The organism is Methylobacter sp. sgz302048 (genome assembly GCF_052162025.1).
In the GTDB taxonomy this organism is placed as follows: Bacteria; Pseudomonadota; Gammaproteobacteria; order Methylococcales; family Methylomonadaceae; genus Methylobacter.
The window spans coordinates 3,025,971-3,083,641 of record NZ_CP197401.1 but is presented as its reverse complement, the minus strand read 5'-3'; the positions used below and the strand labels follow the sequence as shown (position 1 = coordinate 3,083,641).

Annotated in this window: 41 protein-coding genes (2 of these 41 cut by a window edge); 12 read left to right on the top strand and 29 right to left on the bottom strand. The window is 53.5% G+C overall.

The genetic code is table 11. From position 1 onward, the window contains the following. The 9 genes from ACTNE6_RS13810 to ACTNE6_RS13770 form a co-directional block, all read right to left on the bottom strand. Nucleotides 1-734, bottom strand: the 5' portion of a protein-coding gene (locus ACTNE6_RS13810; RefSeq protein WP_442497153.1) for an RHS repeat domain-containing protein. It extends 103 nt beyond the left edge of the window; only the first 734 of its 837 coding nucleotides appear in the window; it begins with the start codon at nucleotides 732-734; its stop codon lies beyond the left edge, outside the window. 81 nt (nucleotides 735-815) lie between these two features. Beyond that, entirely contained in the window at nucleotides 816-1,346 is a 531-nt protein-coding gene (locus ACTNE6_RS13805; protein ID WP_442497152.1) for an REP-associated tyrosine transposase, read from the bottom strand. Between the two features lie 90 nt (nucleotides 1,347-1,436). Next, entirely contained in the window at nucleotides 1,437-1,850 is a 414-nt protein-coding gene (locus ACTNE6_RS13800) for a hypothetical protein (RefSeq protein WP_442497151.1), read from the bottom strand. 4 nt (nucleotides 1,851-1,854) lie between these two features. Beyond that, entirely contained in the window at nucleotides 1,855-5,784 is a 3,930-nt protein-coding gene (locus ACTNE6_RS13795) for an RHS repeat-associated core domain-containing protein (RefSeq protein WP_442497150.1), read from the bottom strand. A gap of 210 nt (nucleotides 5,785-5,994) precedes the next feature. Then, nucleotides 5,995-6,897 (bottom strand): 23S rRNA (adenine(2030)-N(6))-methyltransferase RlmJ, encoded by a 903-nt coding sequence (locus ACTNE6_RS13790; protein ID WP_442497149.1) that lies wholly within the window; start codon nucleotides 6,895-6,897, stop codon nucleotides 5,995-5,997. Next, a complete protein-coding gene (locus ACTNE6_RS13785) occupies nucleotides 6,881-7,675 on the bottom strand; it encodes an RMD1 family protein (protein ID WP_442497148.1) in 795 nt (264 codons plus the stop codon). Before ACTNE6_RS13785 ends, ACTNE6_RS13790 begins: the two co-directional genes overlap by 17 nt. An 83-nt stretch (nucleotides 7,676-7,758) precedes the next feature. Beyond that, nucleotides 7,759-8,175, bottom strand: a complete 417-nt coding sequence (locus ACTNE6_RS13780; protein ID WP_442497147.1) for a hypothetical protein — start codon at nucleotides 8,173-8,175, stop codon at nucleotides 7,759-7,761. Nucleotides 8,176-8,311: 136 nt separating this feature from the next. After that, entirely contained in the window at nucleotides 8,312-9,604 is a 1,293-nt protein-coding gene (locus tag ACTNE6_RS13775; protein WP_442497146.1) for a flavohemoglobin expression-modulating QEGLA motif protein, read from the bottom strand. Between the two features lie 43 nt (nucleotides 9,605-9,647). Beyond that, on the bottom strand, nucleotides 9,648-10,889 hold the full coding sequence (locus ACTNE6_RS13770; protein WP_442497145.1) for an SLC13 family permease: 1,242 nt from the start codon (nucleotides 10,887-10,889) through the stop codon (nucleotides 9,648-9,650). A 164-nt stretch (nucleotides 10,890-11,053) separates the two neighbouring features. On the opposite strand from ACTNE6_RS13770, the gene ACTNE6_RS13765 reads away from it, so the two are divergent. Both ACTNE6_RS13765 and ACTNE6_RS13760 read left to right on the top strand, forming a co-directional pair. Beyond that, entirely contained in the window at nucleotides 11,054-11,647 is a 594-nt protein-coding gene (locus ACTNE6_RS13765) for a YcbK family protein (RefSeq protein ID WP_442497144.1), read from the top strand. Between the two features lie 43 nt (nucleotides 11,648-11,690). Continuing rightward, on the top strand, nucleotides 11,691-11,936 hold the full coding sequence (locus ACTNE6_RS13760; RefSeq protein ID WP_442497143.1) for a hypothetical protein: 246 nt from the start codon (nucleotides 11,691-11,693) through the stop codon (nucleotides 11,934-11,936). A 59-nt stretch (nucleotides 11,937-11,995) separates the two neighbouring features. On the opposite strand, the gene ACTNE6_RS13755 is transcribed toward ACTNE6_RS13760, so the two are convergent. Then, on the bottom strand, nucleotides 11,996-13,711 hold the full coding sequence (locus ACTNE6_RS13755; RefSeq protein ID WP_442497142.1) for a L,D-transpeptidase family protein: 1,716 nt from the start codon (nucleotides 13,709-13,711) through the stop codon (nucleotides 11,996-11,998). Between the two features lie 480 nt (nucleotides 13,712-14,191). Between ACTNE6_RS13755 and ACTNE6_RS13750 the strand changes: the two genes are divergently transcribed. After that, entirely contained in the window at nucleotides 14,192-17,614 is a 3,423-nt protein-coding gene (locus ACTNE6_RS13750) for a mechanosensitive ion channel domain-containing protein (RefSeq protein ID WP_442497141.1), read from the top strand. Nucleotides 17,615-17,721: 107 nt separating this feature from the next. Here the strand turns inward: ACTNE6_RS13750 and ACTNE6_RS13745 are convergent, their stop codons facing one another. The 8 genes from ACTNE6_RS13745 to ACTNE6_RS13710 all read right to left on the bottom strand — a co-directional run bounded on the left by ACTNE6_RS13745 (nucleotide 17,722) and on the right by ACTNE6_RS13710 (nucleotide 30,804). After that, complete coding sequence (locus ACTNE6_RS13745; protein ID WP_442497140.1) at nucleotides 17,722-18,201, bottom strand: flavin reductase family protein; 480 nt, start codon at nucleotides 18,199-18,201, stop codon at nucleotides 17,722-17,724. Between the two features lie 150 nt (nucleotides 18,202-18,351). Beyond that, a complete protein-coding gene (locus ACTNE6_RS13740; RefSeq protein WP_442497139.1) occupies nucleotides 18,352-20,784 on the bottom strand; it encodes an acyl-CoA dehydrogenase in 2,433 nt (810 codons plus the stop codon). 72 nt (nucleotides 20,785-20,856) lie between these two features. Then, nucleotides 20,857-23,184 (bottom strand): 3-hydroxyacyl-CoA dehydrogenase NAD-binding domain-containing protein, encoded by a 2,328-nt coding sequence (locus ACTNE6_RS13735; RefSeq protein WP_442497138.1) that lies wholly within the window; start codon nucleotides 23,182-23,184, stop codon nucleotides 20,857-20,859. Continuing rightward, the gene (locus tag ACTNE6_RS13730) at nucleotides 23,184-24,323 is read right to left on the bottom strand and encodes a thiolase family protein (protein WP_442497137.1); all 1,140 of its coding nucleotides are present in this window, start codon (nucleotides 24,321-24,323) and stop codon (nucleotides 23,184-23,186) included. Before ACTNE6_RS13730 ends, ACTNE6_RS13735 begins: the two co-directional genes overlap by 1 nt. A gap of 30 nt (nucleotides 24,324-24,353) precedes the next feature. Continuing rightward, on the bottom strand, nucleotides 24,354-26,711 hold the full coding sequence (locus tag ACTNE6_RS13725) for an alpha/beta fold hydrolase (protein ID WP_442497136.1): 2,358 nt from the start codon (nucleotides 26,709-26,711) through the stop codon (nucleotides 24,354-24,356). A 4-nt stretch (nucleotides 26,712-26,715) separates the two neighbouring features. After that, nucleotides 26,716-27,711: an MlaA family lipoprotein gene (locus ACTNE6_RS13720; RefSeq protein WP_442497135.1), complete on the bottom strand. Its 996-nt coding sequence runs from the start codon at nucleotides 27,709-27,711 to the stop codon at nucleotides 26,716-26,718. Nucleotides 27,712-27,847: 136 nt separating this feature from the next. Then, the gene (locus ACTNE6_RS13715; protein WP_442497134.1) at nucleotides 27,848-29,242 is read right to left on the bottom strand and encodes an FGGY family carbohydrate kinase; all 1,395 of its coding nucleotides are present in this window, start codon (nucleotides 29,240-29,242) and stop codon (nucleotides 27,848-27,850) included. Continuing rightward, entirely contained in the window at nucleotides 29,227-30,804 is a 1,578-nt protein-coding gene (locus ACTNE6_RS13710) for a glycerol-3-phosphate dehydrogenase/oxidase (RefSeq protein WP_442497133.1), read from the bottom strand. The genes ACTNE6_RS13715 and ACTNE6_RS13710 overlap by 16 nt, the downstream gene beginning before the upstream one ends. 318 nt (nucleotides 30,805-31,122) lie before the next feature. Here ACTNE6_RS13710 and ACTNE6_RS13705 point away from each other — a divergent pair, with 318 nt between their 5' ends. Beyond that, nucleotides 31,123-31,638 carry a M23 family metallopeptidase gene (locus ACTNE6_RS13705; protein WP_442497132.1) on the top strand — a complete coding sequence of 172 codons (516 nt, stop codon included), beginning with the start codon at nucleotides 31,123-31,125 and terminating at the stop codon, nucleotides 31,636-31,638. 166 nt (nucleotides 31,639-31,804) lie between these two features. Here ACTNE6_RS13705 and ACTNE6_RS13700 read toward each other — a convergent pair whose 3' ends face one another. The 6 genes from ACTNE6_RS13700 to ACTNE6_RS13675 all read right to left on the bottom strand — a co-directional run bounded on the left by ACTNE6_RS13700 (nucleotide 31,805) and on the right by ACTNE6_RS13675 (nucleotide 40,125). Then, entirely contained in the window at nucleotides 31,805-34,327 is a 2,523-nt protein-coding gene (locus tag ACTNE6_RS13700; RefSeq protein WP_442497131.1) for an MtrB/PioB family decaheme-associated outer membrane protein, read from the bottom strand. Further along, complete coding sequence (locus tag ACTNE6_RS13695) at nucleotides 34,299-35,198, bottom strand: DmsE family decaheme c-type cytochrome (RefSeq protein ID WP_442497130.1); 900 nt, start codon at nucleotides 35,196-35,198, stop codon at nucleotides 34,299-34,301. Before ACTNE6_RS13695 ends, ACTNE6_RS13700 begins: the two co-directional genes overlap by 29 nt. A gap of 144 nt (nucleotides 35,199-35,342) precedes the next feature. Next, nucleotides 35,343-36,074 (bottom strand): hypothetical protein, encoded by a 732-nt coding sequence (locus tag ACTNE6_RS13690; RefSeq protein WP_442497129.1) that lies wholly within the window; start codon nucleotides 36,072-36,074, stop codon nucleotides 35,343-35,345. A 334-nt stretch (nucleotides 36,075-36,408) separates the two neighbouring features. Further along, nucleotides 36,409-37,419: a hypothetical protein gene (locus ACTNE6_RS13685; protein ID WP_442497128.1), complete on the bottom strand. Its 1,011-nt coding sequence runs from the start codon at nucleotides 37,417-37,419 to the stop codon at nucleotides 36,409-36,411. 368 nt (nucleotides 37,420-37,787) lie between these two features. Beyond that, nucleotides 37,788-38,798, bottom strand: a complete 1,011-nt coding sequence (locus ACTNE6_RS13680) for a c-type cytochrome (protein ID WP_442497127.1) — start codon at nucleotides 38,796-38,798, stop codon at nucleotides 37,788-37,790. A 304-nt stretch (nucleotides 38,799-39,102) separates the two neighbouring features. Then, the gene (locus ACTNE6_RS13675) at nucleotides 39,103-40,125 is read right to left on the bottom strand and encodes a cytochrome c (protein ID WP_442497126.1); all 1,023 of its coding nucleotides are present in this window, start codon (nucleotides 40,123-40,125) and stop codon (nucleotides 39,103-39,105) included. 228 nt (nucleotides 40,126-40,353) lie between these two features. Here ACTNE6_RS13675 and ACTNE6_RS13670 point away from each other — a divergent pair, with 228 nt between their 5' ends. From ACTNE6_RS13670 to hpnR, 5 genes are all read left to right on the top strand, one after another. Continuing rightward, nucleotides 40,354-41,493, top strand: a complete 1,140-nt coding sequence (locus tag ACTNE6_RS13670) for an MlaE family ABC transporter permease (RefSeq protein ID WP_442497125.1) — start codon at nucleotides 40,354-40,356, stop codon at nucleotides 41,491-41,493. Continuing rightward, nucleotides 41,490-42,290 carry an ABC transporter ATP-binding protein gene (locus ACTNE6_RS13665; protein ID WP_442497124.1) on the top strand — a complete coding sequence of 267 codons (801 nt, stop codon included), beginning with the start codon at nucleotides 41,490-41,492 and terminating at the stop codon, nucleotides 42,288-42,290. The genes ACTNE6_RS13670 and ACTNE6_RS13665 overlap by 4 nt, the downstream gene beginning before the upstream one ends. Continuing rightward, entirely contained in the window at nucleotides 42,283-43,197 is a 915-nt protein-coding gene (locus tag ACTNE6_RS13660) for an MlaD family protein (protein WP_442497123.1), read from the top strand. The genes ACTNE6_RS13665 and ACTNE6_RS13660 overlap by 8 nt, the downstream gene beginning before the upstream one ends. Continuing rightward, the gene (locus ACTNE6_RS13655) at nucleotides 43,194-43,790 is read left to right on the top strand and encodes an ABC-type transport auxiliary lipoprotein family protein (RefSeq protein ID WP_442497122.1); all 597 of its coding nucleotides are present in this window, start codon (nucleotides 43,194-43,196) and stop codon (nucleotides 43,788-43,790) included. Before ACTNE6_RS13660 ends, ACTNE6_RS13655 begins: the two co-directional genes overlap by 4 nt. A gap of 671 nt (nucleotides 43,791-44,461) precedes the next feature. Beyond that, nucleotides 44,462-46,009 carry a hopanoid C-3 methylase HpnR gene (hpnR, locus tag ACTNE6_RS13650; RefSeq protein WP_442497121.1) on the top strand — a complete coding sequence of 516 codons (1,548 nt, stop codon included), beginning with the start codon at nucleotides 44,462-44,464 and terminating at the stop codon, nucleotides 46,007-46,009. A 341-nt stretch (nucleotides 46,010-46,350) separates the two neighbouring features. On the opposite strand, the gene ACTNE6_RS13645 is transcribed toward hpnR, so the two are convergent. From ACTNE6_RS13645 to ACTNE6_RS13635, 3 genes are all read right to left on the bottom strand, one after another. Then, nucleotides 46,351-46,989, bottom strand: a complete 639-nt coding sequence (locus ACTNE6_RS13645; protein ID WP_442497120.1) for an MlaC/ttg2D family ABC transporter substrate-binding protein — start codon at nucleotides 46,987-46,989, stop codon at nucleotides 46,351-46,353. A 527-nt stretch (nucleotides 46,990-47,516) separates the two neighbouring features. Further along, nucleotides 47,517-47,807: a hypothetical protein gene (locus tag ACTNE6_RS13640; protein ID WP_442497119.1), complete on the bottom strand. Its 291-nt coding sequence runs from the start codon at nucleotides 47,805-47,807 to the stop codon at nucleotides 47,517-47,519. 91 nt (nucleotides 47,808-47,898) lie between these two features. Beyond that, the gene (locus tag ACTNE6_RS13635; RefSeq protein WP_442497118.1) at nucleotides 47,899-49,164 is read right to left on the bottom strand and encodes a trypsin-like serine peptidase; all 1,266 of its coding nucleotides are present in this window, start codon (nucleotides 49,162-49,164) and stop codon (nucleotides 47,899-47,901) included. Between the two features lie 1,183 nt (nucleotides 49,165-50,347). Between ACTNE6_RS13635 and ACTNE6_RS13630 the strand changes: the two genes are divergently transcribed. The 3 genes from ACTNE6_RS13630 to ACTNE6_RS13620 all read left to right on the top strand — a co-directional run bounded on the left by ACTNE6_RS13630 (nucleotide 50,348) and on the right by ACTNE6_RS13620 (nucleotide 55,696). Beyond that, nucleotides 50,348-50,599, top strand: coding sequence for an MbtH family protein (locus ACTNE6_RS13630; RefSeq protein ID WP_194969531.1), 252 nt, complete (start codon nucleotides 50,348-50,350; stop codon nucleotides 50,597-50,599). 14 nt (nucleotides 50,600-50,613) lie between these two features. Beyond that, nucleotides 50,614-51,450 (top strand): thioesterase II family protein, encoded by an 837-nt coding sequence (locus ACTNE6_RS13625; RefSeq protein ID WP_442497117.1) that lies wholly within the window; start codon nucleotides 50,614-50,616, stop codon nucleotides 51,448-51,450. Between the two features lie 184 nt (nucleotides 51,451-51,634). Then, nucleotides 51,635-55,696, top strand: coding sequence for an amino acid adenylation domain-containing protein (locus ACTNE6_RS13620; RefSeq protein ID WP_442497116.1), 4,062 nt, complete (start codon nucleotides 51,635-51,637; stop codon nucleotides 55,694-55,696). Nucleotides 55,697-56,130: 434 nt separating this feature from the next. On the opposite strand, the gene ACTNE6_RS13615 is transcribed toward ACTNE6_RS13620, so the two are convergent. Both ACTNE6_RS13615 and ACTNE6_RS13610 read right to left on the bottom strand, forming a co-directional pair. Then, nucleotides 56,131-57,384 carry a glycosyltransferase gene (locus ACTNE6_RS13615; RefSeq protein ID WP_442497115.1) on the bottom strand — a complete coding sequence of 418 codons (1,254 nt, stop codon included), beginning with the start codon at nucleotides 57,382-57,384 and terminating at the stop codon, nucleotides 56,131-56,133. A gap of 75 nt (nucleotides 57,385-57,459) precedes the next feature. After that, nucleotides 57,460-57,671: the end of an efflux RND transporter permease subunit gene (locus ACTNE6_RS13610; protein ID WP_442497114.1), read on the bottom strand. The gene runs 2,893 nt beyond the window's last position; 212 of the gene's 3,105 nt are visible here — the last part of the coding sequence; its start codon lies beyond the right edge, outside the window; its stop codon occupies nucleotides 57,460-57,462.

Below are 57,671 nucleotides of genomic sequence, written 5' to 3'. Positions count from 1 at the left end.
TCCCCTGTAATTGGGTCTCTTACATAATGAACGTTAGATTTTTTACCACCGTTTGAAATAGTTTCCAGTTCCATTTTTTGCATTCCTGCATATTTCGGATCATTAAGATTATCTATTTTCACAATTCCTTCACCCCGTTTAGCAGCGTCTAAAGTCATCTGGTCTTGTATGCTTTTAGGAAGGCGACTTATTACATTACCAAATTTATCTGTCTCTACACTCTTTGCAACATTTGAACAATCCTTTCCCGTCAATCCTAACGGGTCAACCCAATTGACCGGATTAACCGCATACTGGAACAGATTCACGCCACCGGCCAGGCCAATCGGGTCCTGGTGGATGAACCTGCCGGCTTTGGGGTCGTAATACCGGTTCAGATTGTAGTGCAGCCCGGTTTCATCGTCGTAATACTGGCCCTGAAACCGCAATGGGTTGTCGATCTCGGCCACATCGGCCAGGGCCAGCGAACCATAGGCCCGGTAGCGGGCCGACCAGACGATTTCGCCGGCCGCATCGGTCAGCTCGCGCGGTATGCCGAGGTGATCCAGATGATAGTAATAGACCTGTGAGGCCGCACCGCCGGCCTGATCGATGCAGGCCAAGGGCCGGAAGCTATCAGGCTCGAACAGATAGGTCCGGCACCGTTCCGCCCGGGTTTCCTGCAGCAGCCGTGCCCCGTCATAGATGAAGCGCGTTTCGCCGTTGGGCGTCTGTTTGGCGGTACGCCGGCCCAAGGGATCGTAGCGATACTGGCTGACGCCATTGGGCGTTTCAGGGCCGTAGGATGCGCTGAGGCACGAAGCGCATCGTTCGAGTCATTCACTTACATGGCTATCGAAATTGCCGGAATGTCCCCAATTCATCGGATAAACGCCCTGATCAACGTATCGATGAAAACTCGAATGCGGCCAGTCGACAACTTTTCGTACATAGCCATGCTTGACAGGATTCCAATGGATGTAATCCATGTGGTTGTTAAAATCGGCTTGGTCGCATAATAAACGCGCCCAGAATCGGCGCTGCCACAAACCGCGTTCCCGGCGCTTGCTCCGGCTTGAGGAAATTCTCTCGCCTTGCGGTATGGCACGAGAAAAATGACCTTTGAGCAGATTCCAGCGCATGGAAAAATCCCCATCCCCAGGTGGCAATGTCCAGATGCAGTGCAAATGGTCAGGCAGGATAACGACCGCATTGATCCGGTAAGGTTTGCGCTCCTTGACGTAACGAAAAGCGGCTCTCAGCAGATTAATCTTTTCTACCAAAAGATAATTATTCCGGCGTTCGACAAGATTCACGGTGAAGAACCAGGTTGAGCCAGGAATGTAGATCCGGCGGTAGTCAGTCATTGGTCTGCCTGATGATGCTCGAACGATGCGCTTCATGCCTCAGCGCATCCTATGGCTCTGAAGCACGAAGTGCATCCTATGGCTCTTTTGTCATTCTTGATCCATAAGTTGTCGATACTTATTAAACAAGTCCATAGCCTCGTAATCGCCTTCAATAAGTCGTTCATAAAAATCTGGAGACTTAGCCCATTCATCAAATACAAGTGAAGACAAAATCTCTCCTTCTCCCTGATCCACTGTAGATAACCTCCAATAAGATGATAAATGGCTTTCTATAATTTCAAAAAATTCAGCGGCAAAAGGTTTTGGATATTCGTCATAATCTTCAGAGCAAATATAATACCAAGGGCTATTGTCCCAAAAGACTATTCCATAAACGGTATATTCCTTGCCAATTTCAAGATCAATTTCTCCCTCTGGCATGCGGATATATTTTTTTAATCTTTTCAACAGTCTTTCATCCGACAAGCTGTTTAGATTATTTATTCTACAAATTACTTTCATGGTTTTATCCTCCCGCTGGAATAGCTGGATCATTCCCCCAAGGTTTAATTTGATCAGTGCTGTGTTTCTTAAATTTAAAGTCCATTAAATTTCCTGTATTAGGGTCTCGAACATAGTGAACAACCGAATCATTACCGTTAGCTGACTTAACCTTCAACTCCATTTTTTCCATTCCTTTGAATTTTGGATCATTTAGACTTTTGATGATGACATCACCTCGATCCTCTTGAGCCGCTTTCAAGGTCATTTGATCTTGGATGCTTTTGGGAGCTCTACTCCATTTGTCTTCACTGTTTGAAACATTTGAGCAATCCTTCCCTGTCAATCCCAAAGGATCAATCCAATTAACCGGATTAACCGCGTACTGAAACAGATTCACGCCGCCGTCCAGGCCTATCGGGTCCTGGTGGATGAACCGCCCCGCCTGGGGATCATAATACCGGTGCAGATTGTAATGCAGCCCCGTCTCGGCATCAAAATACTGCCCCTGAAACCGCAACGGATTATCGATGTCGGCCACATCGGCCAGGGCCAGCGAACCATAGGCCCGGTAGCGGGCCGACCAGACGATTTCGCCGGCCGCATCGGTCAGCTCGCGCGGTGTGCCGAGGTGATCCAGATGATAGTAATAGACCTGCGATTTAGCATCACCGACCTGATCGATGCAGGCCAAGGGTCGGAAGCTCCCGGGCTCGAACAGATAGGTCCGGCACCGTTCCGCCCGGGTCTCCTGCAGCAGCCGTGCCCCGTCATAAATGAAGCGCGTTTCGCCGTCGGGCGTCTGTTTGTTGGTACGCCGGCCCAGCGGATCGTAGCGGTACTGGCTGACGCCGTGCGGCGTTTCGGCGCGGATCAGCCGATTATCGCTGTCGTAGGCGTAGCGCGTGACGAGCCGACTTGCCTTGCCGCGCCGCTCTTCGACCACATTGCCGGCCGCATCGTAACTGAAATGCCGATCGCCCAGCAGCATCAGGCGGTCGCCTTTGACCATGCCTCCGCTGTCTTGATTGACGCCGATCAGGTTGCCGGCCGGGTCGTGCACGAAGCGTTCCGGCGTCAGGCCTTCGACTTCGAGCAGCCGGTCGGCCGGATCGTACAGATAGCGGCTGGCGCCCTGGCGCAGGTCGTCGACGGCCGCGAGCTGGCCGGCGGCGTCGTAGCCGTAGCGCCGGCCGAGCACGGCAGCTTTATCGCGCCGGCTGGCCTGGTGTTGGGTCAGCCGGCCCAGCGGATCGTAGGCGTAGCGGCTGACCAGCTGGCCCTGCTGGCGGGCGGTTTCCAGGCCCTGGTCGTCGAACTGGTGCCGGCTGAGGATTTCGCCGTCCAGGCTGACCGTTGCCAGGCGGCCTTGGCCGTTGTACGCGTAATTGATACGCTGGCCCGTGGGCGTGACGGTCGCCGTGCGCCGGCCCAGGGCGTCGTATGCGTGCGTTACCGTGGCGTCGTTCTGGCTCTCGCTGACGACCTGGCCGAGCGCGTTGTACTGGAACTGCAGCTGCGCGTGGCTGTTGCGGGCGCGGCTCAGGCGGCCGAGCGGATCATAGGCGAATTCGCTGACGGCGCCGTCCCCGCCGGTCTTTTTCAGCAAGCGCCCGAGCGGGTCGCGCTGGAAGCGCGTGACCTGCCAGGCCTGCTCGCCGCGCTGGGCATACAGATCCAGTTGGCCGGCGGCATCGTAGTGGTAGCGCTGGACGCGGCCGTCGAAGCCGATCTCTTCGATCAGGTGCTCGTCCTTGTCGTAGTTGAGCTGGTAATGCTCGCCTTTGGTGTTGGTCAGGCCGATCAGGTTGCGCTCGCTGTCGTAGTGGTAGCGCAATACCTGGCCGGCCGGGTCGATGCGTTCGGTGAGCTGCGACAGACCATCATCATAGCGGTACTCGGTGCTGCGTCCGGCGGCGTCGGTGTAGCGGGTTAAAAGCCCGGCTTCATTGTATTCCAGCTTGACCACGGCGCCGTCGGGGCCTTTGACGGCGGTGACGCGGCCGGCGGCATCGTACCGGTACTGGCTGACCTGCTGGTGGTGCTGGGCGGCGATGAGGCGGTCTTCACCGTCGTAGCGGTAATGCCGGCGCATGCCGTTGAAGCCGATCTCGCCGACCAGGCGTGCCTGCCCGTCCCAGAGCAGGGTGCGGGTCTGGCCTGCGGCGTTGACGATTTGCGCCGGCAGGCCCTGGTCGGTGTAGGCGATGCGCGTGACGCCGCCTTGCGGGTCCTCGGTTCGGATCAAGCGGCCCTGGTCGTCGTAGCTGCGGCTCCAGGTCTGGCCCAGGGGATCGGTCAGGCCGGTCAGCTGGCCCGTTTCGCTGTAGGCTAGCTGCGTCGTATGGCCGAGCGGGTCGGTTACGGCGGTCAGCCGGCCTTCGTCATCGTAGGCATAAGTCGTGCTGTGGTCGGCTGCATCGGTGACGCGGCTTAAGAGGTTGTGTTCGTTGTAGGCGTAGTGTGTGCTACGGCCTTCGGGGCTGGTTTGCCAGAGCAGCAAAGCGTTGGCGTCGTGCATGTATTCGGTGACGCCGCCGCGCGAGTCGATGGCGCGGCTGAGGCCGCTGTCGCTCCATTCGAAGCGGTAGTCGTAAATACCGTGGTCGCCGTAGTTGCGCAGGCAGCGCCCGCTCGGACTGTAGGCGTCCCACTCGAAATGGAAGTTGAAGCCGCTGGCGAGCGTGCGGCGGCTGATCATATGGTTGCGGTAGGCGTAGGCCTCGCCGTGCTCTAATGGATCGAGTGCTGCGATCAGATCGCCGTGCTCATTGTACTGGTAGCGCACGAAGGGCGTGGCGGCCGGTTCCAGTCCTCGTTCGCCCAATTTGGCCGGGCCGATGGCCGCGATATGTCCACCGTCGCGCTCGATCAGCAGCGTTTTGCCCCAGCTGGCCTTCAGGGCCTGGACCTGGCCTTGAAGGTCGTAGACCAGTTCGATGAACCCGGCTCCGTTCTGCCAGCGCTGCAGGCGGCAGCGGCCGTGTTCGCCCTGGAAGAGGCGTTCCGGCTGCCCGTCGCCGACCAGCCGGAAGCGGCCGGCTTCGCGGTACAGGCGCAGCTGTTCCGGGAGATTCAGGCTATAGTCGCCGGGTTCGGGCAGGGGCAGTTCGAGGGTACGGCCTTCGCGGTCATGGAAGCTGACAGCCGTATCCGAGACCTCCAGCCATTCGTCCAGCGGCGTCAGCCAGCCGTGGCCCAGCTGCAGGTCAAGGGCGCTCTGGCCGCTGCGGTAGAAGCGCGTCCAGGGCAGGCTCAGCGGGCCGTCCCAGCTGAAGTCGGTCAGCTCCAGCAGTTCCTCGCCGGTGGCTAGGCTGATCGGGCAGCCGCTGGTGCAGGTGTCGGCGTTTTTCAAGGTGGATTTGCCGGCGGCGGATTTGCCGGTCTTGGGGGAGGTTTTTTTCGCGGCCGGGTTGTCCGGTTTGGCCAGGGGGCAGCGTATTGTGCTGCTGGGCGCCTGGTTGGGCAGGCAGGCGCCGTCTTTGATGGCTTGGGCCGCGCGCTTTTCGGCGCTGGCCAGGTCCCCGGTCTTGTCCAGCTTGGCCGTTTTGGCGAGCAGTTCGCCCGTTTTGCCTACTCTGCCGAGCTGGCCGCCCGGGGCGGCGCCGGTCAGTACGTGCGAGGCCGCTTGCGCGTCAAACTCGGCCAGGCGGCCTTCGGCGGCGGCCTGGGCTCTCTCCGCTTTAAAGGTGTCCCAGGCGGCGGATGCATCGTCCTTGATGCCGTTGAGCGTGCCGGTGGGATCGTCTATGGCGCGGCCGATGCCGTCGCTGGTCTGTTTGGCGATTTCCTTGGCGGCTTCAAAGGTTTGTTCCCGGTAGGCCGGATCAGTGGCCAGGCTGTAGCCGGCTTGGCCCAGGTCTGCGGCACCTTCGACGGCTTCCTTGCCGCGCTCCAGGAGATTTTTAGCTAGATGTTTTCTAAACTGTGTTACATACCCTAATGATTCTGTCATGTTAATATCCTATAACCCAATGCCGGCATCCAGCGCCATGCACACCAAGCACGGTGATTCGGGCTTGTGGCGCGAATGCCGGCATCAATAGTTCCTTTGCCCAAGGCCAGACGGTCCGGCCTGAAGCTGTCTTTAATGAGTAAGCGGTTGTTTTTAAATTCTAGCTCAAGCTCAGCGGTTAGGCGATTTTAGATTTTAATAAAGCAGGAACTATTCCCCGGCCAGTTCCTGTATGCGGTAAAAACCTGCGCCGTTTTCGCCAAGCACATCGGCCAGCCACGGCAGAACATGTTCCATGTCAGATTTCAATGTCCACGGCGGATTGATTACGATCATGCCGCTGGCGGTCATGCCGTGTTCATTGGTATCTGTCTGAAGGCCCAGTTCAAACAACTGGATATTTTTGATGCCGCTGTTTTGCAGGGCTTGCTCCAGTTCTTTGTTGCGCTTGCGTTCTACGACCGGATACCAGAGCGCGAAAACGCCGGTGGCAAAGCGCTTGTGCATTTTTACCAAAGTGTCCACGACGTCCTGATAATCGCTCTTCATTTCATAGGACGGATCGATCAAGACAAGGCCGCGGCGCTCGGCCGGCGGCAACAGGCCGATGCTGTTTTTCAAGCCATCTTCATGGAAGACCTTGATGCGCCTGTCCCTGTCAACAGCTTCCGCCAGTAAGGCAATTTCCGTCGAATGCAGCTCGTATAAAAACAGCCGGTCTTTGCTGCGTAATAAATGTTGCGTGATCAACGGCGAGCCAGGATAGCGCGTGAGCTTGCCCGGGCTGTTGAACTGCCTGATCAGCCCGATATAGGCGGCAACGCTGGCCGGCAGGTCATGGCGCTGCCAGAGTTTGCTGATGCCGTTGTCGAATTCCCTGTTTTTCAGCGCAAAGTCGCTGTCCAGTGCGTAAGCGCCGGGACCAGCATGGGTATCGATACAACAGAACGGCTTGTCTTTTTTTCTCAGGTGTTCGAGGATCTGGATCAGCGTCAGGTGTTTCAGGACATCGGCGAAATTGCCGGCATGGAATGAGTGGCGATAACTGAGCATAAAGAACAATAAATAAAGGAAAGCGATGGCCGGCGCCAGGATTTCAGGCCAGTTTGTCAACAATGGTCATAAAGATTTCAAACGCAATCAGCCAGATGATGATCCATTCCAGGGCCGAGGAGTGCCGGTGCTTTTGCTCGTCGGCCAGCATTTCGAACAGTTCATGGATGGTTTCGAGCTTTTTGGATAACACTTCGATGCGTTGCGTGATTTCCAGATATTTGGCGGCAACGCTGTAAAAAGGTTCATATTCAGGGTATTCCCAAAAAAAGTCGGGAATATCGAGCAGATCGTAATTCAGGATAATGTCGCTTTTGGTCAGGAACAGTTGGCCGCGGATCTTGGCTATGTCCTGGCGGTTCAATTTGATGCGGCCGTTCTGGGCCAGCGATTCGGGGATGTAATTGGTTCTGGTGATGGTCCTGAGCGCGTGGGTTTCAAAATAGGCCAGCTTGATCGATTGCGCCATGCCCTGCGACAGAGAAAACAACAGGATGGGGTCGGATGACTCGATTTCGATATGGTCTTCAATAATGCGCGTCGTCGAGCAGTTGAGCGCGTAGGTGAAATTATCTTCTTCCACGATATCAAGCGGGTTATCCGCATGTTCCAGCAATAAACGATGGAGCCGGGCCTGCTGTTCCGGATCGATGTTCCAGTGCACGACGGCTCCATACGCGAAAATAACCGACAAGGTTTCGTGATCTTCAACCAGCAATGCGCCTTTAATAATCCTGACCTGTTTCGATTCGGAAATTATTTTCGATAACGCGGCAATATCGAAACGCTGCGCCAGGCAGTAGGCCACACATTTCTTGATGGAAAGATTTTCAGTCATGCGGCATTCTCTAAAGCTCAGCCAGGGCGGGGGATATATACATCATCAGGCCTGACCGATGCTTCTCCTTGAATTAAGTTGATTTATTCGGTTATTTTAACCAGCCATCCGTTTTCAGCCTCACACCTTGGCGATTTGGCGTTGACCTTGACGTTAACTCTGGCGGTTACATTTTTCAGCTCGGCCGGCAGTTTGCCTTTTATCAGATAGAAGCTGTCTTTATCTTCGCCAGTGATTTCCACCGGGATCGTTTTTACGGTGACCTCGACTTGATCGGGGCTTTGAATGCCGGTAACCATGAACGAAAATTCCGCTTCCGGCGCAACGGCGGCCATGTGGCCGGGCTGGAATTTGCTGAGGCGGGCTTTTACGCAGCCCGCCGCGCCACCACTGCCGGTGCCCGGCGTATGGCCGGCATGGCCGCTGGCTCCGGCTATGGCGTCGGTCATGTTAAGTAAGGAAAGACTCAATAAAACGACGAGCAAGTTTGGTATTCTCATGATTTCCTCTCTAATTATTATTAATCAGCATTCAAGCGATGCTGTGTTACCGCCACAAAACCTGCGTCGGCACGGATTTCCGGCGGCGGATGCATGACGTCCAACACGTCTGCTTTTTGGGGCGAGATGGGTTCGATTATAGAACATTGGCGTAGTCCTGCTCCAGTTGCCGGAAGCTCATCGATGACATAAAGCGGCTGAAGCTCAACCAGGCCGACAGCCCCATCAGGTCCTTGAATTGCGGCGGCAGGAAGCGCGGCGCGATGACGGTTCCTTCGTCAACCAGATCAACCAGCACCCTCATATCCTCGATCATGGTCTTGCCGCAAAACAGCAGCGGGATGCGGTCGGGTTTGCCCGTGCTGACCGCCAGCCGCATGAAGTTGTAGGTCAGCACGAAACCTTTAATATAAGTCAGGTCCTTGGTGAAAGGCATGCCGTCCGGGCTGCTGCCTCTGAATACCCGGCTGCTGAGCGTGTAGCTTTCTTCCGGGTCCAGCCCCTTGTCCCTGAAAAAATGAAAGATATCCATGAAGTCGGCGCCGTCTTCGGCCAGCGTAATGGCGCGCACACGGTTGATCAGACGCATCAGTCGGTTAGGCGTGGAGCTGAAAGTCAAAATCTCCATCAATACCGCCAGGCCTTCCTGCGTGACCGCGGACGAAGGCGGACCCTTGCCGAGAAACGTACAGTAAGGCTGAGCCAGGCCGTTCAGCGTCGTGCCCAGATGCACCCAGACCTCATGCACTTCAAGTACACGCAGGTCGCGCATATTGAACAGAGCATCCGCGCGCAGCTTGACGTAATCGGTGCCGGCGGCGGCATCGGCGACGATGCCGTCACTGATCATCGCGCGCAGGCCATTGCCCGGAAACAGATTTTCAATTCTCTCGTTGAGGATGCCTACCGCTTCTTTTGCCGTGATGGTCTTGGGTTCTTCAATCAGGAAATCCAGCTTCAGCAATTGCGACAGCGTTGCTTCCATCATGCTGCCGAGATCGGCGATAGTCGGGTCGCCGACATGGAACACATCATGCGAGGACCCGTACAGTTCCTGGGAAATATCGGAGAAGATGGGTGTGCCCCGGGATTCCAGCATGCGCACGACGGACTGGTACTCGCGGCAAATCCGGCGCATGATGACGCTGAGCGGATTGAGCTGGCCCAGCTTGCGCGACAAATCCCGCTCGATCTGGTAAAACTCGCGTTTTTTCTCGGTCGGATCAAAGCCCAAAGGGCGCTGCAGATAATAATCGGGCGTTACGAGCGGCGGTTTTTTGCATTTGCCTTCAAAAAAAGCCTGCTTGATGCTGTCGTCCCATTTGGTCGCATCCAGAATGCGTATGGGCTGCTGGGCCTTGACGATACGGTCCGAAAGCATTTTGACTTCAGTCAGATAAGCCGAAGGTTTAGTGGTCTTTTTACTCATCCAATGTTTGTAAGCAGTGAAATGGCCGGAAAATTCTCAGGGCTTAGTTATACCAGTAACTGAGCCACCCCCAGTATATCAATAGATTGATAAAGCCCAATGGAATTCCGATGCGGGCAAACTCGAAAAAGCCCAGCGTTGCTTCGTGTTTCTCGGCATGCTGGATGATGATGACGTTGCTGGCGGCGCCCAGGATCAGGAAATTGCCGGCTACCGTGCTGCCGGCCGCCAGGGCCATCAGCGAGGCGGCATCCGTATGCGTCAGCATGGGCAGATACAGCGCGACCAGCGGCACATTGGAAACCAGTTGGCTGAGCGACGCGCTCAGAAGCATGATCGCCGGCACGGTCGTCAGGTCTATCGCGAGATCATCAACTTGTTGCTGCATGACGCCGGTTTGCCAGACGCTGGCCGTCAACACGAACATCGCGGCAAAAAACATCAAAGTCGCCCAGTCCAGGCTCTTCAATAAGCGCAGGCGGGCAGGGCTCAGCAATATCGGCGGCAGGGCGGCGATCAGGGCAATATGGCTCAGCTTGATCTGTATCGGGCTGTGCAGGCCGACCAGGATGATTTTGACGATGATCAGGCCGATCAATAAAAACAGCGAGATGCGGCCGAGTTTAGCTAGTTCCGTGTCCAGCAGGCCGACAGGATTATGAGTCAGCGGCAGGCCATTCCTGAACTCGTCCCGGTAAACCCATCGCAATAGTAAATAGGTGACAATCAAATTGATCAGCGTAGGCACGGCCAGGGCCTTAAAAAATGTCTGAAAAGGCGCCGGCAAATCGGCGTGTGTGGCAATGAGTAGATTCTGCGGATTGCCGATAGGACTCATCACGCTGCCGAGTGTGATGGCGTAGGCCAGCGTCAGCAAGAACAGTTTGCCGCTGAGTTTATGTTCTAGTGCTAATCGCAATACGAGCGGAGTCCCCACTATGGCAAGCGTGTCGTTCATCAGCAGCGCCGAGCTGAAGGCGGCGCCGAACAGGATGCCCAGGAGCAATTGCTGCGCTGATCTGATCCGGTTGAATAGACGATAGGCCAGATAATACAGATAGCCGCTGGTGACCAGCGTCTGGCCCACGATGAACATGCCCAGTAAAAACAGCATGACGTCGAGGTCTATCGCCGTTAGGGCATCGCGCAGGCCGATTTCGCCGGCCGCCAGGACAATTAGGGCACCGGCGGCCATCGACTGCCAGATTTTAATCGTAAATCGCCCGATTTTGCGCACGGCGATTAATAAAAAGACTATGAATAGTACAGCTAAAGATAAGTTCATTAATTTTTATGGTCTAAGCGTGATTATCAACTCAGGAGGCATTTTACAGCTTAAGAACGGGCAATCGAATAACAACCTTTCCAATTTAAGTACGAACACTTATTTAAGGTTAGTTTAAGACTTGCAAAGAAAAATGACACTTACAGCGGTACAAAAGACAAAACATGAACAGACAGATAGAAAGCCTAGATATTGATGAGGGCGGTTTTGCAACATCAAGGCGAAGGTTTCTGAAGACTATGGCATGTGGTTCTTTGCTGACATTGAGTGGTACCGGAATCGCAAGCGCGGCAGCCAGGCGCCTTCCTTCACATAAATCGCTTTCCTTACTACACGTCTATACCGGCGACAAGCTGAAGCTGACCTATTTTGAACAGGGCGGATATCTGAAAGACGCCTTGCTGGAAATCAATTATCTGCTTCGCGATTATCATACCGACGACGTTCACCCCATTGATCCGGCATTGCTCGATCAGTTATATGATCTGAAACTTGCGCTCGGAATCAGTCAGCCTTTCCAAATCTTCTCGGGCTATCGTTCCCCTCGTACCAATGCCAGATTGCGCAGACAAATCCGTGGCGTCGCAAAACACAGTCTGCATATGCAAGGGCGGGCTGTTGATATTCATGTGGCCGGAGTGGATATGCGAAGAGTCAGAAACGCAGCGCTTGCCATGCGCCGCGGCGGGGTCGGGTATTATGCGCGCGCCGATTTTGTGCATCTGGATACGGGCGATTTCAGGTCGTGGTATAAATAGGTATCGGCCTGTTTTCGGGTCTGCCTTAATGATTCAATAACTCATGTTACGCAGTTGGTTGAAGTTAGATCGATTTAATAAAGTGTTGCTAGAGCGACGGTTTTATTTAATCGAGTTTGTTGCACCCGAAGGCGAGTTCCTTGCCTTTAACAGCCTGTGTAGGCTGGGTTGGAGCTTTAGCGGAAACCCTGCATGGGCGGCCGAAATGCTGGGTTTAGCAACCCAGCCTACCGCAGCTTTTAGCGGCGGTGCTGGGCGCGACAAACGGGATGAAACCACCCATGCGTAACATCAGTTATTATGTTGGATCAAATCCAGACTTTCAGGCATGAGTCGATTGGGTTGCGCTTATCTCACCAACTGGACTGGCTCCGGACCGTTGCTGATGAAAAGCAGCTGATCGGACAGGTCGGCCGGTTTTTCAAGCGCGCTCTGTAAAACAGGGTCCTGATCATAAATATCCTGATAGAACATCAGATTGTCATGTTGATCGAAGAAAGACGTCGTATAAAAGAACAGCACAGGTACCGGCTTCTTCAGGACAACGTGTTGCGTTTTAGGCGTCTGCATGGCCGCCTGTATGGTTTCCTTGCTCCACCCTTCCTGGCCTTTCAGAACGAACTCGGCCAGCTGTTGAGGATTTTCGACCCGTACGCAGCCGTGGCTGAAATCCCGGCGCGATTTGCTGAATAAGGCATTGGCCGGCGTGTCATGCAAATAGACATCGCTCTGATTGGGAAAAATGAATTTTACTTTGCCCAGGGCGTTCTTGTTGCCGGGGCGCTGCCTGGCTTTTAATGTTCCCTGTTTCAGTTGCGCGATGGAATTGTCGGCAAACGGGACGGGCTTGACTTCATTGCCGAAGTTGGGGACCAGCTCTATATGTTCTTTGGCCAGATAATTCGGATTTTTTATTAATTTGGGCAATACTTCGGTCTTCAGGATGCTATAGGGAATGTTCCAGTAAGGCATAAAATCGATAAAACGCAATTCCGCCATTAATACCGGCGTCTGGTTCTTCAGGGCCTTGCCGACGACCACTTTCATGTTCAGCATATCGGCATCCACTCCGCCAAGCGCATTGAATGCCCATAACTGAAAAGCCGGAATATTGACGATGATAGAGGGCCCGGCCGAGAGTTCAGGCAGCCAGCGTAATCTTTCCATCGCCAATTCAATTTGCGCTGCACGTTGCGTTAACGGCACGTTGAGCGCGGCGGCTGTTTCCTTGCCGATAACGCCATAGGCGCCAAGGCCATGCCGGTACTGGAATTTTTTAACGCCTTCAACGATTTCCCCTGTATAAGACGGTGATTTTGGGGCTTTGCCGTCATCTTCGGCTTTATCTTCAGTCAGGTCGCCGATTGCGACCAAAAATTGGCGCAGCTCTTCGATTTGCGGCAGTTTATCGCCGGGGTGAATGGTTTTGGTGAGAGTCAGCTTATAGGGCCGGGATTCGGCAGTCAGTCGACGGTAAGCCGCTAAAGCCTGCTTCAGTTTTTGATACTGTTTTAATTTCGGCTCGACCAGCACAGGCAGTTGGGATACGGTATCCTGCGCCAGGCTGTCCTTGATCAGCGTCGGCAGATCAGCCAGCTTTTTTTCCCTCAGTTTTAGGTTGAAATTGATGCCTTGGGGATTAACGCGGCCGTAATGCACATCGTGCAGAAAACGCAGCAGGGACAGGCTCAGCGCGGTATCGTACAGAGCGATTGAATTATACGCTTCCGGAGCCAACTTTAAGGCCTCGGGCAATTTTTGCTGCAGCATTTCAGCGTCATAATTCGCCGCGCTCAAGCCGTGCTCCGAAGCTTTTTCCAATAATGCCAGGGCGTCGGCAATCTGTTTTTCCGAGCGTTCATGCCCTAGCCATAAAGGCTGATAGCGGGCGATCTTATAGAGATTCTCAAGATCCTCCGCACGATTGAGAAAGCCGGAGCGTTTCAGATACGGATGTTGTTGGGCCGCTATAATGGCCTTGATTTCTTTTTCCATGCCCGGCGGCTGGTCGGCAACGGCTTCGGCATGCAGCCACGGAGCAGGCAAGGCCAGAGACAACAGCATCAGCAGCCGGCTTACATAGCGCAGGCTCCACAGTTTTAAATCGTTTTTTAGCGGGAATTTTGGAAGGTGGAAAGCAGAACTAATCCTATGATTATGACCGCTTGCTGATATTACCGGATGCATGCAATGTAACGCCTAATTTTTTAACTTAACTCTTAATGCCTCACTGAAGCATTAATACTGCCGACAAGCTCAGCATTTTATCACAGAGATGGCGCGCGGCGGTCATTAATCAGGCAATCAGAATTTAAGAAAACTTTGCTAACCTACTGTGCTAATGTTTTGCAAACTATCGCTCTATTTTAAATAGTGACTCGAAGTCGGGCTGATAATGACGAGCTTTCTGGTAAAATGGTTAAAGAACGCGCTACAAAATGAAACATGTCGCTCGCTCTAAGATGTTATGACCTCCTATTCATTCTCTCCTAGCTGTAATAATTCTTCATGAAAAGTATGGATTCTCGCGCCGTTGCCAGCTCAATGGCTCATAATTTACTGTATTTATTGCTGATTCTCTGCCTTGGATCGTCTACCGCCTGGGCTGAAAAAAAGGCATCTCCGCCAAATACGGGACAAAAAAACAGCAATTCCAGCATTACCTCGGATGCGCTGCAGGCCAAGATTGATTCATTGAATGCGCGGCAAGACCTGGATGCAGCCTTGAAAACGAATGTGCTCAAGCTCTATCAGTCTGCGCAGGATAATCTGGCCAATACCGAAGGATTCAATAACCAGACGGCCGGGTTCAAGGAGGCTGTCAGCAAAGCCCCCGATAAAACGAAAAAACTGCAAAAAGATATTGATCAGTTTCAGCAAAGGCTGTCCAAACAGAAAATCGAGGATTTCGGCAACATACCCATCGAAGAGCTGGAACAGCGGCTTATTCTTGAAAAAGGGAAAATCAGCAGTCTGGATGAGCAAATAAAAAACCTGGAAAACGAGCTTGTTTTGCAAAACAGCCGCCCGCAGATCATAAGGGAAGAAATCGTAGCGGCAAAACAGGATCTTGAATCGACGCAGAAGAAGCTGGAAGTACCCGCCGGCAATTCTGTTTCAAAGCTCGAGGCAGAAGCCTGGCAGATGCAGTTGAAGACGCTGATCGAGTCGCGCACGGCTGAGCTGAAAATGCTGGATATCGAGGCGATCAGCAATCCGGCCAGAGTGGAACAGCTCAAAGCCGAATTACAGCTGCTGAATATGCAGAAGGCTGCGCTGGTGCCGGTTGTGGCTGCCATAGAAGATCTGGTCAACGAGAGACGGCAGCAGGAAGCGCGCGAGGTGCAAGAAGCGCTCAGTCAGGCTGAAAAGGCGGTCGCCGGCAAGCATCCTGCAATTCAAGCCTTCACGCGCGAAAACATCCAATATAGCCGGGATTTGCAACTCATTACCAGCAAGATTGACAGATACGGCGAACAAAAAAACAGAGTGGATGAACAAGCCGCCGACATCGGCAATGACTTTAAAAGCGCCGAAAAAAAAATCAGCCTGGCCGGCTTGAGTCCCGCGCTGGGCAAAATATTACGCGAGCAGCGGCGCAATCTGCCGACCGATGGCCAGTTTGCGCTGCAATCGCAGACAATCCAGGACGAGACGGCTTTAGTCAGTCTTGAGCAATTCAAGATTGAAGACCGGCTGAAAAAGCTCGCCGATATTGATGACGAACTGCAGGCGATCATGGCGCAGCAGGTCGATGCGGCGCTGCCGGCCGACCAACGCATGATGATTCAGGCCGAATTGCGCATGCTGCTGGACAGACAGAAAGAATTGCTGAATAAATTATCGGTGGCCTATACGACCTATCTGCGCACGCTGGGCGATCTGGATTTCGCCAGGCGACAGATGATCAAGCAGGCCGATGACTTTGCGGTCTATCTGGACGAACGGCTGCTGTGGGTACCCAGTTCCCCACCGATCAATCAGGATTTTATCGTCGGCCTGTATCATTCGGTACAGTGGCTGCTGTCACCGTTCAATTGGCTGGCTGCGCTCAAGGATACCGCCCACATCGCCTTGGAAAATCTGTTTCTGGCTGTCATTGCCGTATTCGGTCTGGCCGTTTCCATATTGGCCAGGAACTGGGCAAAGCAGCAGCTGGCAGCCGTTTCCGAAAAAGTCGAAAAAATTTACACGGACAATTTCAGTTATACGGTGCGGGCGCTGGGCTACACGCTGATTCTGGTGTTGCCGTTGCCGCTGTTTCTGTATTACCTGGGCTGGTTTCTGAACAGCCATGCCCATCTTGCCGATTTCAGCAAATCGATCGGGGCGGGGTTGCTGGGCGTTTCAGTTCCCTTGTTCTTTCTGGAGTTTTTTTATCGCCTGTTCGCCTCGAAAGGCATCGCGAGCAAGCATTTCCAGTGGCAGAAAAGCACAGTCAGCTTGCTGCGCAACCAGATTGTCTGGATGCGCTTTGTGCTCCTGCCGGCTGTGTTCATTATCTATGCGACCGAGGCGTCACAATCTTCAAGCCACAGCGATAGCCTCGGCCGTCTGGCCCTCATTGCTGTCATGACGGTTCTGGGCATGTTTATGAGCAAGACACTTCATCCGTCAAAAGGATTAATAAAGGATTACATTGAAGCCTGGCCTGGCAGATGGCTGCCCCGGCTGCGCTATGTCTGGTATCCGGCCATCATCCTGGTGCCTGTCATCGTGATCGGCTTTGCCGTCGCCGGCTATTATCAGAGCGCAGTAGAGCTGCAGCAGAAATTGATCGTGACGCTGCGGCTGCTTTTTGTGTCCGTTATCGTGCACCAGATGGTTTTGCGCTGGCTGACGCTGGTCAATCGGCAGTTGGCCTTGAAGAACGTCCGGCAAAAACGCAAGATTGCGGCCAGCGGCGCGAAGCATGCGGTAGCGGGTGCGGAAGACCCAGTGCTGCCCACCGATGAAGAGCTGATCGATATCCCTAAAATAAACGCCCAGACTACGAAACTTCTGAACGTTTTCATCGGTTTCGCCATCGTGATCGGCTTCTGGATGATCTGGCGCAACATCCTGCCGGCGTTCTCGTTCCTGGATAACATCGTGCTTTGGCAGCACAAAGTTATCGTCGAAGGGCAGGAAAGCTATCAACCGATAACGATGACCAATGTGCTGCTGGCCGGACTGTATGCGTTTATCGTCATCGTTTCGGTGCGCAACTTTTCCGGTGTGGTTGAGTTATTGATCTTCAGGCGTTTATCGGTAGCCGCGGGCAGCCGCTACGCGATCAATCAGCTGGCCAAGTATGTGCTGATCTCCATCGGTTTTCTCGGCGTTGCCAATGAGCTGGGCGGCAGCTGGTCTCAGGTGCAGTGGCTGGTGGCGGCACTCGGTGTCGGTTTGGGTTTCGGTCTGCAGGAAATCTTCGCCAACCTGGTATCCGGCATTATTCTGCTGTTCGAGCGTCCCGTGCGCGTCGGCGATACCGTGACCATTGGCAATGTCAGCGGTAAAGTCAGCCGCATCCAGATGCGCGCGACCACGATCATAGATGGAGACCAGAAAGAGCTGATCGTGCCCAACAAGACCTTTATCACCAGTCAGCTGGTGAATTGGACTTTAAGTGATGCGATCACCCGGGTGGTGATTCCGGTAGGCATCGCCTATGGCTCCGACGTCAAACTGGCGCATAAAATCATGCTGGACACGGTGCGTTCCACGCCGCTGGTCCTTGCGGACCCCGAGCCGAGCGTATTGTTCGTCGGTTTCGGGGAGAGCGCGATGGATTTCTCCATTCGCATCTTTGTTGCCGAACTGGCAGACCGGCTGCCTGTCACGCACGATCTGCATGTCCGGCTTGAGCAGGCCTTACGCGAACACAACATAGAGATTCCTTTTCCACAAAGGGATATCCGTGTGCATTCAGTTGAACAGGAAAAGAAAGTTGTTAAAGCTCAAAAAGCTGTGACTGCTGAATAAAAGAGATTGAGGCGGGATGGCTATCCGCCGCGAAAGCGGATGTGTTTCACGGCGGATAGCTTGATGGATTGGCGGACGGGGTTGTCAACCCGGCCTATGAAAGCAGCTTACGCAAGCTGCCGGTAATTGCCGCAATAATACAGCAGCGGATTGCCCGGACGGCAAATCGTATCCTGTACTTCGCCGATAATGATCCAGTGCGTGCCGGCGCGGACTTTTTCAACAACCCTGCAATCCAATGACACGATGCTGTCAGTCAGGATGGGTGAACCTGTTATGCCAGGCTCCCAAGCTGTATTTTCAAAACGCTCTTTCTGACTGCTGCCGCCTGCGAATTGATTGGAAACGCCCTGTTGTTCCGAATTCAGCACATTGACGGCAAAGCACCGGCTTTCTTCGATACCGGTGCCGGTATCGGCCGAATCATTGATGCACACCAGTATTTGAGGCGGATTGACCGAAACGCTTGAGAATGCGGTGACAGTCATGCCTTGCACGCCGAATTTTTCAGATTGAGTGGTAACGACAGTGACGCCGCTGGCCCATTGTTGTAGCGCTTTCTTAAAATCATCAGCATTGACAGGCATTTATTTCTCCGATTACTCGAGCTTGAGACGAGGCTCAGCATTTAAAGACAGTTTAATCATTATGGTACAACATTTGGTCATTATTGTTAAATAATCGGGCATGCGTTCTATTGATTGCATCTTTTTGGGAAACAACTGAGGCCGGTGCCGTCAGCTCTGCGTAAATCTGCCGGTCAGCTCTTCAGGGCTGAAGTCATCCACGCTGATGGCGGCTATTCTGGCCTGTTCGGCGGCAGCGATCAAGTCCGCTTCCTGCGGCGTGATGATGCTCTTCGTCAGCGCTTCAGCAATCACTTTGGACTGATCGCCTTTGGACAATTGCTTGTGTAGTTGAGCGACGCGGATTTTGGTTTCCACAGGCGCGGCCGCCAGTACGGCTTTAAAGGCGACCTCGATGCGGCCGGTTGCATCGTCGGGGTTGTCGTTGATGTAAATGCCGTCGGTCAAGCGGTCGCGCATCGCTGTATCGGCAAGCAGCAGCGAGGCCGTTTTATGCGCCAGTTTGTCATTGGGCGGCCCATAATGCTTGCCGATCGGGAAGGTAATCAAGCGCAACAGTATGGCCACTGGACGCATCGGCAGCTTCCACAGCACGGCCAGCAGGGATTGCTGAGCCCGGTGCAGGGTATGCTGGCAGGCCCAATTCAGCAGGGGCGCGTCGTCAGCGGGACAACCTTGGTCGTGGTAATGCTTGAGCACGCAGGAGCACAAATACAGATTGCTCAGGACATCGGCAAATCGGCCCGAGATTCTCTCCCGGCGCTTCAGTGAGCCGCCCAGGGTAAACAAAGCGAAGTCGGCAACCAGCGCGAAATTGGCGCTGAGGCGGGCGATCCGCCGGTAGTAGCGTCGAGTCATACGATCGCCGGGCACACGCAGAAAACAGGCATTGGTAAGCCCCAGCCAGAAGCTGGCAGCCATGTTATGCATGAAAAAGCCGATATGCCGGAGCAGAACCTCGTCGAATTGTTGCAAAGCCTGTCCGGACGGCGCCTGCTGCAAGGCGGCCATTTCTTTCTGGATAAACGGATGGCAGCGGATGGCGCCCTGGCCGAAGATCATCATCGTGCGGGTCAGGATATTGGCGCCCTCGACGGTAATGCTGATCGGAATGACCTCATAAAACCGGGCCAGATAATTGCGCGGCCCCATGCAGATGCCCGAGCCGCCCTGGATGTCCATGCCGTCGTTGACGATGCGGCGCATGCGTTCGGTCAGTTCGTATTTGACGATGGCCGAGATCACGGACGGTTTTCTGCCGTAGTCCAGAGCGGCTGTCGTGACCTGGCGCGCGGCATCGAGAATATAGGTCTCGCCGGCCATGCGCGTGAGCGGTTCTTGTATGCCCTCGAATTCGCCCAGCGGCAGATTGAACTGTTTGCGGATGCGGGCGTAAGCGCCGGTATTGCGGCAGACGGATTTCGCCGTGCCTACGCTCAGTGCCGGCAGGGAAATGGCACGGCCCGTGGACAAGCACTGCATGAGCATTTTCCAGCCGTTGCCGACCTGTTCGACGCCGCCGATGACCCAGTCCATGGGAATAAACACGTCCTTGCCCCAATTAGGGCCGTTCTGGAACGCCGAATCGAGCGGGAAGTGGCGCCTGCCGATCGAGACGCCGGGCGTGTTGGTCGGGATCAAGGCCACGGTGATGCCCCGGCTTTCCTGATCACCGATCAACTTATCCGGGTCATAAAGCTTGAATGCCATGCCCAGCACAGTGGCGACCGGGCCCAGCGTGATATAGCGTTTTTCCCAGTTGAGACGGATGCCCAGCATTCTCTTGCCTTCGAATTGGTCGTAGCAAACGATGCCGGTATCGGGCATGGCGCCGGCATCGCTGCCGGCATGCGGGCCGGTCAGCGCGAAAGCGGGGATTTCCTCGCCTGAGGCCAGACGCGGCAGATAATGGTGCTTTTGCTGTTCGGTGCCGTACTCCAGCAGCAATTTGGCCGGACCTAGCGAATTGGGCACCATGACCGTGACGGCCGCCGTGGTGCTGCGGCTGGCAAGCTTCATGACGCAGGCCGAATGCGCCGTGTTGGAAAAATCCAGGCCGCCGTATTGCTTCGGAATGATCATGCCGCAGAATTTGTGCTTTTTGATGTAGTCCCAGACCTCTTGGGGCAGATCCTGGCGGTTGTGCGTGATGTCCCAGTCATCGAGCATGGCGCAAAGCGTTTCCACAGGGCCGTCCAGAAAGGCCTGCTCTTCCTCGCTCAGTCGCGCGGGCGGCAGGTTCTGCAACACTTTCCAGTCCGGATCGCCCGAGAACAATTCCGCATCCCACCAGGTATTGCCTGCTTCCAGCGCTTCGCGTTCGGTCTGCGACATGGTCGGCAACGCATCCTTCATCCGCTTGAAAATCCTGGCGGTGATGATCTGCCGTCTCAGCGGCGAGTAATTGATCGGCACGGCCAGAAACAAAAAGCCTATCCATAACACGGCATTCAGTAAGGGCAAATTGCTTAACAAGGTATAAATGCTCAGCAGCAGGGCGATGGCGATCGTCGACTTCAGCAGCGACATTTTGTAATAGGCAAGCACCCCCAGCAGGATGAGCAGGGTGAGTAACCAGAGCATTGTTGTTCTCCTCGGTATGGTATAGATGCGCATCGCCGCAAACTTAGCAGGCAATGCGCAATTTATTATCGTCTAATTCCTTAACGGTTTGCCGGTCTTCAACATATGATCCAGTCTTGCCAGGGTGCCGGGCTGCCGCACCAGTTGCAAGAATGCTTCCCGTTCCAGCGCCAGTATGTCGCCTTCCGTCAGCGGTGATGTGATATCGGCGTCGCCGCCGCTCAAGACATAGGCCAGCTTGTCGCCGACTTCGACGTCGTAATCGGTGGCTTTGCCCAGCAAATGCAAGGCTTTGACGCCCATGCTGAGCATTATTCCGGTGGTCTTTCCCGGCATCGCATAGACGCAGGGCTCGGGCGGGTGATAATCCTGTTTGAGTCCCAGCGCTTTAGCCTTGGCATCCGCCAACAGGCGGCTTTTATTCATGGTGATGCCGTCGGTGTGCGCCAGGAACATCAACTCCTTCGCGTCCATGGCCGATTTCGATACCTTGGCCATGCCGATGGTTTCGAAAGCCTTGACAATCGGCGGAATGGGGCCGCCGGGCCGCTTGGGAAACTTCAGCCAGCGGCGCAGGTATTCCTTGCAGCCGCCCCAGGCTGGAATCAGGCCGACGCCGACTTCCACAAGACCCATATACAATTCGGCATGCGCCTGTATGGCGTCGCAATGCAGCAATATTTCGCAGCCGCCGCCCAAAGCCAGCCCCGACGGCGCGCCGACCACCGGAAAAGGCGCAAATTTCAGGGCCTTAAAGGTTTGCTGGCCCTGCAGCAGCAATTGCTCGACGGCCGACCAGTCGCTGTCGTGAATGGCCTGCATCAGCAAGGTCAGATTGGCGCCGGCGGAAAAATTCTCGCCGTCGTTGTGGATGACCAGGGCTGAAAATTCGTTGCCGACTTTTTCGATGCTCTGCCGGATCAGCGTCATGGTATCCATGTCCAGCGTGTTCATCTTGCTGTGAAATTCCAGGCAGGCGACGCCGTCGCCGATATCCCAGAGGCTGGCCGACGGATTGACCAGCACGGGCGGTTGCCGCAATTTTACGTCGGACAGAAGCAATACGCCTTCCGCTCTGCGGACCGGCCGGTAATTGCCCGACGGATCGGCAAACGTCAGCTGGCCTGAGCTGACTTGATACATGGGCCGCCCGGCAGCCAATAGCGGCGGCACCTCACGGTTTTCCGCGCGCAGCTTGTCGATGAACCAGTCGACGCCGATCTGGTCCAGTAGTTCAAATGGTCCGTATTGCCAGTTGAAGCCTTCGCGCATGGCCGTATCGACGGCGACGATGTCATCGGCAATCTCCGGCACCAGCCCCGCGGCGTAGCTCAGCGTCCTGGACCAGACCTGCCAGGCATAGAGCGAGGCCGGGCCCGAACCTGACAGTAGGGCACGCAAGGGCGATTTCTCGATCGCGCCCACGGGCTCATGCAGATCGTCGGTCTTGGGCTTTTCGGCCGGATGATAGGTTCCGGTTTCGAGATCGAGCGCTTCCTTGACGCGCTTGCCGTTGGTTTCGTTGAGCCGGTAAAAGCCGCCTTTGCCTTTTCGGCCGGTATAGCCGTCCTTGATCATGCCGGCGATCCGATCCGGCAACCGGTTGACCCGATGAAAGGCATCGGTCTTCGGCAGTGCCAGTTCCATGCCTTTCAGGATATGCGGAATCAGATCCAGGCCGACCAAATCCAGCAGGCCGAAAATGCCGGTTTTGGGTATGCCGAAAGGGGCCATGACGGCATCGGCCTGCTCGACGCTGAGATGCCGGTCCATTGCTTCCAGCAGGCCGCATTGCAGCCAATAGATGCCGATGCGGTTGCCGATAAAGCCGGGCGTGTCCTTGCAGAACACGCAATCCTTGCCCAGCTTGATATCGGCGAAGCGGCTGACCCTTTCAACCAGTTCGGGCCGGGCATGAGGGCCTGCCACCAGCTCCAGAAGCCGCATATAGCGGGGCGGGTTGAAGAAATGCGTGATCATGAAGCGCTGCGTGAAGCTTTCCGGCAGGCCTTGCGTCAACAGCGCCAAAGGCAGCGTCGAGGTGTTCGACGAGATCAGACAGTCGTCGCGGCAGACGGCCATCAGTTTCTGATAAAGCGATTGTTTGATTTGCAGGTCTTCGATGACGGCTTCGATCACCCAGTCCACATCGGCCAGCCAGTTGAGGTGATCCTCGACATTGCCCGGCGTGATCAGGCGCGCATTGTTTTTGTGCATCAGCGGCGCGGGGTCGGCTTCAAGCAGTTTTTTGACGGCCGCTTCAGCGATGGCATTGCGGTTTCTGGCGTCTTTGGGAACGATGTCGAGCAGATAAACGGGTACGCCGGTGTTAGTGATGTGAGCGGCGATACTGGCTCCCATGACGCCGGCACCGATGACGGCGACTCTTTTGATATCCATCAGATTGCCTCCAGAATGGTCGCGATGCCTTGTCCGCCGCCTATGCATTGCGTGGCCAATGCGTAACGTTTGTGTTCGCGCTTCAGCAGGCTGGCCGCCTTGCCGGTAATGCGGGCGCCCGATGCGCCCAGCGGATGGCCCAGCGCGATGGCGCCTCCGTCCAGGTTGAGCTTGTGCAATGGAACCGGCAGCGCTTTCAGAACGGCCAGAGATTGTGCGGCAAACGCCTCGTTCAATTCGACGATATCGATATCGTCCAGCTCGAGCCCGGCACGTTGCAGGGCTTTGGTGGAGGCGCCGACCGGGCCGATGCCCATGATTTCCGGCGCGCAGCCTGAAACGGCGATCGACTTGATCCGGGCCAGTTTGCCGAGGCCATGCGCATCGGCGTATTCCTCGCTGCAGACCAGCACTGCGGCGGCGCCGTCTGTGATCGGTGAAGAAGTGCCGGCCGTGACGCTGCCGTTGGTCTGAAAGGCGGGAGGCAGTTGCGCCATGGCTTCCATGCTGGTGCTGGTGCGGATGCAGCCGTCCTGGTCCACGATGCCTGAGTCCGGCGTGCTGATCGGGATGATTTCATCGGCAAACCGGCCCTGCTGCTGAGCTTCAGCAGCTTTCTGGTGGCTTAGCAGGGCGAAAGTCTCCTGATCGGTACGCGATATATCATATTGCCGGGCCAGGTTTTCGGCCGTATCGCCCATGCTGATATAGGCCTCGGGCAGTTTCTCGAAAAGGACCGGATTGGGCATGTAGTTGTAGCCGCCCATCGGAATCCGCGTCATCGATTCAACGCCGGCGCAGATGAACGCGGAGCCGGCATTCAGTTGAATGGCGCCGGCGGCGATATGGATGGCTTGCATGGATGAGCCGCAGAAGCGGTTGACTGTCATGCCGGCGACGGAAATCGGCAAGTCGGCCAGATTGACGATCAGGCGAGCGACATTGAGCCCTTGTTCGCCTTCGGGAAACGCGCAGCCCAGGATCAGGTCTTCGAGGTCATGCGGGTTGACGCCGGTTTTCTCGATGAGCCCTCTGACAACCTGGGCTGCAAGATCGTCCGGTCTGACTTTAATGAGGCGGCCTTTATGGGCGGGCGTAAACGGCGACCGGCAATACCCAGCAATAACGACGTTTTTCATAATCCTTTCTCCAGTGGATAGGCTTAAGTTCTAGCGGCTCGATTCCGGCAAGGGATACAGGTTAAATTTATTAATTCTTCTTTGACCTGACTCATCTTTATTGGTTTCATCAATGCAGCCGGCCATGAAGTCATCGATCATTTCCCAAGTATTGCCCAGGTTGTGCAACAGGATGCCGTGGCGGTCGGCATTGATGATCTTGAGCTGTTTGCGGGGCGCCCCGAGTTTTTCGAAGAGTTCTTGCGCGCTTTTAACGGATACGATAGGGTCCTGATCGGCATAAATAACCAGCACGGGGGTATTGATAAGGGGCAGAACCTCATCCATGTCCTCAATCAGCAGGCGCAGTTCGTACAGACTTCTGATCGGCGTATGCCGGTAGTTGATGGTCGGGTTTTCCGGTACGTTTTCGATAAACCGTTTGACGCCCTCATAGGCCGAAACCCAGCCGACCAGTTTATTGGTGCCGTGCAATAAGGGCACGAGCATGAAGGTCGAATTGATGAATTTCAGCGGTACGGCGATCGCTGTGATGCCGATAATTTCCGTGTGGTTTTCCGATGCCAGCTTAAGCGCCATCGCGGCGCCGGTGGAGAAACCGGTGACGAAAATCCGCTTGCAGTGTGCTTTCAGTATGTTGAAGCCGCGCTGCACGGACGAGTACCAATCCCGCCAGCTCTGGTCGCGTAGTGCATATGGCGAGGAGCCGTGGCCTTTCAGCCTGACGCCCATGACCGTATAGCCTTGTTTGGCCAGATACTCGCCATAGCTTCGGGTTTCGGCCGGACTTGCCAGCAGGCCGTGTATCAACAGCACGCCGATGCCGTTACCGTGTTCGGGCCGCAGGAAAAACGGCATAGGATCGGTCGTGGCCGTTTCCTGCTCATTGATGTCGTCGAAATGGGCTTTGCTGTACAGATGCCGCTCCCAGCTCAAATCGCGGCGTTCGTCATCGAAATGCCAGGCGGCCAGTTTCTGCGGGTCGACATGATCATACTCGGCCATTGCCTTGACCATGGTCTTGCGGACAGCGGTTATCGGTTCGGCTTCGTTATCATAAACAGCGATCAGGTTTTCCAGCCGGATGTTGTCAAAGTCATGCTCTTCCTGCAGTTTGGGCAAAAACTGGTAGTAATCCTCGTATTCGAGGATGAGCCCGTTTTTGATCGCCACAGAAATGAATTGCTCGAAGCGCTTGCTGGTGCCGGCGATCAGATCGCTGTAATCGATCGGGTTTAAAAGGCTCCTGTGCAGGTTGATTTTGGTGTTGTTCTGTAAATGCTTGACGGCGATATACAGTATCGTGAAAAAGCGCTGGCGCTCAATTTGCTGCTGGCCGGTCTCGATGCAATGCATGATCAGCGTCGAGGCCAAGTGGCTTAAATTGATCGTGACATTGGCGTAGATTTCCTCCATGTACTGGTTGCGCGTGGCGGCGGCGCTTTTTTTGAAATACGAGCCCAGCATTTTCTGCTTCCAGTTCCTGGGCCTGGCATGCAGTGCAAACACTTCGTCGAGCGTCCTGAATTCGGAAGCCACCATACCCAGCAGATAGCGGTTCCACCAGTGCCAGACTTTATAGGGATCGACCGGCGCGCCCATGCGGACATCCATGTCGGTATTCTTGAGCATGATGTTGCCTTCGATCAGCAGTTCCTCGGTCTGGCGCAGATTCAATCCGTCTGCGAACAGTTCGACGCTCGTCAACAGCAGATTTTCATCGGAGCGGATCGGATAAAATGTGATATTGGACGGTATGATCAGGGTTGGCTTGAGCGCGGCGGTCAGCAGTTGATCAAGGCTGTCGAGGTGCAGGTCTTCCTTCCAGCGTAATAATTGATCATAGTTTTTGTCGGTGTAGGCATTGCGGATTGTGGCTTTGAAGGCCTCCAGCCCTTGCGCCAGCACGGCGGGGCCAGTGTGATGCTTGCGCCTTTCGCCGGTCAGCCGCGAATAAACGCTGTAATGGCCTTTATGATCCATGACCCGGCGGTCCTTGACCATGCCGCCTTCGGGAAAGACGATGACCTTGCGGCCGCGGAGTATCTGTTCGGCAAGCAGAGGGAACAGGCGCGGATGATCATGGGGGAAAACGCCGACGTTCCTCAGGTAGCGGGCCAGCACCGTGTCGCCTTGAAAGAATTCACCGGAGGCGATGGCGCAACTGTAGGCGCCGGTTTTCTCGTAGATCAGATATTGCGGGATAAACGTTTCAAAGCGTGAGAAATGGTTGAATAAAAAGATATCGCCTTGTTGAACCTGGGTGTCGGCATGGAGCTTAAGCTTGACGCTCAGCATTTTTTTGACAGAGCTGAATACCTTGACCGATCTTTTATAGAGTGCGGTATCGATATCACTCCAGTTGTCGGGATAAGGTGCTCTGGGCATGGCCTTATTCCTCCGGAGCCGACAAATCGAGGAAGTGCTTGGTCACCGGCACCGCCTTGGGCGACCGGCCTTGCTTAGGATCCTCCAGTTTCAGCGTATGGGTGACAACAGGGGCTCTATCGGTAATCGGCGTTATCTGGACGGCATTGTCAGGAGCCGCTTTGACTGCGCTCACTTCGGCCGCATTCGCCCCGGCCGTTGCCGGCGCCGCGCTATCGGCATCCTCCAGGGCGGAGACTTCTTTATCTATATCAAAGCCGTCCGCTTCCTGTATCGGGACATTGCCGTCATTGACCAGAAATTCACGGTGCTGCTGATAGGAGTTTTTGATGAATTCATAGCGGTCCACAGCCGCTTCGTCGATCATTTTCTCGGTCGACATCAAGCCGGCCCGCGTGTCGGCAACATCGACCGCGCTGGAAGCCATCGATACGACATTGACCATGCCACCGGAGAGCAGAAAGGCATAGGTCAAAGGGCTCAGGAGGGCATCACCAAGCAGGCCGACCGCATCGCGCGGCGAACTAGCGCCGGCGAACGGCAGCACCAGATAAGGGCCGGACGGAACGCCCCAATAGCCCAAAGTCTGGCCGAAATCCTCATCGTGTTTGGGCAAATCGATATGCTTGGCCACATCGAAGACTCCGACTACGCCGGCCGTCGTATTGACCAGGAAACGGCTGGCATCCATGCCGGCCTGCAGCATTTTAAACTGCAGCAAATCGTTGACGGTGACGCCGATGTCGTTCAGGTTGCTGAAAAAGTTGGACACGCCTTCATCGACGGCATCCGAGGTTATCCACAGATAACCTTTTGCCATCGGTTTTAAAATAACATCATCGACATCGTCGTTAAATGACTGCGCGCCCCGGTTCCAGCTTTCCAATGGATCGTTCGGGCTGGTTTCACCGTTCTTGGCCGTGGTCGCGCAACCGCCTAGCGCACTCGATATAATCAAGCCGGCGGCTAACAGGCGGGTATTAAGAATGGGTTTTTGCATGTTGGTTTCAACCTGTTTTTTAAAATGGTTTTCTGGTAGTCGGCTCCAGTTAGTATACCAAGCATTCACACCCTATACCTCAAGAAGGTTGTTTGTGCCGGGTTGGTCAACAGCCGCACCCTTCGTTAACTTTATGTCACGTGTTAAGGCACGCATCGAACCAGGTTTTCCACTGTTGATATTTATTCTTCAAGGCATCGGCAGTTGCCGATACTTTTACCGATTTTCTTGCGTAAGCCGGCGGCAGACCGGCAGCCAGGATAGCAGCGCCGAGCAGGCTCGCCTCTTTTTGCAGCAGGCTATGAACCTCCAGCGGATTGCATGCGGCTATGCCTTGCTGCAGCGCCGGCACCTCGGACAGGCCGCCCGACAGATAAACACGGTCTATGCCATAGTTATGCCGGAAATCATCCAAGATGCGGGTTACACGAAAAATGATGCCTTCCAGCAGCAGACAAGCGATCTGACGTTCATCAAGACCATCGACAGGCGCCGAAAAGACAAGGCCGGATAGCTCGCGAAAATACGGCGCGCCCAGTCCGCTCGGCTCGCAGATGCAGAACAGCTGTGCCGATTCGGCCAAATTCTCCAGTTGGCAGTCCCGGTAAGGGTAAGGGGCCAGCGCGGCGGCGATGGAGTTGATCGTGCCTTCGATGGCGATGTGCGTCTTCGAAGCGTTGTCCTTGTAAACCAGCGTCCGCAGGTAACCGTCCGTCTGTACCGGTTCCTGTTCAGGCAGGTAGCGGACCACGAAGCCGCCGGTACCCAGATTGACCAGTGCTTCCGCACTGTCGGGCCGGAGGCTGGCGATCAGGGCGGCGGACTGGTCCGCGATATCGGCTTGCAGCGTGCAGCCGTTTTTCAGCGTCAGATTCAGGCCGGAAGAGGGCGTGATGGCCGGCAGCCAGTTCAAGGCAATTCCGAACAGGTCGCATAAAACCGGGGACCAGGCCGCCTGCCGAACATCCATCAACAAAGTACGCGCCGCCATGGAGACATCGGTTTGATGCCAGTTACCGCCCGACCAGTGATAGATCAGAAAGCAGTCCAGCGTGCCGACGATCAGCTCGCCTTGCTCCAGGCCCTCGCGCAGCGGCGGACGATCCTCCAGCAAGACGCGCAGCTTGGGTGCGAAATAATACGGCGTTAGGCGCAGGCCGGTCAGGTCTTTTATCAGCGGTTCCTGCGGTCGCAATACCCGGCAGCTTGCTTCGCCGCGCGTGTCCTGCCAGGAAATCAGCGGCGTGATCGGCAGGCCGCTGATCTTGTCCCAAATAAGAAAAGAAGAGCGCTGGCACGATAGTCCCAATCTGGCGTTGTCGCCTGCATCGGCAAGACATTCATCCAGCAACGCCGTAGCGGTGGTCAGATAGGCCAGGGCGTCGCTTTCGCAGATGCCGTTCTCACCCGTCGTGGTCGGCGCAGGGCGCGAGAGTACGGCGGCGAACTCGCCTTTATCAGCCAGTATGCCGGCCTTCAGGGCGGTCGTGCCCAGGTCAAGCGCGATAGTCGGAATCAATGAAGCAGCCATTTTTCGGTACACGTGTCGAGTTGATGGTGCATGGTGTCCCGGTCCCATCCCAGTACCTCTGCGGCGATGCTGGCCAGGCGCTGCAATTCGGCCGGCGTCAGCTTCGCCAGGATCAGCAGCGGCAGGCGGCGCCGCAGCAGATCTTCCAGATGCACGACCATTTCATGCTGCGCGCAGAAAACCAGGTCGGCCATGATGAACGGCAGGGCCGGCGTTATGCGCCGGGCCAGTTCAGGCTCCTGTTCGCACAGCTCGAAGACGGCCGGTGCCCGGTTGCCGTGGCGGCGCTGCAGCCAGTGCGCGCTGAGGCTGTCGATGCCGAGATGCGTGGCTTTGCGTGAAGCGTCGGCGCACCATTCCGCATAGTCCGTATCAGGGCGCCAGGGAAAGGGTTTGCCGAAGGTCTGGCCGGCGGTGCCGATGCCTAACTGCTCGCACACCGCATCGACAATATGTTCGGCATCTTCACGCGCCGAAGTCAGTTTGCCGCCAATCGAAGAGAGCAGGCCATCGGGGGCAATTTTTAATGTCCAGTCACGGCTGACGGCCGAAGGCGACGGCTCGTCGCTGGGCTTCAGCACGCGCAGGCCGGCGTACCGGCCGATGATGTCGTCTTCCGTCCAGTTTGCCGTCCTGAGCACGCGGTTGGCCTCGGACAGCAGATAGCGGATGTCTTCGGCTTCGACCGTCACATGCTCGATATCGCCGCTATAATCGGTGTCAGTCGTGCCGAGCAGCGTCAGCCCGTACCAGGGCATCATGAAAAACACGCGCCCGTCGGTTTGCGCGGTCAGCAGCAGGGCTTCGTTTTCCAGCATTTTCGGCAGGACCAGATGCACGCCTTTCGAGAGCCTGTAGCGGTTGTTGTCATGAAGGCGGGCTGACCACTGGCCGGCCGTGTTGACGATCCGGGTGGCGCCGACATCGGCCGTCTCGCCCGTGGCCTGGTCCTGACAGACGGCGCCGCAGAGCCGGCCGTCATTTTCCAGAAAACGGTTGACTCGGCAATAGTTCAGGCAAATTGCGCCGCTGTTCTGCGCACCGGCTATCAGTTCCAGGACATAGCGGGCATCGTCGGTCTGGGCGTCGAAATAGGTGAAGCCCGCCGCCAGGTCGGTCGTCTCAAGGCAGGGGAAACGCTCGGCGAATTCGGCATGAGAATGATATTGGTAAGTCTGGGTTTTCGGCACCGTGCCGGCCAGCAGATCATAAAGCAGCAGGCCGATTTTTAATTGCAGCGAGCCGATGCGGCTGTGTTTATAAATCGGTATGCCGAAACGCAGCGGCCAGACCCGGTGCGGCGCTGTTTTCAGCAGCATCTGCCGTTCAGCTAGGGTCTTTCTGACCAGCTTGAAGTCGAGGGATTCCAGATAGCGCAAGCCGCCGTGGATCAGCTTGCTGGATGCGGAGGAGGTTGCACAGGCCCAGTCGCCCTGGTCGACAATGGCGACCTTCAGGCCGCGCAAGGCCGCATCGTAAGCGGTCCAGGCGCCATAAACGCCGCCGCCGCAAACCAGCACGTCAACATTGCGGTCTTTAAGCTGCGAGAAATCCCGGTGCATAAATCACGCTTGTGTTTGAATCAGTTTCTATCATGACAATACAGACTCCTGAACTCAATTATCGATGCGAAGCGGTAAGGTAAATGCCTCACTCATGGTTTTGGGCTTGACGGATTTTCGACCTTGCCAGGAAATGAAAATTCATAAAAAAAACGTTAAAAATCCGTTTGGGCTTTTGGATGCAGCGGAAATAATGGCCCGAGGTTTGTCATAGAAAATATCTGGCGTGTTGTTTGGGTTGAGAGCTGTGAATGTGAAAGAACGTTTGTCTCCCCATTCAGAAATTCAGCTTATTGGGTGCTTTGGCATGAGTCGGTTATGAGAATATTTTTTACCTTGCTGGTGCTGCTTGGACTTCTTTGGGGTATCGTCTTGGCGGTGGTCCCGCATCCCAAGGCGGTGTTCTCGTTGATAACAACCGATGCGCCGTCGGCATTGCCGATTCCCGTCCAGGGTGTATCGCGCAAGGCGATTGCCGATTCCTGGGGCAATCCGCGCAGCGGCGGCCGGGAGCATAAAGGCATCGACATTTTCGCCAAACGCGGCACGCCGGTGCTTGCGCCGGTTTCGGGGCTGATTGTCGGCATCGGGCAGAACCGTCTCGGTGGCAATAACGTCAGATTATTGGGGCCAGGGCTTCAGCTTCACTACTTTGCTCATCTGAACCGGTTCGGGCCTGTCAAACTGTATGATCTCGTCCAGCGAGGCGATGTGATCGGCTACGTCGGCGACACCGGCAATGCCAAAGGCGGGCCGCCGCATCTGCATTACGGGATCTATACCCGCAATGGTGCGATCAATCCGTATCCGTTGCTTGTGGCAGGGAATAAGTGAAATTTGGAATCGTGAGAAGAATGAATGGGTTATGCAATAGGCTGTGTAGGTTGGGATGGGGCTTTAGCGGAAACCCGGCATGGGCGGCCGAAATGCTGGGTTTAGCAACCCAGCCTACCGCCGCTAAAAGCTCCGGTGCTCGGTGGGACAAACGGGGTATATCTCATTACTGAACACGATATTGCACAAACACCCCAAAAACATGCTCGCCATAATTCTCCGGTATCGCATTCAGAAACAGATGATTGCCGATCAGCGGTGTGAGGCCGTCGTAATGCCAGTCCTGTACGGTGTTATGCTCATAACGATGATAGAAGCGCATCGATATGTCCTTGCGCAGATTCCATCTCAGGTTGGTTTCCAGAATATGCCTGTCGAAATTAATGGCCGGAAAGCGATTGCCGGTGGCCTGGTTACGAACATTCGGATTGGCGAAGGCCAGGTTGGATGCGGCCTCATAATCAACGTGAGTGTTTGCCCAATTGTATGAATAACGGATATCGATATCGAATGAGGCGAACTGGTAAAGAAGTCCCAGCCCTATCATATGGTTGATGTCATCGACGGATTCTTTCCAGGCCGCGGCATAAGGAAAGCGGCTGCCGCCGGCATAAGAATCGGCCGAGATGCCGATGTCGTTGATATTGCTGAGCTGGCTTTGCTGTTTCTGAAAACTGTAGAAAGCGTAGGCATTCAGCCGGGACGAAGGCTGATAGTTGCCTTCCAGATTGGCCGAGATGGTGCGGGCGTTTTGCAATCCGTAACGTACGTCATAAACGTTATTGGTCCAGTTGGCGGAAGCGATCAGATCCAGATCGTCGCGCAGCAGGAAATTGGCTTGGGCCTTGATCCGGTGCTGCTGCCGGTCGCTCAGATCGTATTTCCTGAGATCGGCCAGCGTAAGCGGCGTGGCGCCGTCGGTCAGTGACGATCTGAAGCCGGGCAGCGAGCCGGTATAGAAGGGTACGTAGGGGTTGTAGTCATAATCGCTGCCGTCCCGGGTCGAGTATTCGTAGGACAGGCGCAAGGTCGTCCAGGACAACGAGCGGTTCGATAAATGGAATTTCAGATGGTTTTCATCGGTGCTGATGCGCTCGCGGTAGCTGGGTTCATGCTGTTCAAAATGATAGCCGAAGCCGGCCGTGGTCTTATAGCTGAGCCGGTAATCGGCATCGAAAAACCAGTCCATGACTTTCTGCGAGAAGGGAATGCTGCGGTAATGAAACGGGCTTTGCGGCGTTGCCGGCCTGAAAACCTCGCCGCCTTGCGCGCCGTCTTCAAGGATCATTCCGTATTGGTTGGTCAGCCGGTTGAACGCCGTATAATCCGTGTCATTGGCTTCGTTGTAATAGCGGAATTTCGCTTTCAGCGTCAAAGGGTCCCACGGCGCCAGTTGCAGGCCCAGTTGAAACAGCCAGTTCGTAATCTCGGCATCGGCGGTTCTTCGCGGCAGCGATGCGGCTGAATTCCACTGGTCCATGTTGATGCCGGTAAAAGTCTGCCCCGAGTTGAGAGTCGACGGGAGCAGGTCATCATTCTGATACATGCGCGACCAGGACAGCGTCGAGGTCAGCTGCCCGCGCATCGGCAGCCGGTAGGCGAGATCGGTCTTGACCTGGTGGAAAGTGTTATCGGGATACAAATCGAAGCGGCCGCGTTCGACGATAAAGTTCGTGCCGGGGAGGTTGGTAAACGGGTTGTCGAAGGTCAGCTGGCCTTTGTCGTTGGCGAAGAATGAGCCGGTATAATTCAGGTTGAGTTCCAGATCCGTGCCGGCATAGCTAAAACCGGTGCGTATTTCATTGGTCACATAGTCGATGGGTTCGATGGTTTCGACCATGCCGCCTGAGTTCGCGCCGGCATAAAACGGCGGCAGGAACGAGCCGCCGAAAGCCCGTCGGCCTTCTTTCGTTTCATGGGAAAAATCGGCGAAGAATTTCAGGCCCAGCGTCGGCGTATAGTTGAAGCCGATACGGCTTTCCTCCCGGTTGATGCCCAGATCGGGATTGTAGGCCGATGCCAGGGCCTGCCGGATCTGTTCGTTGCTGTTGCGGCCGGGGACGAGCCCGAACGGCAGCGTCAGGTTTTCGCTGCCGACGCCGTGAAAAATCGTTACGGCATTGTCGGTATAGGTATGCGGCGTCTGGTTGAAAAAGCCGTTGATCCTGAAGGTGCCGAGCTGGCCTGTCGATAATTGGTAATACTGGTCATTACGTCCGACGCCGCCGCCTTGCGCATCCAGAAAATAGCCTTCACGTTCCTGCCAGCCTGACAGCGAAAAGTAATTGAGCAAGGGCCCGTTGCGCCAGTCGCTGTAATCATTGAATTTTGAATAGGCGCTTTTGCCGCTGCCGAATAAATAGCCGAAATCCAGACTGCCCCGGTATTGCCAGTCTTCATTCAGCTTCTTATAGCTTAACGGCTCATAGGGCGTATCGAACAGCAGGCCGCTCGGCGTTCTGGAAGGTTTCTGTTTGACTGAGGAAAGCCCCTGCGGGGATTTGATCCGGGTTGTATCGGTGCCCGTAGGATTGAGGTTGTTCCCGGGCGGATTGCCGGCGCCGATCGCCGATGAGGTAAAGGCCAGCAATGCAACAAGCAAAGCAGTATATTGGCTGCCGGAGCGGCCGGCGCTGACAGCGGGCGGCATCGCCGCCTTGCTATCGATGGAAAAGCATGCCCGCGGCATGATTGGAGCCATGAATCTGGGCATGGCAGTTTTGGCAGCTTCGGTTGATGAGGCGCGCATCCGGATTGGAAGCCGACGCCAGATTCGCGGTCGTCATCAAATCGTTGGGATGGCCGCGGTTGGTATGGCAGGTCTGGCACAGGAACGGCCTGGTGCTGACCAGAAGCGATTCGTGATTGGAGCCATGCGGCTGATGGCAATTCAGGCAGCTTTCCCGGACCGGCGCATGCTCCCAGATGAAAGGGCCGCGCTTTTCCTGATGGCATTGATAGCAAACCTGATTGACCGTATCGGCTTTCAGCATCGGGTCGGTGTTCGAACCGTGCGGATTGTGGCAGTCGATGCAGGTGACTTTGCCTTCGGGCAAGGGCATGTGCGAGCGTTTTCTGAACTCGGCGCGCTGTTGCTGATGGCAGCTGTAACAGGTCTGATTGATGCCGTCCTTGCGCAGCAGGCCTTTTTGCGAGAACTGCGCCATCGGATTATGGCAATCGCTGCAGCTCAAGTCATTCATGTGATGGACCGAGCCCGGCCAGGCGATGCGCTCCTTGCCGCTGTGGCACTGAAGGCACATGGAGTTCTGCTGGCTGACGGTCGCGCCTGACTGATGCGTGAACGCCATGATTTTCGATTTATCGGCAGGGGCCGATACGTGCTCTGATCCGGGGCCGTGACAGGTTTCGCAGCCTTCTACTTTCGGATTGTCCGGCGCGGCAAGATGGGGAATGCGCGCATGAACCGTATGGCTCCAGTGACTGTTTTCAAGTTCATGGCAACTGGAACAGACGCTTGCTCCGACATACTGGGCATGGCTTTGCGCGGCATTGAGTTCCGGTTTCAGGGACGGCGGCGACAATGGCGAACAGCTCATTATCGCCGCCAGGCCGGCGAGTAAAGTTAAATAAACCAGTCTCATACGTGAGAAAAAATCCTGCATTACTTACTACCTTATTTACACACATAGCCTTATTGGCAGAAAACCGGCAATGTTCAGGTTTTATGCGGGTCCGGCATATCACTGTTGGATGGGAGGGTATTTGAGTAATCTGAACCGCAGCGGGTTAGATCCCGGTATCAATTCCATTTCAGCACTTACCGGGGTCTGGCTGGCGCCGTCTTTTATCATCTCTACATAAGGCAGAGTAACTAGACCGGTTTCAGTATCAGCATTCACGGCGCTGTCTGAATTGGTTGCGGTCAACTCGGCAGTTTCCAGTACGAATCCAAGACCGGTCGGGCTATCCTGGAGCGGAATGAGCTTCAAGCCAGCCCTGAATTTTTGCGTGCCGACAAAAACGACCGGCAGGGTCAGCGTAGTGGTGTCATAAAAATAGGAGGCTGTCGTTGAAAGATTCGGAAAGCCGGGCTCTTCTAAAATAAACTGCATGGGCTCAGATCCTGTTATCAGCGTCAAGTAGGCATCTCCCGTGCCCAAGCTGGTGCCGCCTTGCGTTACCTCTACCGAAGGTATCAGCACTTGCCCTGTTTCAGGGTCAAACGTCGCGGGATTGTTTGAAGAAGCCGTAGTCAGTTCAGCGTTTTTCAATACGAATCCGTAGCCGGTTGGGCTATTGTTGGGCAGAGTGAGTCCGAGGGTGGCGTTGAATTTTTGGCTGCCGACATTAACGACTGGCAGTTTCAGCGTTAAACCATCAAAAGAAGCGTTGGGAGCGACCGTTGCGGCAGCGAAAACATAGTCTGTGATAAGGAAAGAGAGCAGAATAATCAACGAGCTTTTTATCTTCATAGGTTCACCCTTGATATAGGCCTGAGATATAAAAATTGACCACAGGCTATCTAACATAAAAAATCATTACATTGATTTTGATCAGATAAAAAGCCGGTATTGAATATGAGTTTATTTTTTACCGTCAGCAGGACTTCCTATCATCCCGGCGAATATAATTGAAACTGGATAGTCTATTTAAGAGGTTATGCTGAATTGCGGATTTTGGGATAGCGGCGGCAATGACAGACAATTCATTGTCGCCGCTAGGCGGCTAAGGTTAAATAAATCAGCCTCATGCCTTACCGGTAGAAAACCAGCAATGATCAAATTCATTGCTGGTTTAAAATAGGCATTATTGCGTGATAGGCGTGTAGCTGGTTAAGCTGAACTGTAACGGATCGGAACCCGGTACCAATTGCATTTCAGCGCTTACCTGACTTTCACTGACGCCGTTTCGCTGCAGATCAATTAAAGGCAGGGTAACTATTCCGGATGCGGGGTCATAAGTCGCAGGAGTGTCCGAAGTTAGTTGGGTCAACTCTGCGGCTTCCAGCTGGAAGCCAAGGCCGGTCGGACTGCTTGGGAGTTGGATGAGATTCAGGATTGCACTGAACTTTTGCTCTCCGACATTGATGACCGGTATTGCCAGCTTGTTGGCGTCATAAGAGAAGAAGGCAACAGTTGGAATCTCTAAGCCGCTTTGTTCTAAGTTAAACGTCATAGGATCAGAGCCAGCCACTAATGTCAATTCGATATTCGTTACCTGATCTTGGACAGCGCCGTTCTGTACCACATCCACCGAAGGGATGAGTACTTTTCCGGATGCGGAGTCATAAGTCGCGGCAGTATCCGAAGACTCCGTGGTCAACGTGGCATTTTCCAGCACGAATCCAACGCCGGTCGGACTGCCTGTGAGCGGAATCAGTCTCAGGGTGGCATTGAATTTCTGGCTGCCGACATCGACCACCGGAAGTTTCAATGTTGTTCCATCAAAAGTGGCATTGATGGGGGTGTCCGCCGCTGTTTGCGGGAAACCGGCGCTTTGCCATGCGAGCATGGCATCTTTTTGTTCCTGGTTCAGCAATGGTTTGGTACCTGCCGGCGGCATTGTCATTGCCTCAACAGCCCTGGTGATGGCACTATCAGCATTTGGCAGCGTTGCCTCATAGGTATCCCAGTTGACTCCGGGAGGCGCGCCGTTGCGCGCCGCTCCGGTCAGCTGAGACGAATGACAGGACAGACAGTTGGTGGCAAATACTTTCTCTCGAATGCCGTTGGGCCCGTCATAAACCGGATCAATAGCGAAAGCATGGCCTGTGATAAGGAAAGAAAACAGTAAGACTAACGAGCTCTTTATATTCATGGGTTCACCTTTGGGGCTTGCAAATAAAGTCGTGATCTCAGATTATCTAACTTAAAAAATCATTACATTGATTTAAGTCAGGTAAAATCTATTGATGAGCATGAGCTTGATTTCTTATGTCGGTTGAGCGTCGCCTTATCTCGGGTTGGACATAATCAGGGCGGCGCATGTATTTAAGAAGCTGTGTTGAGTTCCGGTTTCAGGGGACGGTGGCGACAATGGCGGGCAGCCTGTTAGCGCCGCTATGCTGGCGATTGAAGTTAAATAAATCAATTTCATGCTTGAGATAAAAAGTCCTTCATCAATTAAAACATAGTCTTATCGGTAGACAACCAGCAATGATCAAGTTCATTGCTGGTTTGATGGACTCATTCTGCGATAGGTGTGTAGTTGGTTAAGATGAACTGTAACGGATTGGAACCCGGTACCAATTGCATTTCGGCTCGGACCGCGCTTTGGATAATGTCGTCTTGTATCAGCTCTACGTAAGGCATAGTGACTAACCCGGTTGCAGTGTTGGCCGTCGCGGCAGTGTCCGAAGATGCGCCGGTCAGCACGGCGCTTTCCAGTACGAATCCAATACCGGTAGGGCTGCCGCCCAAAGAGACCAGCCTCAGGTTTGCACGGAATTTCTGATTGCCGACAATGACAACCGGCAGATTCAGAAGGGTGGTATTAAAAGAGTAGCTGGCGTTAGTGGGCACCGTCAAACGGTTATCCAAGCTGAACGTCATTGGATCAGAGCCCGGAATCAATGTCAGCTGGATAGCCACTGTGCCTATATCGGTGCCGTTCTGTATTACCGCTACCGAAGGTACAAACACTTTTCCGGTCGCAGGGTCGGCAGTGGCGGGATTGCTGGAAGATGCCGTGGTCAACGCGGCGTTCTCCAATACGAATCCGTTGCCGGTCGGGCTGCTTTCGAGCGGAATCAGCCTCAGGGAGGCATTGAATTTTTGATTGCCGATATTGACCACCGGGATTCTTAATCGGGTGCCGTCAAAAGAGGGATCGGCAGAGCCGGCAGTGGTTATAATGCCTTTTGGGAAGCCGGCGTCTTGCCACGCGAGCATGGCGGCACTTTGTTCTTCGTTAAGCAATGAACCGCTGGTACTGGGCGGCATAGACCCCTGCTCAACGGCCGCGACGATGGCGCTCTCAGCATTCGGTCGCGTTGCCTCATAGGTATCAAAGTTGACGTCGTCCGGAGCGCCGTTGCGCGCCGAGCCGGTCAGATGGGAGGCATGGCAGGCCAGACAATTGGCGGCGAATACTTTTGCTCGAATGCCGTTGGGCCCGTCATAAACCGGATCAATGGCGAAAGCGGGGCCTGTGATAAGGAGAGAAAACAGCAGGATCAACGAACTTTTTATATTCATTGGTTCACCTTTGTGTATAGGCTTTAAAAAGTCGCAATACACAGGCTAGCCTACGCCAAAAATCATGACATTGACTTTAGTCATACATGATATTGACTTTGGTCAGATAGAAAGCCGCTGTTGAATTTACCCCACGAACTGACGTCACACCATCTCGGACTGGGCATCATCAGGCCGGCGCATGTATTTAAGAAGCTGTGCTAATTTCCCGCTTCAGGGACAGCGGCGATAATGGAGAGCATTCACCATTGTCGCCGCTTCCTTATAAGGGCATGGCCTTATTGGTAAGGCGATAATGCTGAAGTTATTGCGGGCTTGCCGGATACCATGGGGCTACAGGCATAACGGTAGAGGCAGTTATGTTGAACAGCAGCGGATTAGAGCCTGGCACCAATTCCATTTCGGTAAGCATCTGGCCCAGCCTGACGCCGTTTTGCATCACTTTTATCACAGGCAGGACAACCTGTCCGGTTTCAGGATTATAAGTTGCGGCATCCTCTGAAGATGCCGTGGTCAGCTCAGCGCTTTCCAGCATAAAACCGGAATTTGATGGGCTGGTGAGGAGGGGGATTAGCTTCAGGGTTGCACGGAACTTCTGGTCTCCGACATTGACGACCGGCAGGGTCATAATACCGCTGCTATAATTGTAAGTAGCCGGGGGCGAAATTGTCGGAAAACTGGGATTATCCAAGGTAAATACCATTGGCGCTGAACCGGTTACCCAGGACATCCGGACATCTCCGCTGCCCAGGCTGACGCCCTTTTCCATCAACTCTACCGAAGGCAGATGCATTTGCCCGGTTTCAGGAGCAAAAGTTGCCGGATGCTCTGAAACCGCTGTGGTTGGCCCAATGCTATCCAGTATGAACCCGTAGCCAGTCGGACTATTTTTGAGAGGGATTGATCTAAAGGTGGTTTTGACCTTGCGATCGCCGATTTCGAGGACTGGGAGAGTCAGAATACTGCCGTCAAAAGAGGACACAGCCGTTTTTGGGAAGCCGGCGCTTTGCCATGCGATCATAGCAGCCCTTTGTTCATCGTTGAGTAATGGTTTGGTGTTGGTGGGATGCATAGACCCCTGTTCGACGGCCTTGACGATGGCGCGCTCAGCCTTCTTTAGCGCTGCCTCATAGGTATCAAAGTTGACATCGGCCGGCGCGCCATTGCGCGCCGCGCCGGCTTTATCGGCTGCATGGCAGGCCAGGCAATTGGAGGCGAATACCTTCGCTCGAATGCCGTTGGGTCCATCATAAACCGGATCAATGGCGAAAGCGGGGCTTGTAACAAGAAAAAGGGATAGTATGACTGATGTGTTTTTTATATCCATAAGTTAATTTTTATTATAGGCTTGAAAGAAAAAGTCGTGATCTCGGGGAGCTTGTGTTCATAATCATGATATTGATTATGATACAGGTAAAACATAAGTAAAAGTCATTTCTGAGCACGAGCTTAGTCCCCAGCTTCAGCTGAACGCCATACCTTTTCAGGCAAGATATAATCAATTCGGATAGTATGTCGCTAAGGAAAACTTTTTGTTTGCTACCGTAAATTATTTATGACTGATGCCGCAATACGTTCAGACTCCCCAGCATTGCTGAAAGTCCATAAGCAAAAGGATGGCGATAAAGTGGTCAGATTGTCTGGCAACTGGACGCTGCGCAATCTGGCGATGGCGCCGCTGTTGAGGCATAAAATTAAAAAATTGGCCGGCAACAAAAGTATGCAATGGGATATGGAGGCTGTCGATGTGCTCGATAGCGGCACGGCCTTGATTCTCTGGCAGGATTGGGGGAAGCAGATGCCGGCGGCGCTCCGGATGCGGCCGGAGCATCAGCGTTTGTTCGAGCGCTGGCAATCGCAACAGCTTACGGAATCCAAGCCTAAGCGTTCCCGGGTATTCCTGATAATTCAATATCTGCAGCGGACGATTGAGAGTTTCCGGCTTCAGCTGCTGGATTTGGTCATGCTGCTAGGACAGCTGGTTCTCGATATAGCTTACTTGCTCCGGCATCCGGGAGCTGTTCCCTGGTCTGAGATTTCCGGCACGATCTATGAGGCGGGCGTTCGGGCTTTGGGCATTACGGCACTGGTGGGTTTCCTGATCGGCATCGTGCTCAGTTATCTGTCGGCGCTGCAGCTAAAGCTTTTCGGGGCCGAGATTTATATCATCGATATTCTGGGCCTGAGCGTTATTCGCGAGCTGGGGCCATTGCTCGCGGCCATTCTGGTCGCCGGCCGTTCCGGCTCGGCCATGACTGCGCAAATCGGCATCATGCGTGTCACCGAAGAACTCGATGCATTGTCCGCAATGGGGATTTCCCACTCCATGCGTTTGATTCTGCCCAAAGTGGCGGCGCTGACGATTTCAATGCCGCTGCTGAGCGTCTGGACCAGCGCTATGGCGCTGGTCGGCGGCATGGTTTCGGCGCAGAATACGCTGGATATCAGTTACCAGCAATTTTTTCTCAAGTTGCCCGATGTGGTGCCGCTGCTTAATGTCTTTATCGGGCTGGGCAAGAGCGTCGTGTTCGGTTTGATGATAGCGCTGATTGCCTGCCATTTCGGATTCCGTATTCAGCCCAATACCGAAAGTCTCGGCTACGAAACGACGAATTCCGTAGTGGCCGCGATTACCGTGGTGATCATGAACGATGCCGTATTCGCGATCCTGTTTATGAAGGTAGGCATGCCATGATCGAGTCTCCGAAAGATACGTCTTCATGCGCGATACGGATCGAACACGTCTGGACCCGCTTCGGCGAGAAGTTGGTGCATAAGGATATCAATCTTTGCCTGCCGCAAGGCCAGATTATGGGCTTGGTGGGCGCGTCTGGCTCCGGTAAGACGGTCTTGCTGCGTGAGATCATAGGCCTGCAAACGCCTACGCAGGGGGAGGTGTTCGTGATGGGGCAATCCATGAAGAGCGCCAGTGCCAGTAGCGAGCGGCGATTGCGCAACAATTTCGGCGTGCTGTTCCAAAAAGGCGCGCTGTTCAGCGTGCTGGATGTTTTCGATAATATTGCCTTCCCGCTGCGTGAATTGGGCGTCCGTGATGAGGAATTGATCAGGCATCTGGTTTTCATGAAACTGGAAAACGTAGGGTTGTCGCCTAAGGATGCCTGGCTGAAGCCGGCCGATCTATCCGGCGGCATGACCAAGCGAGTCGCGCTTGCCCGTGCGCTGATCGTGGAGCCGCCGTTGCTGTTGCTGGACGAGCCCACCTCGGGCCTGGACCCTATTTCCAGTGAGGATTTTGTCAAACTGTTATCAAGCCTGCATCGCGATCTCAGGTTCACGGTCGTCATGGTGACGCATGATCTGGATATCTTGAGGGATTTATGCACGCTGGTGGCGGTGCTGGCCGATCATCAACTGGCCGCATTCGGACCGCTGGCCAAGGTACTGAGCAGCAAGCATCCTTTTGTTGAAGAGTTTTTCCACAATAGGCGCGCTGAGCGGGTATTTCAATATCAAGAGACTACGCATGGGTAGAAATAATCACGCATTGATGACCGGTCTGTTTTTGGTCGCTTTAATTACGGCGACGGCGATCGTGATCTACTGGATGGGCCATTTTGAGCGCGAACGCGATCTTTATGTGATTTCAACGCGCCAATCCGTTTCCGGCCTCAATCCCGAGTCCACGGTATTTTTCCGTGGTATTGCCGTAGGCAAAGTGCGGAAGATCCTGTTTGATCCGAAAGATTTCGGCACGATTCTGGTGCCGATTGAAGTGGACAAAGACATTACGCTGACCAAAGGCGTTTATGCCACGTTGCGGTTAAAAGGCGTCACCGGCTTAACCCAGATCGAATTGCAGGACGACGGCAAGATTCGGGAAGTGCTGCCGCCCGGCAATAATCCCATGACGCGCATTCCCCTAGTGCCGTCATTGACCGACAAGCTGATGCTTAAGGGCGAGGACTTGCTTACAAAGGCCGAGCAAATCATGGGGCGTCTCAATTCATTGCTGAATGACGAAAATGAAAAACATATCGGCGATATTCTCAGTAATTTCAATGCCCTGACCGCCAAGCTTGCCGACTTGCAGGTAAGCGTGGATAAAGCGCTGGCCGGCGTCCCGGCGTTGAGCGCCGATGCGCAGAAAACGTTGATGCATGTCAATGCCTTGACCGCAGATTTACAGCATTTAACTAACAATGTGCAGAAGCTGAGCAATAAAGCGGAGAACCTTGCCGACACCGGCAAAACGACCGGCGATCTTCTACTGCAAACGACGCTGCCGAAAATCAATGATCTGTTGTCTGAACTGCAATCGACCACGACCCAGGTCAAACGCGTGGCCACGATGCTCGAAAATAATCCACAGAGCCTGCTGTTGGGTCCGGCTGAGCCCGAACCCGGTCCGGGTGAACCCGGTTATAAGGAACCGAAATGAACTATTCAAGCGTATTATTGTTGCTCTCTATTGCAATCAGCACCGGTTGCAGCATTACCTCCAAGCAGCAGCAAGCCGCACTGCACGATTTCGGCGCTCCTTATTCCCGTAATGAAAGCGGTCAATCGATTAAACCGGCTGTCACGGTCACCGCACCTAAATGGTTATGGGACAACCGCATCCGTTATCGGCTGCTCTACGCGGCCCCGACTCAGGTAAGATTTTATGCCCTGGACCGCTGGATCGCAGCGCCTCCGGAATTGCTTGAGCAGCAATTAGTTGACGACACAAAGTCGCTGGATTATTTGCTGAACATCCGTCTGCTGGACTTTGAACAGCAGTTCGAGTCATCTGACCGGGCCCGTGTCGTGATGCGTTTTTATCTGGAGGCTTATGCGCCTGATAATAAAGTTCTGCTCGGTGCTCATGAATTTCATTTGGAGCAGGTGACACAAACGCCTGATGCATCGGGCGCGGTAACGGCTTTCGCCGAATTAGTGCAACAAGCCGAAGACAGAATACAGGCCTGGTTGGCTCGACTGCCCGGTACAGCTAAAGGAAACGGCCGGAGCGGCATTTCTTCTGCACTATAGAGTAGAAAACAGTTGTTCGCGGACAAAAAAAACCTCCCGGAGCCAATGGCAACGGGAGGTACAAAGAATACAGAATCATAAGGTTCTGAATTTCCATAATCCGAGGAGGTATATGAAACAGGTGGAGACGAGCTTTTCAGACTCTATCTCATGGCTACGCGCCAAATATTCGGACACTCGCCAAAAACGGTTACAAGCAGGCTGGAATGATTTCTCATAAGCCAGCAAAAATAAGTATAGCATCGGCTTAAAAATTTGCCTGAAAGGCTAAGTATTAAATTTCGCCGTTAGTTGCAGCACACTATACGCAGATAATTAATGGTTTACAATATGGTGTATTATTAATAGATTGTTTCTATTTTGTTGATAATTGCTGATATTGAACGGATTTGTCATGCATTTGCAAGCGGATTTTTTGTTTATCCAGAATAATTTCCAAGCACGCATGACACATTATGCGCGAGGAACGACAGAAAACCGTTTTTGCAGGAAGCAAGAAAATCAGCCTCATTGTCTATATAGTCCAATTCTTTTGCCGACAGGCGATCAAACTTGACCGATATAGTGGGTTTTTTTATATTGAGCCGATACCCTATTTCATAAGCGCGCATTTATGCTAAAGGTGGCATGGATTGTTGCGAGTCACGAGAATCAATAATTAAGGAGTTATTATGAAGTTTCTTGCCGTCCATCCGAGCCCACTTATGTACACTAAAGTGTTTTTGCGCCTCGAACCGCTCGGCTTGGAGCAGGTCGCCGATACGGCCCGCCGGAGCGGTTATCAGGTCCGCCTGATCGATTTGCAGGTGGAGTCGCATCAGGCTTTGTACCGTCTGCTGGATGACTGGCAACCCGATATCATTGCCTTCTCGTTGAATTATCTGGCCAATGTGCCGGAAGTGATCGACCTGGCCAAAGCCGCTAAGGATCGGTTGCGGCACAATTTTGTCTTTATCGGCGGCCATAGCGCCTCATTCACGGCGGAAGAAATACTGGAGCACGGCGAGGGCAAGATCGATGCGATTCTGAAAGGCGAAGGCGAATCAGGGCTGCCGTTATTGCTGCAGGCTATCAGGGAAGACCGGGAAAATATTCATTGCGTGCCGGGCGTCGTGACCATGAAAGGGCAGGGAGGGCAACCGACTTTTATGGCCGACTTGAATAATGTGTCGCCGGCGCGGGATCTAGTCAACTATCGCAAGAAATACTTTCTGGGCACCATGGACCCGTGCGCGTCGATTGAATTTTCCAGAGGCTGTCCGTGGGATTGCTCGTTCTGTAGCGCCTGGACTTTTTACGGGCGCAGCTATCGCGTGCTGAGCCCCGAAAAAGTCGTCGAAGAAATGCAGCGCATCCACGAGCCGGGCGTTTTTATTGTCGACGACGTGGCGTTCATTCAGGAAAAGATGGGTTTCGAGATCGGCGAGGCGCTGGCCAGGCAGGGCATCAAGAAGGAGTATTATCTGGAAACCCGCGGTGATGTGCTGTTGCGCAACAAGGACGTCTTCAAGTTCTGGAAGGAGCTCGGCATGAGTTATATGTTTCTGGGCATCGAATCGATTGATGAAGAGGGTCTGGAAAAATACCGCAAACGCATCGATTTGAGCCGCAATTTCGAGGCGCTGGAATTCGCGAGATCCTTAGGCATCAATGTCGCCATCAACATCATCGCCGATACGGACTGGGATCATGAACGCTTCCATGTCGTCAGGGAATGGTGCAAGGAAGTCCCGGAGATCGTCAATATCAGCGTCAATACCCCCTATCCGGGCACAGAAAGCTGGCTGACCGAATCACGCAATCTCACGACCCAGGATTACCGGCTGTTCGATATCCAGCATGCGGTGCTGCCGACCCGCCTTCCGATTGACGAGTTTTATGCGGAGCTGGTTGAAACGCAACGAGTCATGTTCACCAAGCACCTGGGTTGGGCCGCCATACGCGATGTGACCAAGATTATCGGCGGCCATTTAATACGCGGCCAGACTAATTTTGTCAGCAACCTCTTCAAGTTCGACAAAGTCTTCAATCCTGCGCTTCAGTTGGAAGACCACCGCATGCCGGTCAAATATCAAATGCGGCCCCCGGTTCGCGATAGGCAATTTACCAATGCGAAGGCTCTTTCCAAATCTCTTTATATTCATCAGCCTTTGGGGCGCGCGAGCCGGCAGTTGGATGACGAAACCGAACAGTTCGTCGACAGGAGCAGGGGAGCGTAATCCGGAAGGGAGACCGGCACGCATATCAGGACATCTTGATTCTGCCTTATCTTGTTGAGATTTTTGATCATGGGGCCGTGGGGCTGATGCCGCACCGCCTGCTGCAAGAAGACAAATGATTGATTTGGCGGATTACGTGTGCTCAAGTCCCGCCTAGAACTGCAGGCGGTGGATTTTGGGAAACCATTGTTGATGTTGAAGGCCACTTAGTTTGTGATCAGCCCGGTAAAAATCGGCAGTCGTAAAGTGAGAAAATGCGCGCCGATCCGCAGCCATTTCCAAAACTGTATGGGCAATATGCCGTGCCTGGATTTTTGATTCTGATTGTATATTCAGTGTTCTTAACTCTTGTTTCTGGTTACAGCTTTACTGTTTTTATCAATCAGCATTTGGATGACACTGTCAATCGAGCCTGATTGCGCAATTTCCTGGTTAAAAGAAGTACGATAATTAGTTACCAGGCTGACGCCTGCAATGATGATGTCATAGACTTTCCATTCGCCTTGTTTATTCAGCAGCATGCGATAGTTGACATCAACAGGCTGCTGCCCAGGTTGATGGACCACGGTCTTTACAAGGGTCCTGCCGTCGTCTTTGTCATCGTTATAAGGGTTGTAGGTAATGGTCCAGTCTTTATAGTCCAAAAATGCCCTGGTGTAAGTGCGCACCAGCAAGGTTTGAAATTCCTTTATGAAGCGCCGTCTTTGTTCAGGGGTAGCTTTGTGTATATTTTTGCCTAATACCAGTTGCGATACTCTGGTCATATCGGCGAATTTGGCCACGATCCCGTCGACAAATTGGACTGACTTATTAAAGTCGTTTTGATAGGCCGGTTGTTTTAATGTCTGTTTTATTTGTTCCGAGCTGTCCTCAATGATCTGCTGGGCCTGGGCTGTGTCCTCGGCGGCGAGCGCAACAGGGGGCAGGGTGATAAAGCTGAAGAAGGGTATCAGTAGTAACAATAGTTGCCTGTGAAACATGGAAATCTCCAGAAAAGATAGTAAAGCCGGTTAAAAAATCGGCCAGCTTCATGACCGGATTTCAGAATTACATTAATCAGAACCGACAAGCCTCTCTATAATTTGTAAATTAAAAGCAAAGCTCATTCAGACTTCAACCGGTAACAATATTAATACCTTTGTTTGTTACGGGTATGTCCCTGCTTCTATCCCGCGTTAATTCAAAATACACATCTGAATGACTAATAAGAGTAGTAATTGGCCTATTTTTATCCAGCTACACGTATCCATAAAAATAGGCAATTTATAAATATCGCCATGCTTATTGGTCAACGGTGCGCTTTTCAAAACCGGTATGGATTTGTTAAAGCCGATGTCAATAAAGAACCGAGAGCGTGAAAAGACGCAAAACTTTAAATTTTCGCAACAACCTGATTTATATTGGAATAAGGCGCTATAGAAGGGAAAACTGAGCCAACTGTTTCAGATTTTTACATCTGAAACAGCTGACAACCGCGCACTCCTAACAAAAGCACGGCCTTATTTTCCTATCGTTCTTCCGGTTCATCGCTAGGCATGCCTTTTCTATCAGGTTGAGCATCGGGAGGAGACGTTTCGGGAGCGTTCGGGTCGATAATCCGCTTTGGCGTCGGCATAGGTTTGGCCTTCTCCATTTTTTCTTTTGTCCAGTAAGATTCGATAGCTTTTGACTCATCCCTTGTCTTCGTTTTGTCGGTTTCTGTCACCCTGCGTTGGTCCGTATCGGTTTGCGTTTGTCCGCAGCTTGTCATCGAAATTAGCCATAAACCCAGCACAAGCTTCCATTTTGAATAATGCATGATATAACCTCCAGCTTTATGAACCAAGGCTTAAGTTGCTTGAATCCATTGCCTTAAAGGCTTCGGCTAAAGCTAATGATGCCAATTTGCTTTAAGGGTCGTTGTTGGAATGCGCAAAACATGCGGCTATGATGTCTTCGGATTCGTCATTATCAGATGTAGTGTTTCTAAACGGAGGCGAGCTCATCTCCTGCCAAAATAGTCCACTTGTAGTGGTAGGGGGCGTGTTGCAATTAACCAGACAGCGGCTGTGGCTATTCACCCCATTGACTGCATTACTTAGAGGGTCCGTTGTACTCGATGCATCGGTATCAGGCGTTTCACCGAGTCCGCCTGTCCACCCTAAAATCCAAGGCCCTCCGCTTGATCCGCCTGTTAAATCGCTGCCGATTATTTTGGAAATCTGTCCGCCACTCGTCGAATCATAGGTATACCACTCAGTCGATGCTGTTGTCTGTAAAGTTCTTCCCCTGAACGGAGGGATACCCGGATATCCGAACGTGCGTTCGGCTTGGTTAGGGGGAAAGTTCCAGGCATGAGCCAACCATCCCGTGATATTGCCAATTTTATCCGCTATTTTCGTTCCCGTGGCTGCAGTTATTAAGCAAGAATAATCGTAATCCGCGTCGCCTGAGGTATGCCAGCGGCTCGGTACAACTCTTGCGATTATTGCCCAACAGCCTCTTGCCGGATGTGCGCCGTTGGCATAGCTTGGGCAAAACAGCTGGTTCGTAGCCAAATGTCCTTTTCCATCCGAACTGCAGTGGCCCGCAGTAATCAATGTGCTTCTATTAATTACGGAAGCGGAGCAAGAGGCATCCCTTCCATTGAGAGTGTAAAACAGTATTCCAATAGTCGATTTGGGATAGGCTATAATGGGTTCGGCCTCTCTCCACCGCTGAAACGGACCATAGGGGCCGTCTTTAGGGTTAACGGGGCTACTGCCATGCATCGGTTGGATCAGATCACCATGAGCCACGCTCTCGGAAGACAGTAAGGATTCAGATGACACGGTACGTGGCGCGGTATCGCAATTTTTAGCTTTAGGCGGACAGCCGGGAGAGTATCCAGGAAGGGCTTGCTCATCACTTTCCTGGCTGGCCGAGGAGAAAAGCAATGAATCCGACTTGATAACGACTTTAGGCATTTGCGCAGGCTTGGTCTTGGACATTTTTGCTGACGTCCAATAGGATATAATGGCCTGCGCATCGGCAGTCGTCATGGCTCTTTTTCTTTCGTCCATATTGACCATAATGACCCCATCTGTAGCCTCCGCAGCGGCTTCCAGTGTCGGTTGCGCATAAGTTGTTGTCATACAAGACCATAGCCCTGCCACGACAGTTTTTGAATATCTCATGCTAATGCCTCGCCATTACTTTGTAATTGATATTTCACTCGATAAGGACAGAACCGAGACCTTGCAAAACACACTTAATTCATCAGAAAAAACAAAAAGAATCTTGGAATAAGCATTTTCAATGCCTGTTTGACGGCGACAGTACGCGATGCGGGGCAGTGTAACGGTTAAAAAGATTAACCATTAAAGCATTTATTTTTAGCCAGAAAAGAAGTTCAGGCATTCACCGGCCTGAAAAAGATCCATTAACTAGCCGATCATGGGCCAGAGCGTTTCTGTTCTTTATAAAACAGCCTGAACAGGCGCAATCTCAATTCAGGTATCAGGAAGAACAAGGACCTTATATCAGCGCTTGATTATTTCTTGATGAGTTCTTCAGATTTAACTGTTTTTTCAGATTCGTTTTATGGAAATTTAAGGTTAGATTGATTAACACTGTAGTCGAGATTGAGCTGGTGATTTTACTAATGCGGTATTTACTCTAACTTCGAATCATCCTCAATAGCAAGAAGCTTGGCCGGAAGTACTATTTTATCTCGGCTTTGATTTAGTGGTGATAAACGTCATCAGAATTTAATAATTGATTTTTATAATTAAATGTCAAGCATGGCGCCGAGCTGGAGTTATGGTCGATAAATCGAGTTAAGCTTTTGCAGGATTGATGCATGATGTGCCGAGTTAGGGCTTATGTAAGTCTTGCTGGACATTGGTGAGGTGTTCTCCGACAAGCATCATGCATGCGGTTCTATACCGGGCAGAGTTCCCGAACGCCCGTTGTATCATTTTTGATTCTCTTCATTTTTGCTGGACAAAGCAAAATCTGAGCTGGGAAATTCAGAACCAGAAGAGTATCATAAGAATATACCTTATTTTTTTTAAGGTTAAAAGATCGGGTATGCGAGCTGGTGTGTGATTACAGAAATTGATCCTGTCTCGGACTGGGTTGGGCTATTGCATGATGCGGTCCTGGCAGGGCTTATGTAAGTTTTGTCGGACATTGGTGAGTAATCTCCGGCAGGCAATCATGCATGTGACGCTATATCGGATAGTCAAACGCCAGATGGATCGTAAAGGGAGGGATTGTGGACTCCATCACATTGTGATGGATATAACAAAACATGAACAGGGAAATCTGTATTATAATCGTCACCCCTTAAGATTTTTTTAAGAAAGGAGAGAATCGATGAGTTGGAGCAAGGAAGAAGACCGGATGACTTATCAGGTCGTTGTCAACAAAGAGAATCAATATTCAATCTGGTCGGACTTCAAAGAGATTCCGGACGGTTGGCAGGCGGTCGGCAAGTCCGGAAACAAAGAAGCCTGCCTAACCTATATCAAGGAAATATGGACCGATATGCGGCCTCTCAGTCTCCGCAGTCAGATGGATGTTGCCGGAAAGCCAGCGATGGCAGCCAGAGCGTCAGGACAACGCTGAGAAGAGGCTAGCGCATGTCTGGGCACGATTGGGAGTCCTCCGTCTGGTTTCCGTCTGCAAACCGCAAGTCGACGGCAAAGATCCGGCTTTTCTGTTTCCCTTATGCCGGGGGGAATTCTTCTTTATTCAGTGCGTGGCCAGAATATTTTTCTGATTTGGTGGAGGTCTGTCCGGTAAACTTGCCAGGACGGGGAATCCGCTTTCATGAGAAAGCGTTCACGCAATTGGCGCCGTTGGCGCGCGAACTTGCAACGGCGATAGCGCCGTGCCTCGATATACCCTTTGCTTTTTTCGGACACAGCCTCGGCGGTCTGTTGGCTTTCGAACTGGCCCACGAGCTGCGGACGGCGCACCGGATGATGCCCTTTTACCTTTTTGTATCGGGCTGTCGCACCCCTAGACGAGACGTACCGAAAAGGACACTCCACGACTTGCCTGAGGATGAATTCTTGACCGAAATTAAGCGGATTGGCGGCACTCCCGAAGATGTACTAAACAATCGTGAACTGATGTCAATAATGCTGCCGACCCTGCGTGCCGACTTCTCGCTCTGGGAAACTTACCGGTGCATGCGGAGCGAGCCGCTGACGTGTCCTATCGTGGCATTCGGAGGTCTGCAGGATTCTCGCGTTAGCTGCGAGCAACTCGAATCATGGCGTGAAGAGACGCGAGGACAGTTTTCACTCCATTTGTTTCCTGGCGACCATTTCTTCCTTCATGCCCAGACAATGCCGTTATTGGCTATGATCGCCCGGTACCTCGAACCGCAGGTTCACAGGATGGCCTTGCACATGCCGCTATCGGCTGTCCGATACCGTCAAGATGGAGCACAGGACTACGATTTATTTTAAGTTTCAATTATGAGTGACATGTTGTCGAGCGCTACAATCACGCTGTCGCGAAGGCAACCAGAATCGCAACATCTTTTACATGATGAAGATACTGGATAATGAAGAATGATTACCTTCATTGTGCACCATAAAATAACTGCCTATTGGCGAAAGACTCACTGAATCACAAGTAAAAAGAAAAATTATGTATGAAACTCAACGTCCGAAAGACCAAGAACAACCCTCAACGGATAGCAAAGCTTATAGCGGGCTGACATTCCCGTTGTCAACCGCACAGTCCGGCATGTGGTTCATGCAAAAGCTAATTTCGCCGGACTCGACATTTAATATTGCCGAAGCTATAGAAATCCATGGCCCGATCGATCCCGTGTTGTTCGAGACCGCGTTGCGACAGACGGCCATGGAGGCTGAATCGGTGCGGCTACGTCTGATCGAAACGCAAGATGGGCCGAAATTGACTATCGCCCCCACTTTTGACGGACAAATCCCGTTTTTCGATGTCAGCGCCGAATCTGACCCGCGAGAAGCAGCATGGCGTTGGATGAAGGCCGAATGCGCCAAACCGGTCGACCTATTGGTTGGCCCTCTCTGGGTGTCAGCCTTGTTCAAGCTGACACCCGAACACTTCATCTGGTATCACTGCTGCCACCATATCATCCTGGATGGCTATAGCGGTGGCCTCATGACTCGTCGCGTCGCCAGCCTCTATAACGCTTTGGTCGAAAAGCGCCCCGCATCTGATGACGATGCGTTTGGTTCTTTGAATATTTTGTTCGAAGAAGAAAAAGCTTATCGCAATTCGACGCGCTTCACACGCGACCGCGAATATTGGATGCAGCGTTTTGCCGACCGGCCGAAACCTGTCAGCCTTGCAACCCGGCACTCGCCGAATGTTGGCAGTCCGCTCCGCCAGACGATTCATCTCTCAGCCGATAGCGCGAGCTTACTGCGCAGGTTTGCGCGCGCGTCCGGCGTTAGCCTGCCTCAGCTCATGATTGCCAGCATCGCAGCTTATTTGTACCGGATAACCGGCATGGAGGATCTGGTGGTCGGCATGACGGTCACAGGGCGCGCCAATTCTCGTGTGCGGCGGGTGCCCGGTATGATGGCGAATGTGCTGCCGCTGCGGCTGGCGATGACGCCGAACCTGAGTGTGGCTGAACTGCTCGGTCAAGTCAGCAAGGAAGTCCGCCAAGTTTTGCGCCACCAGTCCTACCGTTATGAGGACTTGCGGCGCGACTTGCATTTGATGGTGGCTCAAAGCCAACATCTGTTTTCAACGGTCGTCAACATCGAGCCCTTCGACTACGATCTGCGCTTGGCAGGCTATCCGGTCACCCCGCACAACCTCTCGAACGCTTCGGCCGAAAACCTCGCTGTCTTTGTGTATGACCGTGGCGATGACCAGGGCCTCTGTATCGATTTTGACGCCAACTCCGCTCTTTATTGCATTGAAGAATTAGCCGAGCATCAGGAGCGTTTAGTAAAATTTATCGAGAGCATGATTTGCGATGCAGATCAGCCCATCAGTCATATCGACATCCTGACTCCAGCGGAGCGTCAACGCTTGCTAATTGGCTGGAACGCTACAAAAGCCGATTATCCGCAGTATTGCTGCATCCACGAACTGTTCGAGGCGCAAGTGCGCAATACGCCGGATGCGGTGGCGGTGGTGTTCGAAGACCAGCAGCTGACCTATGCCGAGCTGAACAACCGTGCCAACCGGCTGGCCCACCACCTGCGCAGTTTGGGTGTAAAGCCGGAGGCACGCGTGGCAATCTGCCTGGAACGCAGCTTTGAAATGGTGGTAGGATTGTTGGCGGTACTCAAGGCCGGCGGAGCCTATGTGCCGCTGGATCCTTCGTATCCGGAAGATAGATTGGCCTATATGCTCACTGATAGTGCACCGCAGGCGCTACTGACCTTGGGCAATTTAGCCGCAAATTTTCTCGCCGCCGCTCCGGAAGTGCCGGTGGTTGATCTCGCCGAGGCGGGGCAGTGGGCGCATCAGTCCGTGGAAAATACTGATCCTTCGGCAGTTGGCCTGACTCCTCGACATTTAGCCTATGTCATCTACACCTCGGGCTCCACCGGGCAGCCCAAGGGGGCCATGAATGAGCACCGAGGAGTGGTGAACAGACTCATTTGGAAACAAAATACCTATAAGCTGACAGCTCAGGATACGGTATTGCAGAAGACCCCATTCAGTTTCGATGTCTCAGTCTGGGAGTTCTTCTGGCCTTTGCTCACTGGCGCTCGACTGGTCATGGCGCGCCCGGGCGGGCACAAAGACCCCTCTTATCTCGTAGATGTCATTCGGCAAAACAACATCACAACATTGCACTTTGTGCCGTCGATGCTGCAAGTGTTTCTCGAGCATTCTGAGGCGTCCACCTGCTCCAGTCTGGTGCGCGTGATGTGCAGTGGCGAGGCCTTGCCGGAACCTTTTGCGCGACGATTCCACGAGCGATTGCCGCATGCCGGTTTGCACAATCTTTACGGGCCAACCGAAGCGGCGGTGGACGTTACTGCTTGGGCGTACACTCCGGATTTTTCGGGCACGAGCATTCCGCTTGGACGGCCGATTGCCAACACGCAAATTTACATTTTGGACGAGCGGGGCGAACCGACTCCAACCGGTGTGGAGGGGGAAATTTTCATCGGTGGCGTGCAAGTGGGACGGGGCTACTTGGATCGCCCCGATCTGACCGCTGAGCGGTTTGTACCGGACCCGTTCGGAAAGCCAGGTGCCCGGCTGTACCGTACCGGCGATCTGGGGCGCTGGCAAGCGGACGGTACGCTCGAATACCTGGGGCGCAACGACTTCCAGGTCAAGATCCGCGGTTTCCGCATCGAACTGGGCGAGATCGAGGCGCAACTGGCCAGCCATCCGGATGTGCGCGAAGCGGCAGTGGTGACCCGGGAAAGCCCTACAGGTGATCCAAGGCTGATCGCCTATTACAGTGCCGAGACTACATTGGCGGCGATGTCCTTGCGCAGTTATCTGGGCGAGCGACTGCCCGACTATATGGTGCCAGCAGTCTTCGTCTGGCTGGAGACGTTTCCTTTGAGTCCTAACGGTAAATTGGATCGCAAGGCGCTGCCAGTGGATATCGGCTTGAGGCAAGACAGGGTAGCCATCGCGCCGCGCAATCAGCATGAGCTGCAAATCACCCAGATTTGGCAATCCATATTCGGACAGGATGATTTGAGCATCGACGACAATTTTTTCGAATTGGGCGGACACTCGCTGCAAGCGGTACAAATGATAGCGAAAATTGAAGCCGAGCTTGGCAAGCAATTGCCTCTGGTGTCGTTGTTCAAAGCACCGACCATCGAGCAACTGGCGCGCTTGGTCTCGGACGATCCTACGGAAGAAATATGGGAACCAGTGGTAAAATTATACGCAGGCGGCTCCGGTTCACCGGTGTTTTGTGTGCCTGGCGTAGGCGGACAATGCCACTCTCTTTATCACCTGGCTGTGGCTTTGGGGCGAGAGCGTCCAGTCTACGCCTTTCAGCCATATGGCTTGGACGGTTGCAGTGAGCCTCATACCACCATTGAGGCGATGGCTGCCTATTACCTCGATCTGATGCTGGAAATCCAGCCCATAGGGCCCTATTATCTGGTAGGTCACTCGTTCGGTGGCTGTGTAGCGTTTGAGATGGCGAAACGTCTGGAAGAGGCCGGTCGCGAAGTGGGGTTTGTCGCCTTGTTGGATTCGGGCATACCATCCGGTAGTGACGCTACCGATGCAGCGCTGAATGTCCAGTCCCTGAAAGCACTGGCTTATGTCTATGGCCGAGAAATCACCATTGATGCCGAAGCGCTGGAAGGTTTGGCCGAGGAAGAGCAGCTCAAGCTGATCAGGCCGCATCTGGTTGAACTGGGTGTCGTGCGTGAAAACGCCGGCTTGAACATGGTACGCGGCCTGATGAACATCTCCAAGGCCCAAGTCCGCATGAGCTATCAGTTGGATGGCGTTCCGGTGCAGCAAATTCTGTTTATTCAGGCTGAGGAGCGCCGCTTCGATGCCACTATCGAGTTGCTGGTATTAGAGCGTGCCGTCGCACAATGGAAACGTTTATCCAAACGGCCTTTTGTGCATGTCCATGTATCTGGCGATCATTTCAGCATGCTGGATCAGAAAAACGCACATAAAGTGGCGGCTATCCTGCAAAGTTGGATGGCGTCGGAGAAATCGGACACCATTGAGCCCGAAGAGCTTGCCTCTGAAGTTGCGTAATTGTATAGGATGGAGTGCTAGCGCCTCCTATTCAAGCCAGTAGAATATATACTGCTGGCTAATTCCAGTCAGATATGTCTGGAAAACTACGCGATGCGCTACATCTGGGTGAGGCAGATTAACAGCTGTCAGATCGGCGATTGATAATTAGCCATGATAAACTCCCGGTTAATACCGGGAGTGCTCAAGTATGAGCTATCAGGCTTTCGATTGGATTCTTTGAAATTTGAGCAATGGTCTGGAGAATCCCAAATGGGATAATCTCAGAGACTAGAACAAGACGATACTGCGTGCCAACGGTTGATCTTGATGCAGAGCAGAGATGGGCCGCCATTGCATGAGAGCAGGAGCGCGAGGAGGACCTATAAGTTTGACCGCACGACCTGCAGGCTCTTGAAGAGCTTAAGTTCGTTTACATGCCGGCCCCAGGATTTTCAGCGAATATAGGGCTGCAGAAGTTCAATTGCCTTAGCTACACCATCATTGACTTGCATTGTTTGGCTTGCTTGTTGGGCACGGTTTCGATAACCCGTGGCCGATAACGTAGCGCTAATGGCATTGGCTAGGGCTTGTGCCGTCACTTTTTGGGCCGGCAGTGGTTTAACCGCCAATCCCAGTTGATGAAGCCGCCTTCCCCAAAACATCTGTTCATCCATGAACGGAATTGCTACCGACGGACAACCGGCGCGGGTAGCGGCATGAGTCGTTCCGGCACCGCCATGATGTACAACTGCCGCACAATGCTTGAAGACCGGCTGATGCGGATGTTTGCCGATGAAATAGATGTTTCCTGTCTGGCTATCTGATGGATAGCGATCATCACTGGTCTGAATAATCGCGCGGCAGCCCGTCAGATCAGCGGCTTGCAAAAATAAATCCATACTCCATTCCGGAACTGACTGTTGAAAACTACCCAGTGTCATGTACACGGGAGCAGGTCCTTGATCCAGAAATGCCTGCAAGCTATCCGGCAATGCCCAACGCTGTGCATCTTCGGTAAATTCGAGAAACCCGCAGATTTGGTTGAAAGGTTGCCATTCTTCACTGCCAATACAAAACAACGGATCGGCCGCTACCAGATTGAGCTGCTGCGATGTTAACAGTTCAGTGAGAACATTAGCGGGTGGCGTTTGTCCTACCGAACGCCACAATCGCGTCAATGGTTGTTTGAAAGCCCAATTTCCTGCCACATCCAACAGCTTCCAGTAGAGCGGGTTGAGATATCGACCTAAACTGGGTGCGCCGGTCGGTGCAAACCGCCCGCTGGGTATGGCGGAAGGGCAGAAATTCACGCTGAAAAACGGCTTGCTCTGTTGAAGCGCTGCCAATTTCAATGGATAAAGGATATGACGGCCGATGACATAGTCGTTTTCAGCAACCAATGCTTGCGCTGCTTCATAAATGGCCTGTTCAAACGGAAAAAACGCTTCGTTGAACAAGATCCGCAGCCATTGCAAAGAGTTCATGTGAAGGGAGCGTTTGCTAAAGTCCTCCAGATCGAAATCTATCCGTTCAGGTATTTGCCGATAGGCGATCCCCAACTGGTCACAGATTCCCTGATAACTTTGATTATCGACACTGGTAGCGGCTAAAGTAATTTGATGACCGGCTTTTTGCAAGCCGTCCGCTAATGCCAGAAGTGGACGCACATCACCGTTTGATCCCCAAGTTTGAATTCCGATTTTCATAATTTAGCTAGTTAATAGTGAAAGTAACCGCATAGGCGACGCGCGCAAATTGCCATTGAACGCCTATGTCAGCGCTTAATGCACAGATAAAGTGGCGCTGCTGCCGGCCAATTTTTCCTCATTGCCGTCACCGGCCGACTGATTCCGTTTACCGCGCCGGAGCAACTGCTGCAAACCATCGACATAGGTCAACACCACCGGTACCACCAGCAGGCTGAGCAGTGTGGAACTGAGTAGACCCCCGATCACCGTGATCGCCATCGGCTGCCTGAAGCCGGCGTCGGCGC

Coding starts and splice junctions, on each gene's coding strand:
- ACTNE6_RS13805 (WP_442497152.1), bottom strand. CDS start 1,346: ATGACTGACTACCGCCGGATCTACATTCCTGGCTCAACCTGGTTCTTC.
- ACTNE6_RS13645 (WP_442497120.1), bottom strand. CDS start 46,989: ATGTTTCACAGGCAACTATTGTTACTACTGATACCCTTCTTCAGCTTT.
- ACTNE6_RS13615 (WP_442497115.1), bottom strand. CDS start 57,384: ATGAAAATCGGAATTCAAACTTGGGGATCAAACGGTGATGTGCGTCCA.
- ACTNE6_RS13670 (WP_442497125.1), top strand. CDS start 40,354: ATGACTGATGCCGCAATACGTTCAGACTCCCCAGCATTGCTGAAAGTC.
- ACTNE6_RS13690 (WP_442497129.1), bottom strand. CDS start 36,074: ATGAAGATAAAAAGCTCGTTGATTATTCTGCTCTCTTTCCTTATCACA.
- ACTNE6_RS13680 (WP_442497127.1), bottom strand. CDS start 38,798: ATGAATATAAAAAGTTCGTTGATCCTGCTGTTTTCTCTCCTTATCACA.
- ACTNE6_RS13760 (WP_442497143.1), top strand. CDS start 11,691: ATGTTACGCAGTTGGTTGAAGTTAGATCGATTTAATAAAGTGTTGCTA.
- ACTNE6_RS13695 (WP_442497130.1), bottom strand. CDS start 35,198: ATGAGCTGTTCGCCATTGTCGCCGCCGTCCCTGAAACCGGAACTCAAT.
- ACTNE6_RS13770 (WP_442497145.1), bottom strand. CDS start 10,889: ATGAACTTATCTTTAGCTGTACTATTCATAGTCTTTTTATTAATCGCC.
- ACTNE6_RS13720 (WP_442497135.1), bottom strand. CDS start 27,711: ATGCAAAAACCCATTCTTAATACCCGCCTGTTAGCCGCCGGCTTGATT.
- ACTNE6_RS13740 (WP_442497139.1), bottom strand. CDS start 20,784: ATGCTCTGGTTACTCACCCTGCTCATCCTGCTGGGGGTGCTTGCCTAT.
- ACTNE6_RS13795 (WP_442497150.1), bottom strand. CDS start 5,784: ATGACAGAATCATTAGGGTATGTAACACAGTTTAGAAAACATCTAGCT.
- ACTNE6_RS13625 (WP_442497117.1), top strand. CDS start 50,614: ATGTCTGGGCACGATTGGGAGTCCTCCGTCTGGTTTCCGTCTGCAAAC.
- ACTNE6_RS13630 (WP_194969531.1), top strand. CDS start 50,348: ATGAGTTGGAGCAAGGAAGAAGACCGGATGACTTATCAGGTCGTTGTC.
- ACTNE6_RS13660 (WP_442497123.1), top strand. CDS start 42,283: ATGGGTAGAAATAATCACGCATTGATGACCGGTCTGTTTTTGGTCGCT.
- ACTNE6_RS13655 (WP_442497122.1), top strand. CDS start 43,194: ATGAACTATTCAAGCGTATTATTGTTGCTCTCTATTGCAATCAGCACC.
- ACTNE6_RS13715 (WP_442497134.1), bottom strand. CDS start 29,242: ATGGCTGCTTCATTGATTCCGACTATCGCGCTTGACCTGGGCACGACC.
- ACTNE6_RS13705 (WP_442497132.1), top strand. CDS start 31,123: ATGAGAATATTTTTTACCTTGCTGGTGCTGCTTGGACTTCTTTGGGGT.
- ACTNE6_RS13780 (WP_442497147.1), bottom strand. CDS start 8,175: ATGAGAATACCAAACTTGCTCGTCGTTTTATTGAGTCTTTCCTTACTT.
- ACTNE6_RS13640 (WP_442497119.1), bottom strand. CDS start 47,807: ATGCATTATTCAAAATGGAAGCTTGTGCTGGGTTTATGGCTAATTTCG.
- ACTNE6_RS13800 (WP_442497151.1), bottom strand. CDS start 1,850: ATGAAAGTAATTTGTAGAATAAATAATCTAAACAGCTTGTCGGATGAA.
- hpnR (WP_442497121.1), top strand. CDS start 44,462: ATGAAGTTTCTTGCCGTCCATCCGAGCCCACTTATGTACACTAAAGTG.
- ACTNE6_RS13775 (WP_442497146.1), bottom strand. CDS start 9,604: ATGAGTAAAAAGACCACTAAACCTTCGGCTTATCTGACTGAAGTCAAA.
- ACTNE6_RS13745 (WP_442497140.1), bottom strand. CDS start 18,201: ATGCCTGTCAATGCTGATGATTTTAAGAAAGCGCTACAACAATGGGCC.
- ACTNE6_RS13730 (WP_442497137.1), bottom strand. CDS start 24,323: ATGAAAAACGTCGTTATTGCTGGGTATTGCCGGTCGCCGTTTACGCCC.
- ACTNE6_RS13700 (WP_442497131.1), bottom strand. CDS start 34,327: ATGCCGCGGGCATGCTTTTCCATCGATAGCAAGGCGGCGATGCCGCCC.
- ACTNE6_RS13665 (WP_442497124.1), top strand. CDS start 41,490: ATGATCGAGTCTCCGAAAGATACGTCTTCATGCGCGATACGGATCGAA.
- ACTNE6_RS13685 (WP_442497128.1), bottom strand. CDS start 37,419: ATGAATATAAAGAGCTCGTTAGTCTTACTGTTTTCTTTCCTTATCACA.
- ACTNE6_RS13725 (WP_442497136.1), bottom strand. CDS start 26,711: ATGCCCAGAGCACCTTATCCCGACAACTGGAGTGATATCGATACCGCA.
- ACTNE6_RS13675 (WP_442497126.1), bottom strand. CDS start 40,125: ATGGATATAAAAAACACATCAGTCATACTATCCCTTTTTCTTGTTACA.
- ACTNE6_RS13755 (WP_442497142.1), bottom strand. CDS start 13,711: ATGCTGTTGTCTCTGGCCTTGCCTGCTCCGTGGCTGCATGCCGAAGCC.
- ACTNE6_RS13750 (WP_442497141.1), top strand. CDS start 14,192: ATGGCTCATAATTTACTGTATTTATTGCTGATTCTCTGCCTTGGATCG.
- ACTNE6_RS13620 (WP_442497116.1), top strand. CDS start 51,635: ATGTATGAAACTCAACGTCCGAAAGACCAAGAACAACCCTCAACGGAT.
- ACTNE6_RS13635 (WP_442497118.1), bottom strand. CDS start 49,164: ATGAGATATTCAAAAACTGTCGTGGCAGGGCTATGGTCTTGTATGACA.
- ACTNE6_RS13710 (WP_442497133.1), bottom strand. CDS start 30,804: ATGCACCGGGATTTCTCGCAGCTTAAAGACCGCAATGTTGACGTGCTG.
- ACTNE6_RS13735 (WP_442497138.1), bottom strand. CDS start 23,184: ATGGATATCAAAAGAGTCGCCGTCATCGGTGCCGGCGTCATGGGAGCC.
- ACTNE6_RS13785 (WP_442497148.1), bottom strand. CDS start 7,675: ATGACTGAAAATCTTTCCATCAAGAAATGTGTGGCCTACTGCCTGGCG.
- ACTNE6_RS13765 (WP_442497144.1), top strand. CDS start 11,054: ATGAACAGACAGATAGAAAGCCTAGATATTGATGAGGGCGGTTTTGCA.